Consider the following 55,347-nt stretch of genomic DNA (forward strand, 5'->3'; position numbering starts at 1 on the left):
ACATATCTGGCGTTGACTTTTGGCACGCTGTTGAGTTCTCAAGGAACGGACGCTTCCTTTGAAACCGTATCACCGGTTTCTCCGGGCTTTTCCCTTCGGTCTTTCGTGTTTCCAACCTTACCAGATCCGTTTTCCGTTCCGTTTCCGGTCCGAATTCCGTTTCCGGCCCCCCTGCTGGAGCGGGGTCTTTCGCGCCTTCCGGCGTGTCCACCACTTTAGCGAATTTCCCGCTCAGCTCCTAATCGGAGCCCCGGGGCATGATTTCGCGCAGCGAAATAGAACCCTGTTCGGGAAGTGTCAGTAGTGGTTGGCCGCCCCGGGGCTGCTGTAACCCGACCTGCTGGTCGTGCCGACAGCGCTGCCCGTCTCAAGCGGCTCGGGCTACGTTAGGCCCCCGGCCGGCCGGAGTCAAGTTCCCACCTGACGGCGCGTCCGATCGCGGCGCCTCGGGGTGTGCGCCCGGTACGGGCTCACCGAGGGCTCCCCGTCGATCCAGAAGCGCCACGGATGGGTCGCGCCCTCGCCGCCGACCCCGGTGCGGGGTCCGCTGAGCACCTGTTCGGGCCGGGCGGGGCAGCCCGCGAGTATTTCCAGCGGGGCCTCCGGGCCCGCGCACACATCGGCGCCGTCCAGTCGGCGGTCGACCCCGAGTGCCGTGGCCAGCCGGGCGGGACCCTTGGCCAGTTCATGGTCGTTGCGCGCCTTCGGCCGACGCTCATGGGCGTGCTCGTGCCCGTACAGCACCTCCCCCGCGCGCAGCAGCACCCCGCTCGGGGAGCCCTCCGGTCCGCAGACCAGGTTGAGGCAATGCCACATGCCGTAGGTGAAGTAGACATACGCATGGCCCGGGGGGCCGAACATCACGGCGTTGCGCTCGGTGCGGCCGCGGTAGGCGTGCGAGCCGGGGTCGGCCAGGCCCGCGTACGCCTCCACCTCGGTCAGGCGCACGGCGATCGGGCCCTCCGGTGTGCGGCGTACGAGGGTTCGGCCGAGCAGGTCCGACGCGACCTCCAGGACCGGGCGGTCGAAGAAGGTACGGGCCAGCGGCGTGCGGTCGGGTCCATCGGTCACTTCGGCTCCGTCAGTCACGCGTTCCGAGCGTAGTGGAACCGATAGGTGGCGGTGGTTGGAGCCGGGCCGGTCCCGCTGCAAGGGTATGACCTGCGGAACCGCCGAGGGCTGTTCCGCGTATCTACTGTTCAACAGCGATCGACGCGATCGAGTCGTGGCGCGAAAGCGTCGGCGCCGAAGCGTGCTTGAGAGGGAGAACATGGGCTTCAAGAAGCTGCTCGCGAGTCTGGGTGCCGGTGGCGCCTCGGTGGAGACGGTACTGACCGAGGAGAACGTCGTCCCGGGTGGCGTCGTTCAGGGTGAGGTCCGGATCCAGGGGGGCTCCGTCGCGCAGCAGATCGAGGGGCTCTCCGTCGGTCTGCAAGCCCGGGTCGAGGTGGAGCGGGACGACCAGGAGCACAAGCAGGACATCGAGTTCACCCGGCAGCAGCTGGGCGGCGCGTTCGAGGTGCAGCCGGGTGCGGTGCATGCGGTGCAGTTCGGTCTGGAGATCCCCTGGGAGACGCCGGTCACGATGTTCCTGGGGCACCATCTGACCGGGATGAACGTGGGGGTGACGACGGAGCTGGCGATCGCGCGTGCGGTGGACTCGGGCGACCTGGACCCCGTCAATGTGCATCCGCTGCCCGCCCAGCAGGCCATTCTGGACGCGTTCGGTGCGCTCGGTTTCCGGTTCAAGAGCGCCGACTTGGAGAAGGGGCACATCCGCGGCACGCGCCAGCGGCTGCCCTTCTACCAGGAGATCGAGTTCCACGCGCCGCAGCAGTACCGGGGGCTCAACCAGGTGGAGCTGTCCTTCGTCGCGGACGACCGCGAGATGGACGTCGTCCTGGAGATGGACAAGAAGCCGGGGCTGTTCAGCTCGGGCAGCGACTCCTACCGGTCCTTCACGGTCGGCCTGAACGCCTACCAGGAGACGGACTGGGCCGCGTATCTGAACCAGTGGCTCGCCGAGGTCGGCGGCAAGCGCAACTGGTTCTGACCTCTCGCCGATGCCGCGGGGCGTGCGCCGGATGGTTCGATGCGCGCCCCGCGCGCTATGTGTCCGGGCCGTCGTCGTACCAGATGGTCAGCGGTGTGCCGCGGGCCGACCAGTACGTCACGGCGTCGCTGAGGATGTCCGCCGCGATGGCCGCGGCCTCAGGTGCGGCGTCGCGGAACGCCGTCCAGCCCCGGACCCGCAGCAGATAGCCGCTGGGCTCGGCGCCCTCGCCCCACCAGGACAGGTCGGTGAGGCAGTCGGCGAGCGCGTCCCAGTTGTGCCCGTACCAGTCGGGGAAGCGCAGGTCCCGGGCGCAGCGCTCGAGGAAGCCGTCCTTGTCGTGCACACCGTCGAGGTGCAGGGGGAGGACGGGGGTCGGGCCGGTCATGGGCGCCATGGTGCCAGCCCGCGCCGGTCCGGTCTCGTTAGGCTGGCCGGACAGCTGATCAACCACGATCATCAGGAGGTTTTCGACGTGTCCGATCAGAACCGGCGTCCGCTCCCCCATGACTTCCATCCGCCGGTGCCGTCGTTCACGGTGGTGAGCGACGATGTGGAGGCGGGCGGCACGCTGCCGTCCGCCCAGGTGCAGGCGGAGGGGAACACCTCGCCGCAGCTGCGCTGGGAGGGTTTCCCGGAGGGGACGAAGAGCTTCGCCGTCACCTGCTTCGACCCGGACGCGCCGACCGGCAGCGGGTTCTGGCACTGGGTGCTGTTCGACATTCCGGCGACCGTGACGGAGCTGCCGGCCGGAGCGGGCGGCGGTGGCTTCGCGGGGCTGCCCGAGGGTGCCGTGCACGCCCGTAACGACTTCGGCACCCGGGACTTCGGCGGGGCCGCGCCGCCGCCCGGGGACGGGCCGCACCGCTATGTGTTCACGGTGTACGCGGTGGACACCGAGAAGCTGGGCCCGGACGCCGACGCGACGCCCGCGGTCGTCGGCTTCAACCTGCGGTTCCACACGCTGGGCCGGGCGCACCTGATCGGTGAGTACGAGGTGCCCGCGGCGGGCTGACGCCGCGAAATTGCGTTGTCCTCGGCCATCCTCCCGGCCAGAGTTGATCCCGGCCCGCCCGTCACGGAGCGGCGGGCGCGGCCGGGACGGGGAGGTGGTCGGGATGCGCGAGACGCTGGTTCTGAACGCGAGCTTCGAGCCGCTGTCGACGGTGACGCTGCGGCGTGCGGTGGTGCTGGTCCTGCAGGAGAAGGCCGTCGTCGAACGCGCCCATCCCGGGCTGCGGGTGCGCGCCGCGGAGGTCGATCTGCCGCTGCCGCGGGTGATCCGGCTGTGCCGTTACGTACGGGTGCCGTTCCGAAGACGGGCCGCGTGGTCGCGGCGCGGGGTGCTGGTGCGGGATCAGCACCGGTGCGCGTACTGCGGGCGGCGGGCGACGACCGTGGACCATGTGGTGCCGCGGTCGCGCGGGGGCGGTGACACCTGGCTGAACACCGTCGCGTCGTGTGCGGAGGACAACCACCGCAAGGCGGACCGGACTCCGGAGCAGGCGGGAATGCGGCTGCTCAACTCGCCGTTCGAGCCGACGCCTTCGGACGCGCTGCTGCTGGCGCTGGGGGCGGCGGAGCGGGACGGGCTGCCGGAGTGGCTGTCGCTGCCCGCCTGAGCCCGTCGTAAGGGTCGGTACGGCCGAAGGGCCGGTACCCCGCGGGGTACCGGCCCTTCGGCGTCGGTCGGTGCCGCTCGGTGCCGGTCAGTCGATCCTCGGCTGCTCGCGGCGCGGGGCGGCCTCCTTGCCGGTGGGCGCCGGGGCGGCGGGGGCGCCGCCGCCGTTCCCGCCGGTCAGTGGGCCGAAGTTCCCCATGGCCCCGCCGAGGCCCTTGAGGGCGTCGCCGATCTCGCTGGGCACGATCCAGAGCTTGTTGGCGTCGCCCTCGGCGATCTTCGGCAGCATCTGGAGGTACTGGTAGGACAGCAGCTTCTGGTCCGGGTCTCCGGCGTGGATGGACTCGAAGACCGTACGGATCGCCTGGGCCTCGCCCTCGGCGCGCAGCGCGGCGGCCTTGGACTCACCCTCGGCCCGTAGGATCGCGGACTGCTTCTCACCCTCGGCGCGCAGGATCTCGGACTGCCGGACACCTTCGGCCTGGAGGATCGCGGCGCGCTTGTCACGGTCGGCGCGCATCTGCTTCTCCATCGAGTCCTGGATGGAGGTCGGCGGCTCGATGGCCTTCAGCTCGACGCGGTTGACGCGGATGCCCCACTTGCCGGTGGCCTCGTCGAGGACGCCGCGCAGCGCCGCGTTGATCTCCTCACGGGAGGTCAGGGTGCGCTCCAGGTCCATGCCGCCGATGATGTTCCGCAGGGTGGTGACGGTCAGCTGCTCGATCGCCTGGATGTAGCTGGCGACCTCGTAGGTCGCGGCCCGGGCGTCGGTCACCTGGTAGTAGATGACCGTGTCGATGTTCACCACCAGGTTGTCCTGGGTGATCACCGGCTGCGGCGGGAACGGGACGACCTGTTCGCGGAGATCGACGCGGTTGCGGATCGAGTCGATGAACGGGACGACGATGTTGAGGCCCGCGTTGAGGGTGCGCGTGTAGCGGCCGAAGCGTTCCACGATGGCGGCACTGGCCTGCGGGATGACCTGGATCGTCTTGATCAGTGCGATGAAGACGAGCACCACCAGGATGATCAGGACGATGATGATCGGTTCCACAGCGGCTCCCCGTGCCCTTCATGCGTGCTTCTGGATGATCGGGATGATCAGGTCCGGTCTTGTGGGTGGAGTCTGTCAGATCGACGGCCGACTCCGCAGCTGAGCGGGGTGGGGCTCAGCTCTTGGTACTACGACGTCTACATGACGACGGCGGTGGCGCCGTCGATCTCGACGACGTCGACCTGCTGGCCCGGTTCATAGGTCTGGCCGGGGTCGAGTGAGCGGGCGGACCAGATCTCGCCGGCCAGCTTGATGCGTCCGTCGCCGCTGTCGTCGACGCGCTCGAGGACGACGGCCTGCCGGCCTTTCAGCGCCTCGACGCCGCTGCGCAGCCCGGGTTGCTGCCGCCGGCTGCGGACCGCCATCGGGCGGACGACGGCGACCAGCGCGACCGAGACGGCACAGAAGACGATGACCTGGAGCACGACGCCGCCGCCGAGCGCGTCGGTGATCGCACCGGCGACCGCGCCGACCGCGACCATCCCGAATTCGGGCATCGCGGTCAGCACGAGCGGAATGCCCAGTCCTACGGCGGCGATCAGCCACCACACCCACGGATCCACAAGGTCATGGTAGTTCTCGGGGTCCGTCAGGGAACAGGGCGCGATTCGGGTTGCCGGGGCACGCGCCGTGTTCGGGGCGGGGGTTCAGGCCGTCGGAGGGCGGTTTCAGGTCAGCGGCAGGCCCTGGGCGGTCCAGCGGTCGCCGTTGCGCTCGACGAGCAGCGGGAGCCCGAAGCAGCGCGAGAGGTTACGGGAGGTCAGCTCCATGTCGATGGGCCCGGCGGTGAGCACCTTGCCCTGACGGATCATCAGAACATGGGTGACGCCCGGGGGGATTTCCTCGACATGATGTGTCACCATGATCATCGACGGCGCGTACGGGTCGCGGGCGAGCCGTCCGAGGCGGCGTACGAGGTCCTCGCGGCCGCCGAGGTCGAGCCCTGCCGCCGGCTCGTCGAGGAGCAGCAGCTCGGGGTCGGTCATCATCGCGCGGGCGATGAGGGTGCGCTTGCGCTCACCCTCGGAGAGGGTGCCGAACTTGCGGTCGAGGTACTCGTTCATGCCGAGGCGGTCCAGGAAGGCCCGGGCCCGGGTCTCGTCGACCTGGTCGTAGTTCTCCTGCCAGTGCGCGGTCATGCCGTACGCGGCGGTGAGCACGGTCTGCAGGACGGTCTGGCTGCGCGGCAGCTTCTCGGCCATGGCGATGCCCGCCATGCCGATGCGCGGGCGCAGGTCGAAGACGTCGACGGCGCCGAGCTGCTCGCCGAGGATCCGGGCGGACCCGGCACTCGGGAAGAGATAGCTCGACGCGAGGTTGAGCAGGGTGGTCTTCCCGGCACCGTTGGGGCCGAGGATCACCCAGCGCTCCCCTTCCTTGATCGACCAGGAGACGTCGTCCACCAGAGCCCGACCGTCGCGGACCACGGATACGTCCACCAGCTCCAGAACCTCGCTCATGAGCGCGTTGTCTCCCATTGCAGTCTCGAGTGTCGCGTGCGCCTGTGGGCGCAGCCCCCAGAGGAAAACCTACGCCACGCGTTGTCGGTGGCAGTCCTTAGGCTGGTTCCATGCTCGATGAACCACGTTCAGGGCGCCTCGCAGCCTGGGGAAATGCCCTTCTCGCCGGACTTGTCCCGCCGGACGACGCCGCGCACCGGATCGCCGGGGAGGACGCGTCGCACCGGGTGGCGGAGCTGCCCGGCGAGTCCGGGCCGGTCGGACTGACGCTGGCGCTGGGGCGGCTGAGAGCGCTCGGGGCCAAGGGGCTGCGGGTGGCGCTGCCGGTAGCGGGGCATCCGCTGGGGCTGAGCGGGCCGCCGGAGTTCAACGCGAAGGCGCTCGACGCGGGCGAGGCGGTGCTGGCCACGGGGGTGGCGCTGGGCCTGGTGCCCGAGGTGTCGGCGGTGGGGCCCGAGGGCGATCAGCACGTCGAGGTGGTGTGGCGCTGTCTGCCGGTGCGGGAGGCGCCGCCGGCGGATGTGCCGTCGCTCGGCGAGGCCGAGCGGGAGCTGGCCGAGGCGCTGCGGGAGGCGACCGAGGTGCTCTCCCGGCTGAATGTGGCCGGGGCCGGTCCGGCCGCCCAGGCGGCGCTGGAGGCGTACCGAGCGCGGGCCGAGCGGGGGCGTGAGGTGCTGGCGCCGGGCTATCCGCCGCGGGCCCTGCGGGTGCTGGAGCTGGCGCAGCGGGTGGGCGCGCTGGTCGGCATCGCGTACGCGCCGGGCGGGGACGGCAAGGATCACGGCGCGGCGGTGAGCGCGTCGGAGATCACGGCCCGCGCGGAGGCGCTGCGGCCGGTGGAGCGCACGGCGCGACGGGCCCAGGTGGCGGCGTACAACGCGTATGTGGAGGAGCTGGAGCGGGGCGGGTTCTGACGCCGTGACCGCATGGGGCCGGCCCCGGAGGCGGGTGCCTCCGGGGCCGGCCGGGGTGGTGAGCGGTGCCTCTGCCCTAAAGGGGTGGGCTCAGTCGCAGGAGCCGGGGTTCATCGACCCGATGACGTTGATGGTGTTGCCGCAGACGCCGACCGGCACATGGACGGGCACCTGGGCGTTGTTGCCCGACACGACGCCCGGGGACATCGTCGCCCCGCCGTCGGCCATGGGGCCGTCCTGGGCGGAGGCGATACCCGCACCGGCGACGGCGAGACCGCCGGCCGCGATGGTGATGGCAGCGATCCTCTTGATGTTCTTCACTTCTCAAGACCCTTCGTCCATAGCGCGTCGCTGCGGCGAATCGCCGCAGTACGCCGTGAAGAACGGCCCGGGGCGGGCGGAGTTGCGCTGTTCGGGTGACATACACACGTTGGTGTGATTGCACGGAGAAACGCTGTTCATGCTCCGATTCCATGGCGTACCGCCCAGAGCGCGGCCTGAGTGCGGTCGGCGAGGTCCAACTTCATAAGGATGTTGGACACATGTGTCTTTACGGTCTTTTCGGACAGTACGAGCGCGCGGGCGATCTCCCGGTTCGACCGGCCGTCCGCGATCAGCCCCAGCACCTCCCGCTCCCGGTCGGTGAGGGAACCCCCGCGCCCCTGGCCGCCGCCCGCCTCGTCCTGGGTGAGCAGCGCGTCGGCCACCTCGGGCTGGAGCACCACGTGCCCGGCGTGGACGGACCGTATGGCGCTCGCGAGGGCGTCGGGGTCGACGTCCTTGTAGACGTAGCCGGCGGCGCCCGCGCGCAGGGCGGGGACCACGGTGCGCTTCTCGGTGAAACTCGTCACGACCAGTACCCGGGCCGGGTTGCCGAGGTCGCGCAGCTTGCGCAGCGCCTCGATGCCGTCGACGCCGGGCATCTTGACGTCCATCAGGACGATGTCGGGGCGCAGCTCCTCGGCCCGGGCGATGCCCTCCCCCCCGTCCGAGGCCTCGCCGACGACGTCGATGTCGTCCTGCACCTCCAGGAAGGTCCGCAGGCCCCGCCGCACCACCTGGTGGTCGTCGACGAGCAGCACCCGGATCGCCGCCCCGTCCCGTCGCTCAGCCACCGGGCACCTCCATCTCGATCACGGTTCCCTTGCCGGGTGCCGACTCCACGGTCAGTCCGCCGCCGACGCCGCTCGCCCGGTCGCGCATCGACACCAGTCCCAGGTGCCGCCCCGCCCGGCGCACCGCCGAGGGGTCGAAGCCACTGCCGTCGTCGGTCACCCGCAGCAGGGCGCCCTGGCCGTGCCGGGAGAGGGTGACGTCGACCTGCCGGGCGCCGGCGTGGCGCAGCGCGTTGTGCAGGGCCTCCTGGGCCACCCGCAGCAGGGCCTCCTCCTGGGAGGCGGGCAGCGCCCGTACGCCCAGGGCCTCGAAGGTGACCCGGGCGGTGTGGGCCCGGTCCAGGACCTGCACCTGGGTGCGCAGGGTCGCGACCAGGCCGTCCTCGTCGAGCGCGGCGGGGCGCAGCTCCACGACGGCGGAGCGCAGCTCGTCCGCGGCCTCGGCGGCGAGGGCCGCCACCTGCTGCAGCTCCTCCTTGGCGCGGACCCGGTCGCGGTCGACGAGCGCGGCGGCGGCCTGGGCGGTCAGCCGCAGCGAGAAGAGCTTCTGGGCGACGGCGTCGTGCAGCTCATGGGCGAGCCGGGCGCGCTCCCCGGCGATGGTCAGCTCCCGGCTGCGCTCGTAGAGCCGGGCGTTGGTGAGGGCGATGGCGGCGTGCTGGGCGAGGATGGCCAGCAGTTCCTCGTCCTCGGGGGTGAAGCCGCAGCCGCCCTCCGGTTTCGCGCATCGCTTGTTGGCCAGGAAGAGGGCGCCGAGGACTTCCTCGCCGTCCGCGATGGGCAGTCCGATGAAGTCCGACATGTCCGGATGCTCCGGCGGCCAGCCCTCGAAGCGCGGATCCCGCCGGACATCGGCCAGCCGCTGCGGGGTCGCGTCCTCGAGCATCGCGGCGAGGATCCCGTGCTGGCGGGGCAGCGGCCCGATGGCCTTCCACTGCTCGTCACTGACGCCATCTACTACGAACTGGGCGAAGCCCCCATGGTCGTCCGGAACCCCCAGCGCCGAGTACTCCGCGTCGAGCAGCTCACGGGCGGACACAACGATGGTCTTTAGGACATCCCGGACTTCCAGATGTCGGCTCATCGCGAGGAGCGCACTGCTCACCCAGGCCAGGCCCGCCCCGGCTCCACCGCCCGGTCCTTTGGTCATGGGCCTCACCGTACCGGCGCCGCGACAGCGGGCGTATCGGCCTTGCCGCCGCGCTTCATTGCGACCTGAGACCTAGGGCGAGGGAAGTATTGGGGGCGCCCGGAGAGCGCCGTTACAAGAGCGGGAAATTCGGCGACACTCCGCATTTGCGCGGGCACACCTCGCGATATTAAAGACTCTGCAATGTGACCCCTGACACAGGACGTATATCACTTACGAAGGCAGTTAGTGGATGTTTTAACCCGGCATGAGCGGGGACAACGCCCGCCCGCACGGCCAGGGAAGACCTACTTACCCACTAAGCAGGATCGTACGTCACACCTTTGCCACAGCTTTTTGCGACCGCTAAGAATTTCCCCCAGTCGCACGGCGCCGTAGATCCAGACACGGCGTACAAGGCGCCGATTTGGCCTGCGACACATAGCGATTGGAAGAGGTCTACTCCGCCATGCCCCTGCCCAGTATTCCCGGCTACACCCGACTGACGAAGACAACCAAGTACTCCGCCGCCGGCATAGCCGCGGCCGGCGCTGCCGCCCTGGCCTTCGCGCTCGTCCCCGGTGGCAACGCCGACGCCAAACCGACGGCCCAGGAACTGCCGGCGAAGCCGGCCTCCTGGAGCTCGCAGAAGGTCGACAGCAAGGCCCAGCAGGAGGTACTGCTCAAGCAGGCCACCCTGGCCAGCAAGCAGGCGCAGGCGGAGGCCGCGCAGAAGAAGGCCGCTGAGGCAGCGGCCGCGAAGAAGGCCGCGGAGGCAGCGGCGGCGAAGAAGGCCGCCGCCGAGGCGGCCGCCAAGAAGGCCGCCGCGGCGCAGGCCGCAAAGGAGCGCGCCGCCAAGGAGGCCGCGAGCCGTGCCGCCGCGCGCGCCAAGCTCGCAGCCGCCGCCAAGAAGACCTACCCGGACAACCTCGACGGCTGGATCCGGGAATCCCTCGACATCATGAAGAAGCACAACATCCCGGGCACCTACGAGGGCATCCACCGCAACATCATCCGGGAGTCCGGCGGTAACCCGCGGGCGATCAACAACTACGACATCAACGCCCGGAACGGCGTCCCGTCGAAGGGTCTGCTCCAGGTCATCCTCCCGACCTTCCAGACCTACCACGTCCCGGGCACGCCCTTCGACCAGTACGACCCGGTCGCCAACATCGTCGCCGCGTGCAACTACGCGGCCGACCGGTACGGCTCCATCGACAACGTCAACGGCCCGTACTAAGAGCCCGGCGTGCACACGCCGAAGGGCGGCGGCACCCCCTGTGTGCGAGGGGTGCCGCCGCCCTTCGGCCGTGCGGTGCCGGTTACCGCTACTTGCGCATGACCTCCGGCTCATGGCGGCGCAGGAGCCGCGCGACCGCGACCGCGCAGATGATGCCGAGCACCAGCAGGATGCCCATGTCGATGCTCCACTGGGCGGTGGTGTGCTCCCACAGCGGGTCCGTGTCCAGCGGCTTCTTGCGGTCCCACGGCGCCATCAGATGGCCCGGGCCGGGGCCGAGGTCCAGCGTCGCGCCGACCGCGCCGACCGCCCAGCGGGCGGGCATCAGATACGCGAACTGCTCGATGCCGGGCGATCCGTAGATCTTGAACAGGATGCCGGTGAAGACGACCTGGATGATCGCGAACATGACCAGCAGCGGCATGGTCTTCTCGGCGGTCTTCACCAGCGCGGAGATCACCAGGCCCACCATCATCGAGGTGAAGCCGATCGCGATGATGGCCACGCACATCTCGACGGCCGGCGGCATGATCAGCGCCTCGTCGGGCAGCTCACGGGTCGAGAAGCCGATGGCGCTGATGATCACGCCCTGGAAGGCGGTGATCACGCCGAGCACGATCACCTTGGACATCAGATAGGCGGAGCGGGACAGCCCGACGGCCCGTTCCCGTTCGTAGATCACCCGTTCCTTGATCAGTTCTCGTACGGAATTGGCCGCGCCCGAGAAGCACATGCCGACCACGAGAATCAGGGTGATCGTGCCGGAGTCCTGGTTGAACTGGCCCTTGGGCGCTCTGGTGAAGCCGAAGTCCGACGGGATCACGGTACTGACCGCGCCGAGCACGGCGGGCAGGATCACCATCAGCGCCATGAAGCCGCGGTCGGACGCGATGACGGAGACGTAGCGCCGTATCAGGGTCCACAGCTGGGAGCCCCAGCTCTGCGACTTCTGCATCCGCGCGGGCGGCGCCTGCACATCGACGGACTGCGGGGCGACGGCGTCGATGTCCGCGGCGTACATCTGGTAGTGCTGCGAACCGCGCCAGCGGCCCGACCAGTCGTAGTCGCGGTAGTTCTCGAACGCCGAGAAGACGTCCGCCCAGCTGTCGTAGCCGAAGAAGTTGAGCGCCTCGTTCGGCGGACCGAAGTAGGCCACCGAACCGCCCGGCGCCATCACCAGCAGCTTGTCGCACAGCGCCAGCTCGGCGACCGAGTGGGTGACCACCAGGACGGTGCGGCCGTCGTCGGCGAGGCCGCGCAGCAGCTGCATGACGTCGCGGTCCATGCCCGGGTCGAGACCGGAGGTCGGCTCGTCCAGGAAGATCAGCGACGGCTTGGTGAGCAGCTCCAGCGCGACCGAGACCCGCTTGCGCTGGCCGCCGGAGAGCGCGGTGACCTTCTTGTCCCGGTGGATGTCGAGCTTCAGCTCGCGCAGCACCTCGTCGATCCGGGCCTCGCGCTCGGCGGTCGCGGTGTCGCCGGGGAAGCGGAGCTTGGCGGCGTACCGGAGGGCCTTCTGGACGGTCAGCTCCTTGTGCAGGATGTCGTCCTGCGGGACCAGACCGATGCGCTGGCGCAGCTCGGCGAACTGCTTGTAGAGGTTCCGGTTGTCGTAGAGGACGTCGCCCTCGTTGGCCGGACGGTAGCCGGTGAGCGCCTTCAGCAGCGTCGACTTGCCGGAGCCGGACGGGCCGATGACCGCGATCAGCGACTTCTCGGGGACGCCGAAGGAGACGTCCTTGAGGATCTGCTTGCCGCCGTCGACGGTGACGGTGAGGTGGCGGGCCGAGAAGGAGACGTCACCGGTGTCGACGAACTCCTCGAGCCGGTCGCCGACCAGCCGGAAGGTGGAGTGACCGACGCCGACGGTGTCGTTCGGGCCGATCACCTGCTGACGGACCGGCTGGCCGTTGACGTACGTACCGTTGTGGCTGCCGAGGTCGCGGATCTCGAAGCGGCCGTCGGGCAGCGCCCGGAACTCGGCGTGGTTGCGGGAGACCTGGAGGTCGGAGACGACCAGTTCGTTCTCCAGCGCACGGCCGATGCGCATCACCCGGCCCGCGTCCAGCTGGTGGAACGTGGTCGGGCTGCGGTCGCCCTGGCCGGACCGCGCGTCAGCGGAACCGCCGGGGCCGCCCTGTCCGCCGGGGCCGCCGGGTCCGCCGCCGCTGCCGTTCTGCGCGAAGTTGTCGCGCGGGCTCTGTTGCTGCGGTACGAACGGCTGCTGCTGCGGGGGCTGCTGCCACCCCTGGGGCTGCTGGCCCTGCTGCGGCCAGCCCGCGCCGGGCTGCTGGTGGTAGGGCTGCTGTGGGGGCTGCTGATACTGCTGGGGCCGCTGCGCCTGCTGCGCCGCTCCCTGCGGGCTGTACGCGGCGGCGCCCGCGGCCGCCCCGGCCCCCGCCCCCGAAACGTTCAGCCGCGGGCCGTCCGTCGCGTTGCCGAGATGGACGGCCGCACCCGGGCCGATTTCCACCTGTTGGATTCGCTGCCCCTGCACATAAGTGCCGTTGGTGCTGCCGTGATCTTCAACGATCCAACTGCGCCCGCCCCAGCGCACCGTGGCGTGCCGCCAGGAGACTCTGGCGTCGTCCAGCACCATGTCGCCCTGTGGGTCACGCCCCACGCTGTATGACCTGGATGGATCAAGCGTCCAGGTCCGTCCGTTCAATTCCAGTACGAGTTCCGGCACTCCATGCCCCACTAGTTGTCCCCCGAGCTACCCCCTGTCAGGGAGTCTAGGGATGGCGAACATCGTGAGGAACTATTTCAGGCTCAGCCGCTTAACCGGAAGTCGGGTTTTGAGCAAGACGGCAACTCGGGCATGTTGGTTCATCCGGAAAACCCCAGGAAAGCGATAAGCACGCCCGGATGCTGCCGACCGTGGATGATCCGGGCCATTTGGCACGGCCATGACCACTCCGAGGGCGGTGACGGGGCGACGTCCGGCAGATGAACGTTCCGCAGCGCGCGGCCGTCCACGACGCGGGCTGCCGCGCGCCGGACGGGGGCGGCCGGATACGGTGGGAAGACCATGAGCGCATCGCAGATCCCCCCTGCCACCACCGTCCCAGCCGACGACGATCCCACCCTCCTTGTCAAGATCTTCGGCAAGGACCGCCCCGGCCTCACCGCCGGGCTCTGCGACACCCTCGCCGGGTACGGCGTGGACATAGTCGACATAGAGCAGGTCGTCACCCGGGGCCGCATCGTGCTGTGCGTGCTGGTCACGGCCCCCAAGGGCGACGGGGCCGAGGGCGAGCTGCGGTCCACCGTGCACACCTGGGCCGAGTCGCTGCGGATGCAGGCCGAGATCATCTCCGGCCGGGGCGACAACCGGCCGCGCGGCACCGGCCGCTCGCACGTCACCGTGCTGGGGCATCCGCTGACCGCCGAGGCGGTGGCCGCGATCGCGTCCCGCATCACCGGCACCGGCGGCAACATCGACCGTATTTTCCGGCTGGCGAAGTATCCGGTGACGGCCGTGGAATTCGAGGTCTCCGGGGCCGAGACGGAGCCGCTGCGCACCGCGCTGGCCACCGAGGCCGCCGATATCGGGGTCGATGTGGCGGTCGTGGCGTCGGGGCTGCAGCGCCGGGCGCAGCGGCTGGTGGTCATGGACGTCGACTCCACGCTGATCCAGGACGAGGTGATCGAGCTGTTCGCGGCCCACGCGGGCTGCGAGGCCGAGGTCGCCGAGGTCACCGCCCGGGCGATGCGCGGTGAGCTGGACTTCGAGCAGTCGCTGCACGCGCGGGTCGCGCTGCTGGCGGGGATCGACGAGTCGGTGGTGGAGAAGGTGCGCGCGGAGGTCCGGCTGACGCCCGGCGCCCGCACCCTGATCCGTACGCTCAAGCGCCTGGGCTACCAGGTGGGGGTGGTCTCGGGCGGCTTCACCCAGGTCACCGATGATCTCAAGGAGCGGCTGGGGCTGGACTTCGCCTCCGCCAACACCCTGGAGGTCGCGGACGGCAAGCTCACCGGGCGCGTGATCGGCGAGGTGGTGGACCGGGCGGGCAAGGCCCGGCTGCTGCGGCGCTTCGCGGCCGAGGCGGGGGTGCCGCTGGTGCAGACCGTCGCGATCGGCGACGGGGCGAATGACCTGGACATGCTCAACGCGGCCGGGCTCGGGGTGGCCTTCAACGCCAAGCCGGTCGTACGGGAGGCCGCGCACACCGCGGTGAACGTGCCGTTCCTGGACACCGTGCTGTATCTGCTCGGCGTGACCCGTGACGAGGTCGAGGCCGCGGACGCGCACGTGGAGGACTGACCGCTCCCCTGACCCACTCCCGTTCCGCCCGCCTCGCTTCCGAGGCGGGCGGAACGGTACGGCGGCGGAACGGTACGGCGGCGGGGTCTACTCGTGCGGCGCCCAGAAGTCGTCGAGGCGGCCGACGCCGTGCTCCACCGACTTCCACGAGCCGTTGAACGTCACCACGGCGATGGCGGAGGTGGGGAAGCCGGTGCGGGCCATCCGCTCCCGGGTGCCCTCCGCGGCCCGGCCCGCGAGGGCGTCGGCGAGGGCGTGCACCCCGGGGTTGTGGCCGACCACCAGCAGGTCGGTGATCTCGTCGGACGTCTCGTTGAGTACCGCGATCAGCTCGCCGAGTGAGGCGTCGTACAGCCGCTCCTCGTACACCGTCTTGGGGCGCTGGGGCAGCTCGTGGACCACGAGCTTCCAGGTCTCCCGGGTGCGCACGGCCGTGGAGCAGAGGGTCAGTTCGGGGACCAGACCGGCTTCGGTGAGCCGGCGCCCGGCGAGTGGGGCGTCCTTGCGGCCGCGCTCCGCGAGCGGCCGCTCATGGTCCGCCACCTCGGGCCAGTCGGCCTTGGCGTGTCGGAGAATGACAATCCTGCGGGGCACATCGACGCTCATGCGTCCCAGCTTCGCATGAAACGGCTGGCGAGGCGCAGGGTGTTGAAACGGTGCTCACCTAAGTGAGCGCACGAGGCGAACGCTCCCGCGCACCGTCGGTCACGCCCCCTGGTGGCCGAGGACCTGGCGCAGCAGCTCCAGGAACTGCGAGAGGGCGCCGGGCCCGCTCGCGGCCTGCGCGTCGGAGGGCCCGGCGACCAGGAGCAGCAGCGCCGCGAAGGCGAGGGCGGGCAGCGCGAGGGCCCACCACGGCAGCCGGGCGTCCATGCCCCCGTCCGCCGGGGTCGCGGGCCGGGTGGGGGTGCGGGCGGACATGAGGATCGCCTCCGGTCGGGGAACCACGCTGCTTCGGATGGTTCGACGGTACGGAGCGGGCGGGCCCGTTCCCATCCGGTGATCCACCCAGTTCCCCCTGACCCTCACCCCCTAGGGGATGGTGGGGCCGGCCCCACCCCGCGGGCGGGGCGTGCCCGTGCGGGCGGGCGTCAGGGAGAGGCGATGGTGGCGATCACGCCGATGACCACCGTGATCCCGAGCATCACGCCCAGGATGAGGAGGAGCTTCTTCTGGCCGTCCGGCGGGTTCTCATCGAGCACTGGCATGACGCCAGTGTCCCACCCGCCGGTCACATCTCGTCCTCGAGGGTGCGGTCACGCCCGGCGATCAGGCCCGTCACGATCTGCGGCACCATGAGCCCGGCCATCAGCGCCAGCGGCGGCCCCCAGCCGCCGCTGTGCTGGTACAGCGCGCCGACCAGCAGCGGGCCGGGGATGGACAGCAGATAGCCGGTGCTCTGGGCGAAGGCGGAGAGCCGGACCACGCCCGCGCTGGTCCTCGCCCGCATACTGATCATCGTGAGGGCGAGCGGGAAGGCGCAGTTGGCGACGCCGAGCAGGACGGCCCACACCCAGGCCCCGCCGACCGGGGCCAGCCACAGCCCCGCGTAGCCGATGAGCCCGCAGACGCCGAGCACCACGGCCAGCACGCCCTGGTTGCGCAGCCGGGCCGCCGTGCGGGGCAGGACGAAGGCCAGCGGGACGCCCATGGCCATGATGACCGCGAGCAGCACCCCGGAGGTGGAGGCGGAGACCCCCGCGTCACGGAAGATCTGCGGCATCCAGCCCATGGTGATGTACGCGGCCGTGGACTGGAGGCCGAAGAAGACGGCCATCGCCCAGGCGGTGGGGCTGCGGGTGATCCGGATGGCGGGAGCCGCCGGGCCGGACGCGGACGGGTCGGCGGCGGGGTCGGGCGCGGCCGGCTGCTCGGAGGGGCGGTGGTCACGGTCGCGGGCGAGGAACAGCCAGGGCAGCATCGCGACCCCGGCGAGCACCGCCCACACCCCGAGTCCGGCCCGCCAGCTGCCGCCCAGCGCGTCGGTCATGGGCACCGTGATGGCGGCGGCGCTGGCCGTGCCCAGCGACAGCCCCATGGAGTAGAGGCCGGTCATGGTGCCGACCCGGTCCGGGAACCAGCCCTTGACGATCACCGGCATCAGGATGTTGCTGACCGCGATCCCGGCCAGGCCGAGCGCGCTGGCGCACAGGAAGGCCACCGTGCCGCCCGCGAACGGGCGCAGCGCCAGGCCCGTGGCGATGGCCGCGAGACCGGTGCAGACGACGGCTCCGGGCCCGAAGCGGCGGGCCAGCCGGGGCGCGGTGACGCCGAAGACGGCGAAGCAGGCCGCGGGCATCGAGGTGAGCAGTCCGGCGATGGTTCCGCTCATGCCGAGGTCGTCCCGGACCTCCTTCAGGAGCGGGCCCAGGCTGGTGACGGCGGGGCGCAGGTTGAGCGCGGCCAGCAGCAGGCCGACGACCACGATGCGGCGGCGCCACGGCGAGGGCGCGGGGAGCGGTTCGTGGTCCCGTCGGGCGCGGGCCGCGGTGTCGAGCGTCGCGAGGTCGTCATGAGACATGCCGACCATCATAGAATCATGGGATGAATTGCTGTCCAGTCGATACGTAACCGCCAGGTGACAACGGGACGGCATCATGGAATCCCCCGTTTCCAGACCCAGTCCCAGACCCAGTCCCAGGCACAGGAGAGTCATGCCGCTGACGTCGCCCCAGCGCTCCGTCCTCGCCGACCAGGTGATCGCCCAGCTGCGCGCCCAGATCACCTCGGGCGAATGGCCGGTGGGCTCGCGGATCCCGACCGAGCCCGAACTGGTCGAGCAGCTCGGGGTGGCGCGCAACACCGTGCGCGAGGCGGTCCGCGCGCTGGCGCACAACGGCCTGCTGGACATCCGGCAGGGCTCGGGCACGTACGTCCTGGCGACCAGCGAGCTGGCCGGGGTGATGCACCGCCGCTTCGCGAGCGCCGAGCCGCGGCACGTGGCGGAGCTGCGCAGCGCCCTGGAGACGAAGGCAGCGCAGCTGGCCGCGGAGCGCCGTACCGAACAGGACGTCAAGCAGATCGACGCCCAGCTGGACCGGCGCGAGCGGGCCTGGGAGTCCGGTGACCGGGACGCGTTCGTGGAGGCGGACGCGACGCTGCACATGGCGATCGTCGCCGCCGCCCACAACGACGTGCTGGCGGCGCTCTACGCCGACCTGGGCTCGGTCGTACGGGACTTCCTGCGCGCCGACGTGGCCGACGGCCTGAGCCCCGAGGCGTACGTGGACCACGCGCGGCTGGTGGAGGCCATCCGGCAGCGGGACGGGGAGCGGGCGGGGGCAGAGGCGAGCACCCACCCCTTCGCCTGCCGGCTCACGCCCGAGGCCGGCTGAGCCCCCGTACCTCCGCCTCACCGGCGCCGGTGGGTCACCCACGCCTTGCGGATCTCCTTCCAGCAGCGCTCGTCCAGCTCCACGTGCTGCGCCGGGCCCACCTCCACCCGGCGGCTGTCCATGTCCGGGTCCCACCAGCGGGCGCATTCGACGTGCAGCTGCACCCGGTCGGCGTCGGGGTAGGGGTTGAAGCAGCTGGTCCTGGCGTGCGAGCCGCGCACCGACGTGGAGCAGGCGGCCTCGCGCGGCCGGGGGCGCTCCTGCGCGACGGAGCTGGAGGCGGCGAGGGCGCAACCGACCGCGGCGACGACCATCGAGGCGACCGCGAAGCGCCGGGGCGTACGCATGGCAGGACCTCCTCGGCCGGGCTGTCGCTCCGCGAGTCGTGTCGTACTCCACCCTGCGGGCCGCGCCATCCGTCCGCCCGCTCGCTGGTCCGAACGGGTGACCAGCACCATACGAACGGCCGCCGCCCCGTCCCGCGCGAGGCGGGTCCGGGGCGGCGGCCGGAAGGTCCGGTGACTCAGGCGCCCATCATGTGCACGCCACCATCGACATGCACGATCTCGCCCGTGGTGCGCGGGAACCAGTCGGACAGCAGGGCGACGACACCGCGGCCGGCCGGCTCCGGGTCGGTCAGGTCCCAGCCGATCGGGGCCCGGTGGTTCCACACGTCCGCCAGCTCCTCGAAGCCCGGGATGGACTTCGCGGCCATGGACTTGATGGGACCGGCGGAGACCAGGTTGCAGCGCACGTTCTTCTCGCCCAGGTCACGGGCGAGGTAACGGCTGGTGGACTCCAGGGCGGCCTTGGCCACGCCCATCCAGTCGTACTTCGGCCAGGCGAACTGGGCGTCGAAGGTCAGACCCACGATGGAGCCGCCGCGCGGCATGACCGGCAGGCAGGCCATGGTGAGCGCCTTGAGGGAGTACGCCGAGACGTGCACGGCCGTGCCGACGTCCTCCCAGCTGCCCTCCAGGAAGTTGAACGCGCCCTGCGGGCCGAAGGCGATGGAGTGCACGACGCCGTCGAGGCCGACGCCCTCCCCCAGGTGCTCGCGCACCTTGTCGGCGAGCCCGTCGAGGTGCTCCTGGTTCTGCACGTCCAGCTCGATGACCGGGGCGGGCTTGGGCAGCCGCTTGGCGATCCGCTCCACGAGGGAGACCCGGCCGAAGCCGGTCAGGATGACCTCGGCGCCCTCCTCCTGGGCGAGCTTCGCGGTGTGGAAGGCGATCGAGGACTCGGTGATGACGCCCGTGACGAGGATGCGCTTACCGGCGAGAATTCCACTCATGACGTTCAGTGACCCATGCCCAATCCGCCGTCGACAGGGATGACGGCTCCAGTGATGTACGCGGCCTCGTCGGAGGCCAGGAAGCGGACCGAGGCGGCGATCTCCTCGGGCTGCGCGTAGCGCGCGAGCGGCACCTGCTTCACGATGTTCTCGCGCTGCTCGTCGCTGAGCGCCCGCGTCATGTCCGTGTCGACGAAACCGGGCGCGACCACGTTGACGGTGATGTTCCGCGAGCCCAGCTCACGCGCGAGCGAACGGGCGAAGCCCACCAGGCCCGCCTTGGACGCGGCGTAGTTCGCCTGCCCGGCGGAGCCCATGAGCCCGACCACGGACGAGATCAGCACCACGCGCCCCTTACGGGCCCGCAGCATGCCCCGGTTGGCCCGCTTGACCATGCGGAACGTGCCGGTGAGGTTGGTGTCGAGGACGGCGGAGAAGTCCTCCTCCGACATGCGCATCAGCAGCTGGTCACGGGTGACCCCGGCGTTGGCCACCAGAACCTCGACCGTGCCGTGCTTCTCCTCGATCTCCTTGTACGCCTGCTCGACCTGCTCGGGCTCGGTGATGTCGCACTTCACCGCGAGGAAGCCGGCCGGCGGCTCACCGGACCGATAGGTGATGGCGACCTTGTCGCCTGCGTCGGCGAAGGCCCGGGCGATGGCGAGGCCGATGCCGCGGTTGCCTCCGGTGACGAGAACCGAGCGGCTCAAGGGACCACCCTCTCTTGTAGAAGTCATGCCGGTCGCCACTGCCGCACAGCTACGAGTGCCGACCCTTGCACTAACGAAAACTATCGGGCCGCAGGCGGCTCCGGAGAATCGAGCACGCACAGGGGCTTCAGCCGGACCCTGTCGACTTCCTACAGAAACCAGGCATTGGCCGCCGCGCCCCGTCCGCTTCGCCATCGCATCACCGAAATGGCCGACCGTACCGACACACCAGCCACGAGCCCGCCCACGCGGCGAGTGCCTTGCCGCCCAGCGTGCCTACATCCCAGCGTTCGGACCACCCCCGCCTGCGCGGGGAGCACGCAGCGATGTTCGCCGCGAACGCCGACGTCTGCGGACCACCCCTGCCTGCGCGGGGAGCACGGCGTGATCATGCGGTACCAGGACAGCTCGAACGGACCACCCCTACCCAGGCGGGGGTGGTCCGACGTGGTGTCAGACGTTGGGGACCTTCAGGAGGTGGTTCCCGCGCAGGCGGGGGTGGTCCACGGCCATGTAGTCGTAGCGGCCCTCCTGGCCGGTGGTCCCCGCGCAGGCGGGGGTGGTCCGGCGGCCGTCGCGAAATTCGCCTGGCACAATCGGTGGTCCCTGCGCAGGCGGGGTCCGCCGGCCGGACCGGACCGGGACCGCATCGAGGAGTGGTCCCCGCGCAAGCGGGGGTGGTCCGGGGTGCTCGGGCGGCACGACGTGCCGCTACCCGGAGCGCGGGGTGATGCGGTGCCAGGCGCGTTCGCGTTCCTCGCTCACATTGCGCCATGTCTCCCACCTCGCTTTCCGGCCACCCCACCGGTTCACGACCCGCCGAACCCGAGGCGTCACGGCTGTAGCGATGGGAATCCCTTTACCGCGATGGACATCACTTTACCGCCCGTGGGGAACTCACACGGGCAGCCGGATCGGAACCGGCCACCGCTCCCTTCGTAAATTAAAACACGGATAAACACTTGGTGAATATTGACCCAAAGAGCCGCCGAAGCACCCGGCTGCGCCGAGGGGGCATTGAATAAATGCGTTGTCCAAAACCCCATGGATGCAACGCCAAGCGAATCCACTTTGCCCTGATTCGCACATCAATGTATCGCTCAACGTTTCATCGCCCCAGTCTTGACCGGCCTCGATGGCGACTCATACGTTTTTTCCGCTGGATTCAGGTGTTTCACCTGATGCGGGGAAGCTCATCGGCGGCCTCACTTTTGCCCACCAGGCAAAAGTGGAGCGCGGCGACCGCCGAATCGCCATACACAATGGGCCGGATGACCCTGCGGTAATACCCCCATCCGACCCGCTCGATATGAAAAGCATTTGATTCCGCGATGGCTCAGCACGACCTACTCAGTGCGGCGGGAGTATCAGCAAGTAACCGTGGCCCTTGGGAATGTTCTGGGCCCACAGGGACGGAGACGGCGCGCATGGCCCCATCGCAGGGACGCATGAACAGCACATTCACCCGGTTGCCCCGGCACGGTTTCACCGACCCCCCGGCCGCCCGGCGACTGCTGGACGCGCTCGAACTGGCCGGGGTGCGCGGCGATTCGGTGCTGCTCGACGGGCTCGGGGCGACCGTCGACCCCGACCTGGCGCTGCGCGGGCTGGTGCGGCTGATCGAGGCGCTCCCGGAGATTCCGGAGGGCGGGGACGCCAAGGAGGGCGCCGAGTCGCGGCAGGCGTTACTGGACACGCTGGTCACCACGAAGCCGCTGCGGGACCGGCTGCTGGGGGTGCTCGGGGCGTCCGGGGCGCTGGGCGACCACCTGGCCCGGCATCCGCACGACTGGCACGCGCTGGCGACCTGCAGACCGGGCGGTCTGCGTCCGGCGCTCACGGAGTTCGAGCAGGCGCTGGCCGAGGGGATCTGGGGCGAGGCGGGGACCGGGATGCCGCGGCCGGACGCGCTGCGCGTCGCCCACCGCCGCGCACTGCTGGCGATCACCGCGCGCGATGTGTGCGGCACCACGGACGTCACGCAGACCGCCGCCGAACTGGCGGACCTGGCGACCGCGACCCTGCGCGCCGCACTGGAGATCGCGGCGGAGGAGCGGCCCGAGGACGCGGCGGCCTGCCGGCTCGCGGTGATCGGGATGGGTACGTGCGGCGGGCGCGAACTGAACTACGTCTCGGACGTGGACGTCATCTTCGTCACCGAGGCCATCGACGGGGTGGAGGAGAGCGAGGCCGTCCGGGCCGCCACCTCGCTGGCCTCGCGGCTGATGCGGATCTGTTCGGATGTGACCGTCGAGGGCACCATCTGGCCGGTCGATGCCGATCTGCGACCGGAGGGACGCGACGGCCCGCTGGTGCGGACGCTCTCCAGCCATGCCGCGTACTACCGGCGGTGGGCCAGGACGTGGGAGTTCCAGGCACTGCTGAAGGCCCGCCCGGTGGCGGGCGCCCCCGGTCTCGGCGAGCGTTTCCTCGAGCTGATCGACCCGCTGCGCTACCCGCCCCGGGGACTGGACGAGGACGCGGTCCGCGAGATCCGCCGGCTCAAGGCGCGGATGGAGTCCGAGCGGCTGCCCCGCGGCGCCGATCCCACCACCCACACCAAGCTCGGCCGCGGCGGGTTGAGCGATGTCGCGTGGACGGTCCAGCTCCTCCAGATGCGCTACGGCCGCGCCGAACCGGGCCTGCGCACCACCCGCACCCGCCGCGCCCTGGCCGCCGCGCACGCGGCCGGTCTGATCGGCAGGGACGACGCCCGGACCCTGGACGAGGCGTGGGTGCTGGCCGGCCGGGTCCGCAACGGCGTGATGCTGGTCCGCGGCCGCCCCGGCGACACCTTCCCCAGCGACGCCCGCGAACTGGCGGCCGTGGCCCGCTACCTGGGCTACGGCCCGGGTCGTGCCGGCGAGATGCTGGACGACTACCGCCGCACGACCCGCCGCGCCCGCGCCGTGATGGAACGCCTGTTCTACGACTCTGAGCGGTGACCGACCGGCTCCGGCCCGGTAAAGCGGTGGACCCACCGAATGTCGTAGCGGCATGGTTCACTGCCGACGGACATCCATCGACGAAGGGGTCGCCCGTGTCGCACGAGATCGATCCGTCCTTCCTCACGTTGCCGCTGCACGCGCTCGCCGACGCGGCGCTCGCGCGGGCGCGGGCGTTGGGGGCCGAGCATGCGGACTTCCGGTTCGAGCGGGTGCGCAGTGCCGCGTGGCGGTTGCGGGACGCGCGGGTCGCCGGGTCGTCCGACACCACGGACCTGGGGTATGCGGTGCGGGTGGTGCACGGGGGGAGTTGGGGGTTCGCGTCCGGGGTGGATCTGTCGATGGACGCGGCGGCGCGGGTGGCCTCGCGGGCGGTGGCGATGGCGAAGCTGTCGGCCAAGGTGATCGAGGCGGCCGGGTCGGACGAGAGGGTGGAGCTGGCGGACGAGCCGGTGCACGCGGACCGGACGTGGGTGTCGTCGTACGAGATCGACCCGTTCGGGGTGCCGGACACGGAGAAGACCGGGCTGCTGGCCGAGTGGAGCGGGCGGCTGCTGGCGGCGGACGGGGTGGCGCACGCGGACGCGTCGCTGCTGACCGTCCATGAGAACAAGTTCTACGCGGATACGGCGGGCACCACGACCACCCAGCAGCGGGTGCGGCTGCATCCGCAGCTGACCGCGGTGGCGGTGGATCCGGTGAGCGGCGAGTTCGACTCGATGCGGACCCTGGCGCCGCCGGTCGGGCGGGGCTGGGAGTACCTGACCGGGGCCGACGGCTGGGACTGGGACGCGGAGCTGGCGGAGCTGCCGGGGCTGCTGGCGGAGAAGATGGCGGCGCCGTCGGTCGAGCCGGGCTCGTACGACCTGGTGATCGATCCGTCCAATCTCTGGCTGACGATCCATGAGTCGATCGGCCACGCGACCGAGCTGGACCGGGCGCTGGGGTACGAGGCGGCGTACGCGGGGACGTCGTTCGCGACCTTCGACAAGCTGGGCAGCCTGCGGTACGGCTCGGAGGTCATGAACGTCACCGGTGACCGGACCGCCGAGCACGGGCTGGCCACGATCGGGTATGACGACGAGGGCGTGGCCGGGCAGTCCTGGGACCTGGTGAAGGACGGCAGGCTGGTGGGATACCAGCTGGACCGCCGGATCGCCCGGTTGACGGGTTTCCAGCGGTCCAACGGCTGTGCTTACGCCGATTCACCGGGGCATGTGCCGGTGCAGCGGATGGCGAATGTGTCGCTGCGCCCGGATCCCAGTGGACCGTCCACGGACGGGCTGATCGGCGATGTCGAGAACGGGCTCTATCTGGTCGGCGACCGCTCCTGGTCGATCGATATGCAGCGCTACAACTTCCAGTTCACGGCGCAGCGCGCGTACCGCATCCGGAACGGGGCGCTGGCGGGGCAGGTGCGGGACTTCGCGTACCAGGCGACGACGACTGACTTCTGGGGCTCGATGACGGCCGTTGGCGGCCCGCAGACGTATGTCCTGCACGGCGCCTTCAACTGCGGCAAGGCGCAGCCCGGCCAGATCGCGTCCGTCTCGCACGGCTGCCCGTCCGCGCTCTTCCGCGGCGTGAACATCCTCAACACCACCCAGGAGGCGGGAGCATGAGCGTGAAGCCGCACGAGATCGTGGAGCGCGCCCTGGAGCTGTCCCGCGCGGACGGCTGTGTGGTGATCGCGAACGAGACGTCGACCGCCCATCTGCGCTGGGCGGGCAACGCGCTGACCACCAACGGCGTCACCCGGGGCCGCACCCTGACGGTGGTGGCCACCGTGGACGGCGCGGAGGGCACCGCGTCCGGGGTGGTGTCCCGGTCGGCGGTGACCGCCGGGGAGCTGGAGCCGCTGGTACGGGCCGCCGAGGCGGCCGCGCGGGACGCGGGCCCGGCCGAGGACGCCCAGCCGCTGGTCGGGCCCGGGGCCGCCGCGCCCGCCTCCCCCGGCTTCACCGACTCCCCCGCCGAGACCTCCTCGGAGGTGTTCGCGGCGTTCGCCCCGGCGCTCGGCGAGGCGTTCGCCCGGGCCCGCGCGGGCGGCCGGGAGCTGTACGGGTTCGCCAACCATGAGGTGGTCTCCAGCTATCTGGGCACCTCCAGCGGGCTGCGGCTGCGCCATGACCAGCCGAGCGGCACGCTGGAGCTGAACGCCAAGTCGCCGGACATGACGCGTTCGGCCTGGGCCGGGCGGGCGACCCGCGACTTCGCGGATGTCGACCCGGCCGCGATCGACGCCGAGCTGGCCCGGCGGCTGCGCTGGGCCGAGCGGAAGGTCGACCTTCCGGCGGGCCGGTACGAGACGCTGCTGCCCCCGACCGCCGTCGCCGATCTGCTGATCTACCAGTTCTGGTCCTCGGCGGCCCGGGACGCGGCGGAGGGCCGTACGGTCTTCAGCAAGCCCGGCGGCGGCACCCGGGTCGGCGACACGCTGTCGGACCTGCCGCTGACGCTGCGCAGCGACCCGCGTGAGCCGGGTCTTGAGGCGGCGCCGTTCGTGATCGCGCACTCCTCCGGGGACGACGCGTCGGTGTTCGACAACGGGCTGCCGCTGCCCGCCACCGAGTGGATCCGGGACGGGGTGCTGGAGCACCTGATCACCACCCGGCACACCGCGGAGCTGACCGGGCTGCCCCTGGCCCCGGGGATCGACAATCTGATCCTGGACGGGGGCGGCACCCGCTCGCTGGAGGAGATGGTCGCCTCGACCGAGCGGGGCCTGCTGCTGACCTGCCTGTGGTACATCCGCGAGGTGGATCCGGCGACCCTGCTGCTGACCGGGCTGACCCGGGACGGGGTGTATCTGGTGGAGGGCGGCGAGGTCGTCGGCGAGGTGAACAACTTCCGCTTCAACGAGTCGCCGGTGAGCCTGCTGTCCCGCGCCACCGAGGCGGGGCGCACCGAGCCGACGCTGCCGCGGGAGTGGGGCGACTACTTCACCCGCGCCGCGATGCCCGCGCTGCGGATCCCGGACTTCAACATGAGCTCGGTCAGCAAGGGGGTGTGAGACCGGCCGGACGCGATATCGGCACTGGCCTCGGGGGACCGGCTAATAGACTGGTCCCCGCCCATCCATCCGCCCTTGACTCTCCCCAGGAACCCCATGACACGCCTCGGCGCATCCGTCGCCCGCGCCCGCGAGCTGCTCGACCAGGACCTCTCCTCCGACAAGACCGTCGAGCAACTGCTCGACGAGACGTCCGCGCGGCGCTCCCTCGACCTGAGCGACCTGTCGGCGCAGGAGCAGGCCGAGCTGATCGCCTCCCGTACGGTCGAGGTCCTGCCGGGGGTCAAGGAGCTGGCCGAGCGGATCGAGGAGCGCCGGGCCGTGGGCCGGGGCCTGGCCATCAAGCTGGGCATCGACCCGACGGCCGCCGATGTGCACCTCGGCCACACCGTGCCGATGATCGTCCTCAACCGCTTCCAGCGGATGGGGCACGACGTCACCCTGCTGATCGGTGACTTCACGGCCAAGATCGGCGACCCGTCGGGGCGTACGGCCGAGCGCCCGCCGCTCACCGACGACGACATCGCGCGGAACCTCGCGGGCTACCAGCAGCAGGTGCGGCCGTTCTTCGACTTCGAGAAGGTCAGCTTCCGGCAGAACAGCGAGTGGCTGGCGCCGTACACCTTCCCGGAGCTGCTGGGGCTGCTCTCCCAGGTGCCGGTGTCGCAGCTGCTGCAGCGCGAGGACTTCCGCAACCGGCTGGCGTCGGGGTCGGGGCTCACCATGTCCGAGCTGCTGTACCCGATCGCGCAGGGCCTGGACTCGGTGGCGCTGGAGAGCGATGTGGAGCTGGGCGGCGCCGATCAGCTGCTGAATCTGCAGATGGGCCGCAAGCTGATGGAGCTGCGCGGGCAGCAGCCGCAGCTGGTCGTGACGATGCCGCTGATCGAGGGCACGGACGGCACCGGCGCCAAGATGTCCAAGTCCAAGGGCAACTACGTGGCGCTCAGCGCGCCCGCCGACGATGTCTTCGGCAAGATCATGTCGATTCCGGACCGGCTGATGAAGCCGTACCTGGAGGCGTGGACGGAGTGGACGGACGAGGAGATCGCCGCCGTGACCGCCCGGCTGGAGGCCCGGTCGCTGCACCCGATGGACCTCAAGAAGGTGCTGGCGGGCGAGGTCGTGACGGCGCTGTACGGCGTCGAGGCGGCGATGGCGGCGCGCGCCGGCTTCGTGGCGCAGTTCTCCAAGAAGAGCTTCACCGACGTCGGGACGCTGCCGGTGGTCGACGCCGCCGAGCACGGCGGTGAGACCATCGCGACCGTGCTGAGCAAGGTCCTGGAGTTCCAGCCGAGCGCGTCGGCGGCCCGCCGGGTCGCCAAGCAGAACGGTCTGCGGCTGGTCGTGGAGGCCGAGGACGGTCAGCGGGCGATCGTGCTCGCCGAGGCCCAGGCGGTGCGGCCGCTGGCCGAGGTGGTCGCGGAGGTGCTGGCGGACGAGGGGCTCAGCGCGGCCTCCGGCGGGGTCTACCTCAAGGCCGGGCGGAAGATCGCCCAGCTCCAGGGCGTATAGGCCCTGACATCCTTGAGCGGCGGCCGGTGCGCTTCCACCATGCGCGCCGACCGCCGCGGCTCCTGGTTCCACGGGATCAGGCCCGCTCTCTCCTGCCGCCGTGGCGGATCGTCTGCCACAGCGGGGTGCCGAGGGCGACGATCACGATGGCCCCGGCCAGTTGCAGCAGATGCCGGATCCAGTCGAATCCGCTGGTGTGCCTGACCCCGATCCAACCGGCCACCGCATTGCCCACGATGGCCCCGAGGATGCCGTAGACGCAGGTCAGCCACAGGGGGATGTCTTGCTTCCCCGGCAGGATCGCCCTGGCGATCACGCCGAGAATGATTCCTACGACGATCGCCCACAGCCAGTTCATGTCGCCTCCTGACGCGGCGGGGGATGCGCGTTTCCTCCCAGTGTTCGACCGTTTCCGCTACCGCGCATGTCGAAGGGTCCCGTACGTGCCCTGCCGTACCGGCTTCGCCACCCGTCGGGGTGCCCCGGTATCGAACCGTATGGGGGCGAGGCGTAACGTTGAGTACGTATCGGAGCGGGGGATACCTGCTCGGGGACCAGGTGGTGGAACGTGATGCGGAAGCACAGCGAGACCGAGGTCTTCCGGATCACCGGGGCCCGTCAGGGACTGGCCGACGATGTGCGCGGCCGGCAGCGGCGCTACGTGATCTCGATGTCGGTGCGGACGGTGTCGGTCGTGCTGGCGGCCGTGTTGTGGAACGTCGAGCGCCATGTGGCCATCGTCGCCTTGGTGCTGGGGGTGTTGCTGCCCTATGTGGCGGTCGTGATTGCGAACGCGGGCCGGGAGAACGCCCCTTCGCTTCCCACCACGTACATTCCGACGCCGCTGCGCCCGATGCTGGACTCCGGCCGGGACGAGAAGCCATCGGACGCGGCGTCCCATCCGGCGGGGGGTTCGGGCCCGGATGCGGCGGGGGCGGAATCCGTCCCGGAAGATGCCGCACATACCAGCGAGGATGGACGCGGCGGACACGGCTGACCTGCCGCGTTCGCGGAACCTCAGGAAAACCTCAGATCAATCACGCTGTTCCGGTGCACCGTGCCCTATGCCTCGTGACATACTTCGTACGCGCTCCGCATCCCCCGTCGGAGCGACGGACCGACGCCGGGCGGCTCCCCCCGTGGCTGCCCGGCGTCGTCATGTCCGCGGCGGTTTCCGTACAGTTTGCGGTGTGAACATCCTCGACACCGCCACCGAGACCGACGCCCCGATCTGCTCCGCCAAGGGCTGCCGCGCCCCCGCCGTCTGGGTGCTGGCCTGGAACAACCCCAAGCTCCACACCCCGGAGCGGCGGAAGACCTGGCTGGCGTGCGAGGAGCACCGCGAGCATCTGTCGAAGTTCCTCGGCATGCGCGGCTTCCTCAAGGACGTGGTGACGCTGGAAGAGTGGTCGGCCACCGAAAACCAGTGATCAGCCGCCGATCGCTGACATCGGGCGGTCCGGCTGCAGGAACGACGGGTCGTCCAGCCCCGACCCCGCCTTCTTCCCCCACATCGCCAGCCGCCACAGCCGGGCGATCTCCTCGTCCGGCGCGCCGGAGCGCAGCGCGCCCCGCAGATCGGACTCCTCGCGTGCGAACAGGCAGGTGCGGACCTGCCCGTCGGCGGTGAGCCGGGTACGGTCGCAGGCGCGGCAGAAGGGGCGGGTGACGGAGGCGATGACGCCGACGCGGGCCGGGCCGCCGTCGACGAGCCAGCGCTCGGCGGGGGCGGAGCCGCGCTCGTCCCCGCCCTCGGGGGTGAGGGTGAAGCGGGTGCGCAGGCTCTCCAGGATGTCCCCGGCGGTGATCATGCCCTCACGCTTCCAGCCGTGCTGGGCGTCGAGCGGCATCTGCTCGATGAAGCGCAGCTCATAGCCGTTGTCCAGGGCCCAGGCGAGCAGATCGGGTGCCTCGTCGCCGTTGAGCCCGGGCATCAGCACGGCGTTGACCTTGACCGGGGTGAGTCCGGCGGAGTGCGCGGCGGCGAGGCCGCGCAGCACGTCACCGTGGCGCTTGCGCCGGGTCATGGCCTGGAAGACGTCGGGGCGCAGGGTGTCCAGCGAGACGTTGACCCGGTCCAGACCGGCGTCGCGCAGGGCCGCGGCGGTGCGCTCCAGGCCGATGCCGTTGGTGGTCAGGGACATCTCGGGGCGCGGGGTGAGGGCGGCGCAGCGCTCGACGATGGAGACGAGGCCGGGGCGCAGCAGCGGCTCACCGCCGGTGAAGCGGACCTCGGTGACGCCGAGGTCGGTGACGGCTATCCCGATCAGCCGGACGATCTCGTCGTCGGTGAGCAGGTCGAGTTTGGCGAGCCACTGGAGCCCCTCTTCCGGCATGCAGTAGGTACACCGCAGGTTGCACCTGTCGGTCAGGGAGACACGCAGGTCGGTGGCGATTCGACCATAGGTGTCGATCAGCATGTCGGCGGCCCCTCACGGTTCGCTTGCGTGCGGCTGTGGTCAATTGTCCCGCACCGTACGCCAAGGCGATGACATCGAGGGGCCGCCGGGGGCTGCCGGCGTCAGTGGGCGCCGTGTCCGGTGAGCGAGCGGACCTCCAGTTCGGCGTACTTGGCCTTGTCGGGCTCCTCCTTGGAGACGAGGGTGCCCACCCAGCCCAGCAGGAAGCCCAGCGGGATGGAGATCAGGCCGGGGTTCTCCAGCGGGAACCAGTGGAAGTCGACGTCCGGGAACATCGAGGTCGGCTTGCCGGAGACGACGGGCGAGAAGAGCACCAGGAAGACGGAGGAGATGAGCCCGCCATAGATCGACCAGAGGGCGCCCTGGGTGGTGAAACGTTTCCAGAAGAGGCTGTAGAGGATGGTCGGCAGGTTGGCGGACGCGGCGACCGCGAAGGCGAGGGCGACGAGTCCCGCGACGTTGAGATCGCGGGCGAAGACCCCGAGGACGACGGCGACGGTGCCGATGCCGACGGTGGCCCAGCGGGCGGCCCCGATCTCCTCCTTCTGGGTCGCCTGGCCCTTGCGGATCACGTTGGCGTACAGGTCGTGGGCGAAGGACGACGAGGAGGCGAGGGTGAGCCCGGCGACGACGGCGAGGATGGTGGCGAAGGCCACCGCGGAGATCACCGCGAGCAGGATCGCGCCGCCGGTGGAGTCCGCGCCGCCGCCGATCTCCTCGGCGAGCAGGGGTGCCGCGGTGTTGCCGGACTTGTTGGACGCGATGATGGCGTCCCGGTCCAGCAGGGCGGCCGCGCCGAAGCCGAGCGCGATCGTCATCAGGTAGAACCCGCCGATGATGCCGATCGCCCAGTTGACCGACTTACGGGCGGCCTGGGCGGTGGGGACGGTGTAGAAGCGGATGAGGATGTGCGGCAGTCCGGCGGTGCCGAGGACCAGCGCGATGCCGAGGGAGAGGAAGTCGAGCTTGGAGGTGGCGTTGACCCCGTACTTCAGGCCCGGCTCCAGGAAGGAGCTGCCCATGCCGCTGTTCTTGGCCGCCTCGCCCAGCAGGTGGGAGACGTTGAAGTCGAACTTGAGCAGCACCAGGAAGGTGATCAGGAGCGTTCCCGCGATGAGCAGGACGGCCTTGACCATCTGCACCCAGGTGGTGCCCTTCATGCCGCCGATGGTGACGTAGAGCATCATCACCACGCCGACCAGGACGACGATGAGGATCTTCCCGGCCTCGCTGGTGATGCCCAGCAGCAGCGAGACGAGGACGCCCGCGCCCGCCATCTGGGCCAGCAGGTAGAAGATCGACACGACGATGGTGGAGACGCCGGCGGCGGTGCGCACCGGGCGCTGGCGCATCCGGTAGGCGAGCACGTCGCCCATCGTGTAGCGGCCGGAGTTGCGCAGCGGTTCGGCGACCAGGAGCAGGGCGACCAGCCAGGCGACGAGGAAGCCGATGGAGTACAGGAAGCCGTCGTAGCCGGAGAGCGCGATGGCCCCGGCGATGCCGAGGAAGGACGCGGCGGACATGTAGTCGCCGGAGATCGCGAGCCCGTTCTGGAAGCCGGAGAACTGTCTGCCGCCGGCGTAGAAGTCGTTGGCGTCCTTGGTCTGGCGGCCCGCCCAGACGGTGATGCCCAGGGTCGCCAGGACGAAGACCGTGAAGAGCGTGATGATCAGTGGCCGGTTGTCCGACGCGCTCTGGGCCGCGAGCAAGTAGGAGTTCATGAGTCATCCCCCAGACGGGCCTTGATGGCCCGCGCGCGCGGGTCGAGCTTGGCGGCGGCGTGCCGGGAGTACCACCAGGCGATGAGGAAGGTGGTCAGGAACTGGGCGAGCCCGAACACCAGAGCGACGTTGATGTTGCCGACGACCCGGGTGCCCATGAAGCCGTCCGCGTAGTTGGACAGCAGGACGTACAGCAGGTACCAGCTGACGAACCCGATGGTCAGCGGGAAGGCGAACGAGCGGTGTGCGGTGCGCAGTTCGCCGAACTCGGGGCTCGCCTGCACCTCGTCGTACGGGGGTCGGTGGTGCTGCCGCTGATCGTCGGGACGATCGCTGGCCGGTGCGGTATCCACGGTCTCTCCTGGTGAGTGGGTCTGACGGGACGTACGGCGGCGATGGTGATCCAGATCACGCATCGTAAAGCGGGAGTCAATTCCAGAACAGGGTCTGGTGGTTGAAAGACGGAGGGAAGAATCGCTGATGCGTTTGGATCGGGGCGCTGTGGCGGGTTTTCTTCCGGAATGTATTGATACCCGGTGATGATCAGCGATAGCTTCGCTCGTCATGTACCCGCCCACGCGCATCCGCGCTGCGGCGGTCGCTACGGATGAGGTGGAGACCCCATGGCTCAGCTGAGATCGGATGCTCCCGGACCCGGGATGAGTTCCCTTAAGCGAATGGCGTCTTCCGGATCGCGGGGGCTGACGCCGCGTGCCGTCGCCATACCCGCCGCCCTGGCGCTCACCGGCGCGCTGGCCTTCCTGCCGACCTCGGCGGGCGCCACCGGGCAGGACAACCACCAGCCCGCCGCCCCGGCCGCGGCGGCCGCCGACGGCCCGTCGCTCAGCTACGTCGTCAACGTCCGCCCGGGCCACCGCGACAGCGCGCGGATCGAGAAGGCCATCAAGGGGGCCGGCGGCTCGGTGGTCATCTCGTACGACCGGATCGGCGTGATCGTCGCCCACTCGGCGAACCCGGACTTCGCCAAGACCCTCCGTACGGTCAAGGGCGTGTCCTCCGCCGGTGCCACCCGCACCGCGCCGCTGCCCGCCCAGTCCACCGGCGACGTCGGCACCCCGAAGCTGCTGAGCGAGAAGGAGCGCAAGGCGGTCGCGGCCCGCGCCAAGGCCGGTCAGGACCCGCTGGAGCCGCTGCAGTGGGACCTGCCCGCCATCAAGGCGGACAAGGCCCACGAGAAGACCCTCGGCAGCCGCGACGTGACGGTCGGGGTCATCGACACCGGAGTGGACGACACCCACCCCGACCTCGCCCCCAACTTCGACCGCAAGGCCTCGGTCAACTGCGTGTCCGGCAAGCCGAACACGGCCGACGGCGCCTGGCGGCCGAGCGCCGAGGAGAGCCCGCACGGCACGCATGTCGCGGGCGAGATCGCCGCCGCGAAGAACGGCATCGGCGTCACCGGGGTCGCCCCGGGCGTCAAGGTGTCCGGCATCAAGGTGTCCACGACCGCCGGGTTCTTCTACACCGAGGCCGTCGTCTGCGGCTTCGTATGGGCCGCCGAGCACGGCGTCGACGTCACCAACAACAGCTATTACACCGACCCGTGGTACTTCAACTGCACCGGCGACCCGGACCAGAAGGCCCTGGTCGACGCGGTGCGCCGGGCCTCGTCGTACGCCGAGCGCAAGGGTGTGGTCAACGTCGCCGCGGCGGGCAACGAGAACTACGACCTCACCTCCGACAAGATCACCGACAGCTCCAGCCCGAACGACACCACCCCCGGTGACCGGGTCGTGGACCCCAGCACCTGCCTGGACATCCCGACCCAGCTGCCGGGCGTCGTCACCACCGCCTCGACCGGCGCCAAGGGGCTCAAGTCGTCGTTCTCCAACCACGGGCTCGGGGTCATCGACGTCGCGGCCCCCGGCGGCGACAGCACCGCGTACCAGAAGCCGGCACCCCCGGCCGAGGACGGCCGGATCTACAACACCCTCCCGGGCGGCAAGTACGGCTACATGGCGGGCACCTCGATGGCCTCCCCGCACGCGGCGGGCGTCGCGGCGCTCATCAAGAGCACCCACCCGAAGGCCTCCGCCGCGATGGTGAAGGCCCTGCTCAAGGCCGGGGCCGACGACACCGCCTGCCCGACGTCGTACGACATCGACGGCGACGGCAAGATCGACGCGGTGTGCGAGGGCGGCAAGGGCTACAACGGCTTCTACGGGGCCGGGATCGTGGACGCCCTGGACGCGGTCCGCAAGTGACCCGCTGACAGGATGTACGGGCCGCCGGGCAGCGCTTCCGCCCGGCGGCCCGTACGCGTACCCCGGGAAGCCGGAGAGGATCCGCCGCCGTGCACCACGACGACTCCTGGGGCCCGCCGCCCCCTCGGCCGCCCTTCGCGCTGCGACTCCGGTTCGGCTTGAGCGTGCTGTTCCTGCCGCTGTGGTGGCTGCTGCTCGTGGCACTTGCCCTGGCCATGATCACGTTCGCCTTCGTGGCCGAGATCCTCACCATCATCCCCGGGTTCGAGAAGGGCTTCGAGCGGACGACGAGCCGCTTCGTGGAATGGGTGCCGGTGTGGCCCGCCTGGTGCGTGACCTGGCCGGAGCTGCGGCACGAGGGCGACGCGGACTACTACCGGGCGCGGGCCGAGGGGAAGGTCGCCGGTCTGACCCGCAAGCAGCTGGCAGCCCGGGAGGCCGGGAAGGCGCCGCCGCCCGGGCCCTACGACATCCCGGTGCGCGACTACCGCGCCGCGGGCGCGGGCCACGTCGTCGGCGTGGCGCGGGCACAGGGCTGGGAGCTGAGCCACGACCGGCCCTCCGACCCGGCCCGGATCGTCCGGCTCAGGCGGCTGCCGGAAGCGCCCTGAGCGGTGCTTCGCGGGCGGCCGCGCGCAGCAGCCCGGCGGTCAGCAGATACTGCGCGGCGACATAGGTGGCCATGATCCAGAACTGGGGTACGGGAGGCCGCGGCCAGTTGGCGAGACCGGCCGCGATCAGCCCGTCGGAGAGCAGGAACAGCGCCCCGCCGAGCCCGGTCGCCCGTCCCGCCCGCAGCGCGCCCAGGGCCATCGCCGTCAGCAGCAGGCTGTACGCGGCGACGGGGACGCGCAGGGCCGGGTCGAGCCCGGGCCACAGCGCGGCCGTGCCGCCGAGCCACCCGGCCCCGTAACCGGCCGCCACCCACGGCACCGTACGCGGCCGCCCGGGACGCGCGAACAGGGCGAGGTAGCACAGGTGCCCGGCCGCGAAGCAGCTCATCCCGGCGAGGAAGGCGGTGTCGCCGCCGAGTTGCAGGAAGACGTCCCCGCCCCAGCCGCACAGCAGGGCGGCGACCAGCGGGCGCGGCCCGCCGCGCAGCAGGGCGTACGCCGCGAGGACCGGCATCAGGGCGGGCTTCGTCAGCTGGACGAGCGTGGCGACGCCGGCGAGCAGCGCGCCCAGATGTGCGGCGACCAGCAGCGCGAAGAGCCCGCACAGGGCGCGCGCGGCGCTCATACGGCGCGCTCCGGCTCGCGCTCCCCCTCCGCCGCGCTGACGGGCGGCGCCGCGGGCGCCCAGCCCGGGCCGCGGAAGACCCGCCCTGCGCGCTCGCGCCAGTCGCGGGCCGCCGCGATGTCGCGGGCGATGGCCGCGTACTCGTGGGTGGCCACGCGCAGCGGGTTGTAGGTGTCGATGTTCTTGGTGAGCCCGAAGACCGGACGCCGGGTCTCGGGGACGAACGACCGGAAGAGCCGGTCCCAGACGATGAGGATCCCGCCGAAGTTGCGGTCCAGGTAGCCCCCTTGGGAGGCGTGGTGGACGCGGTGGTGCGACGGCGTGTTGAAGACGAACTCGACGGGGCGCGGCAGGGTGCCGATCCGCTCGGTGTGGATCCAGAACTGGTAGACGAGGTTCACCGACGAGCAGAACGCGACGGCGGCCGGATGCACGCCGAGCGCGATCATCGGTACGTAGAACGGCCATACGGTCCAGGTGGTCCACGGCTGCCGCAGCGCGGTGGTGAGGTTGAACTTGCGGCTGGAGTGGTGCACCACATGACAGGCCCACAGGATGCGGATCACATGGTGCCCGCGGTGCGACCAGTAATAGAAGAAGTCCTGCGCGAGCAGCATCAGCGGCAGCGTCCACCACTCCACCGGGACGCGCAGCGGGGTGAGTTCGTACACGGCGGAGTAGACCGCCACGATCGGGATCTTCCACACCAGGTCGAAGACGAGGCTGCCGAGCCCCATGGCGACGCTGGTCGCGGCGTCCTTGGCCGCGTAGCCCGCGGCGTCCTCATCGGGGTGCAGGCGGTAACTCACCATCTCCACGACGGCGAGCAGCACGAAGGCGGGTATCGACCACAGCACGGCGTTGGGCAAATGCGGCATAACGGCAACATAGAGCCGGTTCCACCCTGCCGCCAGAGGTAGTTACCAACAAGTATGCTAGACGTGATGTCAACAACGAGCCCGGGCCGGTCGGCTGACGGAACGTACCGGCACGGGCCCGGCCACCCGGACTGTCGGCCCCGGCCCGTATCCTCATGGACCATGCTCGAAGACCCCACGGCAGCCGCCCCGCGAACCGCGCCAACACCCTCGTGGCCGGAGGCCTATCCGCAGGGGTACGCGGTGGTCGACGTCGAGACCACCGGCCTCGCCCGCGACGACCGGATCGTCTCCGCGGCGGTCTACCAGCTCGATGCCCGCGGCGCGGTCCAGGACCGCTGGTACACGCTCGTCAACCCGCGGCGCGACCCGGGCCCGGTGTGGATCCACGGCCTCACCCGGGAGACCCTGGAGGACGCCCCGCTCTTCCCCGACATCGCCGCCGCGTTCGCCGAACGCCTCGCCGACCGCGTCCTGGTCGCGCACAACGCCGCCTTCGACTGGGCGATGATCGCCCGCGAGTTCGCCCGGTCCGGGACCGAGGCGCCGGTGCGTCAGCGGCTGTGCACCATCGCCCTCTCCAAGGAGCTGGGGCTGCCGCTGGCCAACCACAAGCTGGAGACGCTGGCCGCGCACTACGGGGTCGTCCAGGAGCGGGCCCACCACGCGCTGGACGACGCGCGCGTGCTCGCCGAGACGTTCCGGCCGAGCCTCCACCGGGCCGCCGAGACCGGGCTGCGGCTGCCCCTGCTGGCCTGTCAGCCGCTCACCGAATGGACGGACCCGCCGTCCCGCGGGATCGGCGCCCAGCGCTCGTACCGGCAGCAGAGCTGGCGCCCCAGCCGCAAGCGCCCCGCCTGCCCCTACCCCAACCCGGGGCGCTACCAGCCGGGCGGGCTGCTGACCCAGGGCATGCGGGTCGCGTTCTCCGGGGACACCTCGGTCGACCGGGAGCTGCTGGAGGACCGGGCGGTCGAGGCCGGGCTGCACGTGGCGACCAGTGTGTCCCGGCTCACCAGCCTGCTGGTCACCAACGATCCCGACGCGTCCACCTCCAAGACCGTCAAGGCCCGCTCCTTCGGCACGCCCATCGTCGACGAGGCCGCCTTCACCCAGCTCCTCCTCGACGTCATCCCCGCCGAGCCGACAATCAGGTGAAGTCCGCGCGACGCGCCCGCCCACCGCTCGCCCGCCGTCGCCCGGGCCCGCACGCTGTGGCCCATGGCACGCTGTGAGGTCTGCGGAAACGACTACAACATGACGTTCGAGGTGCACGCCCAGGGCAATGTGCACGTCTTCGACTGCTTCTCCTGCGCCATCCACCGCATGGCGCCCATCTGTGAGCACTGCCGGTGCCAGATCATCGGCCAGGGGGTCGAGGTGGACGGCCACTACTACTGCGGCGCCCACTGCTCCCGCGCGGAAGGGAAGGTGGGCATCGTCGACAAGGTGTGACCCCGGACCGGATGCGTGGATTGTGCTCCGGCCCCCCGTGGCCGGGGGACAATCCACGCCGAGTAGGGTCAAGGACGTGTACCGCTTCCTGTTGACCCGGCAGTGGGTGATTCTCACGCTGATCGGGCTCGCACTGATCCCGACCATGATCAGGCTGGGCTTCTGGCAGCTGCACCGCCACGAGGCCAAGGTCGCGCAGAACCAGCTGATCGGGAACAACCTCGGCGCCCCCGCCGTGCCCGTCGACAAGCTCACCGCCCCCGGCCGCACCGTCCCCCGCGACGACACCTTCCGCACGGTGACCGCCACCGGGACGTACGACACGGCCCATGAGGTCGTCGTCCGCCAGCGCACCGGCTCCGACGAGCAGAGCATCGGGTACTTCGTCCTCACCCCGCTGATCGAGGGCAAGCGGGCCGTCCTCGTCAACCGGGGCTGGATCCCCGCCGGGGCCGACCTCACCAAGTTCCCCGACGTCCCGGCCGCCCCCCGCGGGAAGGTCACCGTCACCGGCCGCCTCAAGGCCGACGAGACCAGCGCGGACAGCGGCATCAAGGACAAGTCGGGGCTGCCGCCGCGGCAGGTCATGCTGATCAACAGCGAGCAGCAGGCCAAGGCGCTCGGCCGCCCCGTCCTGGGCGGCTACATCGAGCTGACCTCCTCCTCCCCCAAGGGCGGCAAGCAGCCCGACCCGGTGCCGGAGCCGGAGCACAGCGACATCGGCCCCCATATGGCGTACGCCATCCAGTGGTGGCTGTTCTCCGCCGGAGTGCCCTTCGGCTGGTTCGTGCTGGCCCGCCGGGAGCGCCGCGACCAAGCCGCCCAGGCCGCCCAAGCCGCCCAGGCCGCCGAGGCCACCCAGGCTGCCGAGGCCACCGGGGCCGCCGACGGGAACACCGGGCAGAGCCCCGCGAAGACCCCCGCCGCCGCCAATACGGACTAGGCTTCCCGCTCTCCGGGAAGGTGCCCGACGTGGCACAGGACATTGGCGACTACGCGCTCATCGGCGACCACCAGACGGCGGCCCTGATCAGCCGCGACGGCTCGATCGACTGGCTCTGCCTGCCCCGCTTCGACTCGGCCGCCTGCTTCGCCGCCCTGCTCGGCGACGAGGACAACGGCCACTGGCGGCTCGCCCCCAAGGGCGCCGGCGCCTGCACCCGCCGCGCCTACCTGGACGACTCCCTGGTGCTGGAATCCGTCTGGGAGACCGGCACCGGCACCGTCAAGGTCATCGACTTCATGCCGCAGCGCGACCGCGCGCCCGACGTCATCCGCATCGTCGAGGGCGTCTCCGGCAGCGTCGAGATGGCGGGTGTCCTGCGGCTGCGCTTCGACTACGGGCACGTCATCCCCTGGGTCCGGCGCACCGACGGCCACCGCATCGCCGTCGCCGGGCCCGACTCCGTATGGCTGCGCTCCGAACCGGAGGTGCGCACCTACGGCGAGCACTTCAGCACCCGCTCCGACTTCACCGTCTCCGCCGGGGACCGGGTCGCCTTCGTCCTCACCTGGCACCCCTCCCACGAGCCCCGGCCCCGCCTCATCGACCCGTACGAGGCCCTGCGGTCCAGCCTGGAGGACTGGCGCGCCTGGGCCGCCCGCTGCACCTACCGGGGCCCCTACCGGGACGCCGTCATGCGCTCCCTCATCACCCTCAAGGCGCTCACCTACGCCCCCTCCGGCGGCATCGTCGCCGCCCCCACCACCTCGCTGCCCGAACGGCTCGGCGGGGTGCGCAACTGGGACTACCGCTACTGCTGGCTGCGCGACTCCACCCTCACCCTGAACGCCCTGCTCTCCGCCGGCTACCGCGAAGAGGCCGCCTCCTGGCGCGACTGGCTGCTCCGCGCGATCGCCGGCGACCCCGCCGAACTGCAGATCATGTACGGGCTCGGTGGCGAGCGGCGCCTCCCCGAGCACGAGCTGCCCTGGCTGGAGGGGTACGGCCACTCCTCCCCCGTCCGCGTCGGCAACGGCGCCGTCACCCAGCGCCAGCACGACGTCTACGGCGAAGTCCTCGACTCCTTCCACTTCGCCCGCGCCCACGGCATGGCCCCCGAACCGCACGCCTGGAAGATCCAGAGCGCCCTCATGGACTTCCTCGAATCCGCCTGGCAGGACCCCGACGAGGGCCTGTGGGAGGTCCGCGGACCCCGCCGTCACTTCGTCCACTCCAAGGTCATGGCCTGGGTCGCCGCCGACCGCGCCGTCCGCACCATCGAATCCCACCCCGACCTGGACGGCGACACCGACCGATGGCGGGCCATGCGGGACGCGGTCCACCGCGAGGTCTGCGAAAAGGGCTACGACGCCTCCCGCAACACCTTCACCCAGTCCTACGGCTCCACCGCGCTCGACGCCGCCACCCTCCTCATCCCGCGTGTCGGCTTCCTCCCCGCCGACGACCCCCGCGTCACCGGCACCGTCGACGCGGTCCGCCGCGAGCTCAGTCACGACGGGATCATCCGCCGCTACTCCACCGACGACACCTCCGACGGCCTCCCCGGCACCGAGGGCGCCTTCCTCGCCTGCTCCTTCTGGCTCGCCGACGCCCTCCACCTCATCGGCCGCCGCCGGGACGCTTCCGCCTTGTTCGACCGGCTCCTGTCGCTGCGCAACGACGTGGGTCTCCTCGCCGAGGAGTACGACCCCGAGACCGACCGGCTGCTCGGCAACTTCCCCCAGGCCTTCAGCCACATCGGACTGGTGGGGACCGCCCTTACCCTCGCGGACACGCCCCAGGCAGACTGAACCCATGGATCTTGGACTCAAAGACCGCGTGTACATCGTCACCGGAGCCACCCGCGGGCTGGGCCGCGCCGCCGCGGCCGAGCTGGTCGCCGACGGCGCCAAGGCCGTCATCACCGGCCGCGACGCCGACACCGCCGCCGCGGCCGCCGCCGATCTCGGCCCCGACGTGGTGGGCGTCGCCGCCGACAACGCCGACCCCGACGCCGCCGCACGCCTCATCGCCACCGCCCGCGAGCGGTTCGGCCGCTTCGACGGCATCCTCATCAGCGTCGGCGGGCCGCCCGCCGGGCCCACCGCCGACATCACCGACGCCCAGTGGCAGGCCGCCTTCGACTCGGTCTTCCTCGGCGCCGTCCGGCTCGCCCGCACCGCCGCCGCCGAACTCACCCCCGGCGGTGTGATCGGCTTCGTCCTCTCCGGCTCCGTCCGCGAGCCCGTCTCCGGCCTCACCGTCTCCAACGGCCTCCGCCCCGGGCTCGCGGGCTTCGCCAAGAACCTCTCGCTGGAGCTCGGCCCGCGTGGCATCCGCGTCGTGGGCCTCCTCCCGGCCCGCGTCGACACCGACCGGGTCCGCGAGCTGGACGGCCTCTCCGGTGACGCCGCCGCCGCGCGCGAGCGCAACAGCGCGGCGATTCCGCTGCGGCGGTACGGCACGCCCGACGAATTCGGCAAGGCCGCCGCGTTCCTCCTCTCCCCCGCGGCCTCCTACCTGACCGGGCTGATGCTCCCGGTGGACGGGGGCGCGCTCCACGGCTGGTGACGGCGGGGGGGGCTTCCCCCACCCCGCCCCTACCCGACCCGGGGCTCCGCCCCGGCCCCCGCTCCTCAAACGCCGGAGGGGCTGATTCGGCGCACCCGGCCCCACCGGCAGCGGCTGGGCCGGACGGCATCCGGCGGGGGCGGAATCGCCCGTCGGCGCAGGGCGGGGTCGGCGCCGGGCCGCGGCGGTGAGCCGCCGTACGGCGCCCAGGAGCCGGGCGGCGGCCACCCAGTACCCGGCGCCGCCAGCCGCATCGGAACCGGCCGGGGCGGCAGCCACCGACACAGGCCGCATGGCCGCGGGGCGCGGCCACCCCACCCAGCACCCGACCGCCGGGCGCGCCCGAACCGGCGGCCGCCGGCGGGGGCCGGGCCACCGGCGGGAGGGGGTGGGGTCGCAGGGGTGGGGTCCTGGACGCTGACGTGTATGTGTGGCGCCGATTGGTCGACGTTCAGCGCACGGTCTGCGGCGGCGGCGCCGTAAATATACGGTCCAGGGCCCTGCCCCGGAGGCCCCGCACCCGGCACCCACCCCCACACCCCGGCGCACCACCCACCGCGCACCTAGTGGGCTCGCTCCGGGGCGTGGGGGGCGGCGCGTAGGTGGACTTCCGCCGGGAGGTGGGGCAGGCCCGCGGAGGTGCGGGCGGGGGTCAGGGCTTCGGTCTCCAGGGACCGCAGGGTCGCCGCCGGTTCCGCCCCCGCGGTCAGGACCAGGCCCACCCTGGCCCTGGGGGCGGCGCGGCGGCCGTGGAGGTGGACGTGGGCGCGGGCGACGCCGGGCAGGGACTCCGCGTCGGCGCTCAGGGCGGCTTCCAGGGCGCGGCCGCGCAGTGACGCGCCGGAGCCGTCGTCCATCGGTACGAGGACGTCGTCCAGGCGGCGCCGCCGCAGCTGGGCCAGGGCCCAGCACAGCGCGAGCAGCACCAGCACGCTCAGCGCCGCGATGACGCCGGGCCACCACCAGTCCTCGTCGCGCCAGCGCACCCGGTCCGCGCGGGTGAGCAGGACGGCGTCGGGGGAACGACGGCCGGCGATCAGGACCGCCGCGCCCGCGCACGCGACAGCGAGGCCCAGCACCCCCAGCAGCACCCGGTTCACGATTCGCACGGCGCCCGTCACCTCGCCGGTCGCCGTACGCGGACGGACAGCCCCGGGCGCCGGGCGAGCCCGAGTTGCCGGATGCCGTCTCCGAGGGTGGTCAGCAGGTCGGCCCGTACGTCGTCGAGGTCGCGGAAGTGCACCTGGGCGCGGGCCCTGATCCGGCGGCGGCCGACGTCGACCCGTACGGCCCGTACGCCGGGCACGGCCATCGCCCGGTCGCGCAGCATCAGCCCGGCGGCGGTGCGGTCGATCCCGGCCCGGAGGGCGGCCTTGCCGTCGTCGCTCATCGGGAGGAGTTTGCGCAGGCCCGGGGTGACGGCCAGCGCGACCATCCACACGCCCAGCACGACCAGGGCCACCGCGATCCCGACGATCCAGCCGTCGTCGAGCGGACGCGTGGCGAGCTGGTCGGCGAGCCAGCGCCGCCACTCCATCACGGGGTGGCCGGTGCGTTCGGAGGCGATGTCGTACAGCAGCAGCCCGAGCGCGCCGAGCAGGACCAGCGCGGTCAGACCGGCCGGTACGCGCCGGGCCGACCAGAAGCGTCCGGTGGCGCTCATCGCACCGTCCCCCGGTCCAGCCGCGGTGAGTGCAGCCGTTCCACGGTCACCGCCACGTCCGGCACCTCCATGCCCGTCAGTTCGCCGACCCGCGTCGCCACATGACGCCGTACCGCCGCGCACTGCGCGCCGAGGTCGGAGGGATAGCCCAGCTCGACGGCGACGCGTACGCGCGCGGCGCCCGCCCGGACCGCGACGACCGCGTACGGCAGGAGCCCGCGCTCGCCGCCGAGCGCTTCCCGCGCCGCGCGCGAGGCGATCTTCGCGACGACGCGGTCCGCGATCCGGGTCGCGCCCCGCTCGCCCCGCTCCCCCGGCTCACGCGGCTCGTTCGGCTCACGCGGCTCGCCCGGCTCATCCGGCTCACTCACGGCGCACCGTCACCGCCGCCGTTCGCCACGGTCGCGGGTGCGGAAGAACTCGCCGGGTTCCAGGTCCCCGTCCAGGAACCGGCCCGCGACGAAGCCGACCGCGCCCAACGCCGCCACCAGCAGAAAGGCCCCGAAACCACCGAAGTATCCGGCGAAACCCAGCGCCATCCCCGCGATCATCCCGATCACGGCCATGCTCATCGTGTGCTCCCCTGCTGGAGCCAACCGGAGCCGCTACGGCGGCTACTGCAGCCTCGGCTCCGGCGATTCCTCTTCCTCATCCGGCAACTTCACATCGCTGACCGCGATGTTGACTTCGACGACCTCGAGTCCGGTCATCCGCTCGACCGCCGTGATCACGTTCTCCCGTACGGCACGGGCGACGTCGGCGATCGAGACGCCGTACTCCACCACGATCTCCAGGTCGAGGGCCGTCTGCACCTCGCCCACCTCGGCCTTCACGCCACGGGAGACCGATTTGCCGCCACCGGGCACCCGGTCGCGCACCACGCCGAAGGTGCGGGCGAGCCCGCCGCCCATGGCGTGGACGCCGACCACATCGCGGGCGGCCATTCCGGCGATCTTTTCCACCACACCGTCGGCGATGGTGGTGCGGCCGCGTGCTCCCGGGTCGACGCCGCGGCCTCCGCCGAGGGTCTTCGGCGTACCGGCGGACGGCTCCGTGGCGGGGGTCTGGGGCCGGTTGCGTGGCGCGGTCTCGGACATCACCGATCACCCTCCTCTCCATTCGCCCTACTTGCCACACTAAAGGTGATTGGCCCGTAATGCGCATGTTGTGCATCATTCAGGCATGGTCACCGACCGGCTCGCACAAGCCGTACGGCAGCAACTGCGGCTCGGCCGCCTCCTCCCCCTGGGCGGGCCGGGGGACGGCGCCTGGCTGACCGAGCGCGCGGCGGACGCCGTGCTGCGCCGGGCGGCCGACGCCCTGCCCGGGGTGCGTCTGGGCACGCTCCGGGTCGCCCTGGCCGATCCGCAGGCCGCCGCGCCGCCCGCGGTTCCGGCCCCGCCGAGCGCGCTGCCGCCGGGGCCGTTGCGGGTCGAGGCGGAGTTCGCGGCGACCGCGGACCGGCCGCTGCCGGTGACGGCGGACCGGCTGCGCGGGGCCCTGCTGGGCGCGGCCGCGGACCGGCTCGGGCTGGCGGTGGAGGCCGTGGACCTGCGGGTGACGGACGTGTTGGACGAGGTTCCGGAGCCTGAGCCGTCACCCGCCGACCACCCGGAGGACCGGGAGGGCCGGGAGGAGGGCCGGGACGAGGGCCGGGAGGACGACGGCTCGGCGATCGCCGCCGCGGTCACGGCCGTACCCGGCGTGGCCCGGCTCGCCCCGGCGCTGAGCCAGCGGGCGGTACGGATCGAGGGACGCCACGTCCGGGTGGAGCTGGCCGTGGCCCCCGGTCACCGCGCGCTGGACGTGGCCCGCGCGGTGCGCGGGGCGCTCGCGGCCACCGCGCCGCCCCCGGCGACGGTGGCCGTCCTGGTCACCGCCGTGGACGACGGCGGCCGGCCCTCACCCGTCCGGCCTCACCAGTGGTAGCGGTGCACCGCCTGGGCGACACAGCACGGCTTGTCGCCGCCGTCCTGTTCCACCACCAGATCGATGACGGCCTGGGCGCCGCCGTCCCCGAGTTCGTCGACGGAGACGAGGGTCGCCCCGGCCCGGATCCTGGCACCGGCCGGTACCGGCGCCGGGAAGCGCACCTTGTTGAGTCCGTAGTTGACGGCCATCCGGACGCCGCCCAGTTCGAGGATCTCGCCCCACAGCGGGATCAGCAGGGACAGGGTGAGGTAGCCGTGGGCGATGGTGCCGCCGAAGGGGCCGTCCTTGGCCCGCTCGGGGTCGACGTGGATCCACTGGTGGTCATCGGTGGCGTCGGCGAAGGTGTCGATGCGGTCCTGCTCGATCCGGTGCCACCGGCTGTGGCCGAGGTGCTGTCCGGTCAGCTGCTTCAGCTCGTCGAAGCTGTTCACGGTCGTGGGCACGCGAGGTCTCCATTCGTTCGGTGAGGCGGGTGCGTCTCGTCAGCGCAGGGCGGATTTGCGGATCTTTCCGCTGGCGGTGCGCGGCAGCGCGGTCCGGAACTCGACCGTCTTCGGCACCTTGTACTTCGCGAGGCGGCCCGCGAGGTGGTCGAGCAGGCCCCGCGGATCTGCGGTGGCTCCCGCCCGGAGGACCACGACGGCCTTGCCGACCTCGCCCCACCGGGCGTCCGGCATGCCGACGACGGCGCATTCGGCGACATCGGGGTGGTCGTACAGGGCGTTCTCCACCTCGGCGGGATAGACGTTCTCACCACCCGAGATGATCATGTCTTTGACGCGGTCGACGATGAACACATAGCCGTCCTCGTCCCGCACCCCCACGTCCCCGGAGCGGAACCATCCGCCCTCCAGCAGCGCGTTCGCGGTCGCGTCCGGCAGGCCGTAGTAGCCGCGCATCACATGGGGGCCGTGCACCAGGATCTCGCCGGGCTCGCCGGGTTCCGTCTCGCCGGTCAGGTCCGAGCGGACCAGCCGGACATCGGTGAAGAAGTGGGGTACGCCCGCGGAGCCCGCCTTGGCCTCGCTCATCTCGCGGTCGAGCAGCAGCGTCCCCGGCGACGCCTCGGTCATCCCGTACCCCTGGATGAAGGAGAGGCCGCGGCGCAGATAGACGTCGATCAGCGCCTTGGGGACGGGGGAACCGCCGCACATCAGGGTGCGAACGGACGACAGGTCGGCCGTCGCCCAGCGCGGCGACTCCGCGACCGCCGCGAACATGGTGGGGACGCCGAAGAGGCAGGTCACGCCCTGGCTCTCGATCAGGTCGAGCATGCGTTCCGCGTCGAAGCCGGGCTCGATCACCACGCGTCCGCCCTTGAGCAGGGTCGGCAGGCAGGTCATGTTCAGCGCGGCGGTGTGGAACAGGGGCGCGGTGACGAGGGTGATCTCGTCCGAGGCGAGATCGGTGTCGACCAGGACGTTGAGGCTGTTCCAGGTGATGTTGGCGTGGCTGAGGACGGCGCCCTTGGGCTGACCGGTGGTGCCGGACGTATACATGATCATGCACGGGTCGTCGGCGCCCATGACCTCGTCCGGCCCGTGGTCACCATCGCCGTCCGCCAGCTCGTCGACCGCCACCGCGATGCCCGCGCCCGCCTCCGCGGCGGTCTGCGCGCAGCGCGCGTCGTGGAGGAGCAGCCGCGCGCCGGAGTCGCTCAGCATGTAGGCCAGTTCGGGCGGGGCGAGCCGGGTGTTGAGCGGTACGAAGACGGCGCCCACCGCGCAGGTGGCGAAGAGTGCGTGGAGGAACGAGGGGTGGTTGGGGCCGAGGTAGGCGACGCGGTCGCCGCGCCGGATCCCGCGCGCCCGCAGGGCCCGGGCGTACCGGGTGACGGTCGCGTCCAGCTCCCGGTAGGTCTGGGTGTCGTCCCCGTGGACGATCGCGATCCGCCCGGGGGTCTTGCGGGCCCGCCGTCGCGGCCACGATCCGACGCCCTCTCCCGCACCCCGGCCGATGCCTTGCTCCAGCATCTTTCGCTCACTCCTTCGTGAGGCCGAGCAGCCGCGCCGCGTTGTCCTTGAGGATCAGCGGCCGAACCTCGGGTTTGATGTCGAGTTCGCCGAAGTCGGCCAGCCACCGGTCCGGGTCGATCACCGGATAGTCGGAGCCGAACAGGACCTTGTGCTTGAGCAGCGAATTGGCGTAGCGGACCAGCTGCGGCGGAAAGTACTTCGGCGACCAGCCGGACAGGTCGATGAAGACGTTGGGCTTGTGCGTGGCGACGGCCAGCGCCTCGTCCTGCCAGGGGAACGACGGATGGGCCAGGATGATCGGCAGGTCCGGGAAGTCCACGGCGACGTCGTCCACGTCCATGGGATTGGAGTACTTCAGCCGGATGCCGCCGCCCCCGGGCACGCCCGCGCCGATCCCGGTCTGCCCGGTGTGGAAGAGCGCGGGCACCCCAAGCTCCTGGATCGCCTCGTACAGCGGGTAGAACCGCTGGTCGTTCGGGTGGAACGCCTGGAGGGACGGATGGAACTTGAAGCCGCGCACCCCGTGGCTCTCGACCAGCCGCCGCGCCGCCCGCACCGCCGCCCGGCCCTTCCACGGGTCGACGCTGGCGAACGGGATGAGGACGTCGGCGTGCTCGGCGCAGGAGGCGGCCACCTCCTCGTTGCTGATCGGCGGATGGCCGGTGGCGGTCTCCGCGTCCACGGTGAAGACGACGGCGGCGATGCGGCGTTCGCGGTAGTGGGCGGCCAGCTCGGGGATGGTGGGCTGCCGGGCGCCGTGGGTCTTGAAGTACGCGGCGGAGGCTTCGGCCAGTTCGCCGCTCAGCGAGGAGTGGCCGTCGGCCGAGACCTCGGCGTGGGTGTGGACGTCGATGGCGACGAGGTCGTCGAGGTTCACCACCCGGCCTCCTCCGTGCTCTCGGGGCTCTTCGGCTCCACCGGCGCGGGGATGCCGACGCCCTCCGGGTGCCGCCCCAGCGACGTACCCCAGACGCCCGCGATGGCGTCCGCGTCCCAGCCGCCCTCGCGGTAGACCGCCGACCGCTCCTCGGGGTGGGTCCACAGGGTCAGCCGGTCGCCGCCGACGCCGATGGCCTGCCCGGTGATGCCGTCGGCGGCGTCCGAGGCGAGGAAGACCACGAGCCCGGCGACATCGTCGGCGGTGCCGAAGCCCTCGCCCTGCCGCAGCCAGCCGGGCAGCGGTTCGCCGCGCTCCTCGTACGCCTCGACGTACGGCGCGAACGCGGGGATGGTCGCGGTCATGGCGGTCGCGGCGACGGGGATCACCGCGTTGACGCCGATCCCGGCCTTGGCGCACTCCATCGACCAGGTGCGGGTCATGCCGACGATGCCCGCCTTGGCGGCGGAGTAGTTGGTCTGCCCGAAGTTGCCGCGCTGGCCCGCGGGTGAGCCGATGAGGATCAGCCGGCCTCCGCCGCCGCGCTCGCGCATGTGCCGGACGGCGGCGCGGGCGCAGGTGAAGGTGCCCCTGAGGTGGACGCCGAGGACCGCGTCGAAGTCCTCGTCGGTCATCTTCCACAGCACCCGGTCGCGCAGGATGCCCGCGTTGGTGACGAGGACGTCCAGCCGCCCGAACGCCTCGACCGCGCGCTCCACCAGCGCGTCGGCGACCTCGCCGGTGCCGACCGCGCCGGGCGCGGCGACCGCCGTGCCGCCCTCGTCGGCGATGACCTTGACGGCCTGTTCGGCGGTGGCGGCGTCGGCGTCGTTGACGACCACGCGGGCGCCCGCCCGGGCCAGGGCGCGGGCGTAGGCGAGGCCGAGGCCGCGCCCCGCGCCGGTGACCAGGGCGGTCTTCCCCGTCAGCTCCATGGGCTTGGGATCCTTCCACGAGTATCATCAGGGTTCCTGATTCTGATGGTGAGTGGAGCACTCCGGGAGGTCGGGTGTCAATGGGCGGAGCAACGGCCGGACGCCGTCCCCGGTCACCGGTCGGGCAAGATGGCCGAATGACCACTTCCGAGCCGTCCGACGCCGCGCAGCTGGACCAGGTCGGCACGCTCTACCTGGTGAAACGGCTGGAACAGGCGATACGGGCGCACCTGGACGCGCTGCTGCGCCCGCTCGGTCTGACCACGCTGCAGTACACGGCGCTGACCGTCCTGGAGCGCCGGGACGGGCTGTCGTCGGCCCAGCTCGCACGGCGTTCCTTCGTCAAGCCGCAGACGATGCACGAGATGGTCCAGACGCTGGAGGAGCGGGGGTTCATCGAGCGCCGCCGGGATCCGGCCAACCGCCGGGTGCTGCTCATCAGCCTCAGCGACCGGGGGCGCGAGGCGCTGCGCGCCTACGACGAGCAGGTGCGGCTGCTGGAGGAGCGGATGCTCGGCGGGCTGGCCGAGGACCGGCGCGGGGAGCTGCGGCAGGCGCTGATCGACTGCACCCGGGCGATGTCGGCCGCGCCGCCGGGGAGGGACGACGACGCGCCACCGCGGGCGGGGCGGGACGCGGCGGCGCCGTAGCGCGTCCGTCATCGGCCCTGGCAGGCCTGGCGGGCGGCCCGCAGTTCCTCCACGGTGCGGGCCAGCTCGGTGACGCAGTCGACCAGTTCGGGCACTTCCTCACCGCCCGTGTTCTCGCGCAGCGCCTTCGCGGTGCGGGCGAGCTGGTCGGCCACCCGCTCCAGCCGCTCGCCGGAGGGGTCCGGCTCACCGGCCAGCTGCCGGCGCAGCTGCTCGGCCTGGGCGGCGAGCTGGAGGCTCTTGCGGTGCAGATCCAGAAAGACGTTGACCTTGGTCCGCAGCAGCCAGGGGTCGATGGGTTTGGTGAGGAAGTCGGCGGCGCCGATGGCATAGCCCCGGTAGGGGTAGTCCGAATCGGCATCGGTGCCGGTCAGCAGGATGATCGGGACGTCCTTGGTCTGGTCGAGACGCTTCATGTTGGCGGCGGTCTCGAAACCGTCCATGCCCGGCATCAGGACATCGAGCAGCACGACGGCGAAGTCCTGCCGGAGCATCGCCTTCAGCGCCTCCTCACCGGAGCGGGCGCGGACCAGGCGCTGATCGAGCGGGCCCAGCACGGCCTCCAGCGCGATCAGGTTCTCCTCCATGTCGTCGACGATGAGGATTCCGGCGCGGTCGGGTGCGGCGGCGCTCATGACTCCCCCTGTCTCGGCCTCGGCGGGCGCGTCTCCGCGTCCGGGCCGGTCGTCTCGTCCCCGGGCTCCCCGTCGCTCCGGGCGGGCTCATCGGCTTCCGCGGCCTCCACCGGTTCTCCCGGAACCGGTGCGCCCTGCGGGTCGAGCAGATCGCAGACCGTGGACATCAGCCGGTCGACGTCCACCGGCTTGGGGACATAGCCGTTGGCGCCGCTTTCGAGGGCCTTCTCGCGGTCGCCGGGCATGGCCTTGGCGGTGAGGGCGATGATCGGCAGATCGGCGAGCCGGGGGGTGCCGCGGATGGCGCGGATCGTCTCGTAGCCGTCCATCTCCGGCATCATCACGTCCATCAGCACCAGGGACACATCCGGGTTGCGGTGCAGGACGTCCAGCCCCTCGCGGCCGTTCTCCGCGTACTTCACGGTCATGCCGACCCGCCCCAGCACATGGGTGAGCGCGAAGACGTTGCGGATGTCGTCGTCGACGATGAGGATGCGGCGGCCGGTCAGTACCCGGCTGGGGCGGCCGCACTGCCACTCCTGGAGCCGGGGGGCGTCCGCCGCCGGCACCTCGTCGCCCTCCCCGGCGCCGTCGCGGTCCCCGGGGGCCAGCAGACCGGCCAGGGAGCCGCGGTCGCCGGTCACGCCGCTCTGGTCGCCGAACACCCCGCTGGGCGCGTGGTCGGCGGTGTCCGGAAGCGGTTCGTCCCTGGCGGGCAGGGCCGCGGGGACGGTGGCGCCGGTGGCCCGGGGGTCGGAGACATCGGGCGGCGGGACGACTCCGGCGTAGTGGGCGGGGACGTAGAACGTGAAGCAGGAGCCGACGCCCTGCTCGCTCTCGGCGATGATCCGGCCGCCCAGCATTCCGGCGATCTCCCGGCTGATGGACAGGCCGAGGCCGGTGCCGCCGTATTTGCGGCTGGTGGTGCCGTCGGACTGCTGGAACGCCTCGAAGATCACGGGCAGCTTCTCCGGCGCGATGCCGATGCCGGTGTCCCGGACGGAGAACGCGACGACCGCGTCCGCGGTGCGCAGCGTCTCCTCCTGGAACTCCTTGTCGACCGCCCGCTCCACGCGCAGCTTCACCCCGCCCGAGGAGGTGAACTTCAGGGCGTTGGAGAGCAGGTTGCGCAGGATCTGCTGGATCCGCTGCTCGTCGGAGTACAGCTCGCGCGGTACGTCCTCGCCGACGGCGATCTCGAACGACAGGCCGCGGTCGATGGCGAGCGGCCGGAAGGTGGCGTGCACGTAGTCGAGCAGCTTCATCAGCGGCAGCTTCCTCGGGCGGACGTCCATCCGCCCGGCCTCGATCTTCGACAGGTCGAGGATGTCGTTGATCAGCTGGAGCAGGTCGGAGCCGGAGCGGTGGATGGTGGTCGCGAACTGCACCTCCTGGGGGGAGAGCCGCTGGTCGGCGTTGTCGGCGAGCAGCCGGGCCAGGATCAGCAGGGAGTTGAGCGGGGTGCGCAGCTCGTGCGACATGTTGGCCAGGAACTCGGACTTGTACTGGGAGGCGGTGGCCAGCAGCGCGGCCTTCTCCTCCAGCTCCGCGTTGGAGCGCTGCAGCTCGTTGGAGCGCTGCCGCAGCTCGGTGGTGAGCCGCTGGGATTCGGACAGCAGCGACTCGGTGCGGGCGTTGGCGATGATGGTGTTGATCGAGACGCCGATGGTGTTGACGAACTGGTCGATGAAGGCGAGGTGGACCTCGCTGAACCGGCCGAAGGAGGCCAGCTCGATGACGCCGAGCACCTGGTCCTCGTACAGGATCGGCAGGATGACGACGCTGGTGGGGAGGGCGGAGCCGAGTCCGGAGTTGATGGTGATGTAGTCGGACGGGACGTTGTTGATCAGGATCCGCTTCTTCTCCTGGGCGGCCTGGACGACCAGCCCGCGGCCGGGGGTGCCGGTGGCCGGCAGCGGTCCGTCATCCTGCTCGGTGCCGTATCCGGCGATCAGCTTCAGGCCCTCGCCCGGCTGGACGCCGGGCTGGCCCAGGAAGAACGCTCCGAACTGGGCGTTCACCAACGGGGTCAGCTCGCGCAGGATCAGGTCGGCGACCTCGACCAGATCGCGGTGACCCTGCATCAGGGAGGCGATACGGGCGAGGTTGGACTCCAGCCAGTCCTTGGCGCGGGTGGTCTCGCGCAGGTTGGCGACCATGAGGTTGACGTTGTTCTTCAGCTCGGCGACCTCGCCCTGGGCCTCGACCGAGATCGATCCGGACATGTCGCCCTGGGCGACGGCGGAGGCGACCTCGGCGATGGCGCGCACCTGGGTGGTGAGGTTGAGGGCGAGGTCGTTGACGCTGGTGGTGAGCCCTTTCCAGGTGCCGTAGACGCCCTCGACCCGGGCCTGGCCGCCGAGGCGGCCCTCGCTGCCGACCTCGCGGGCGACGCGGGTGACCTCGGAGGCGAACGAGGACAGCGTGTCGACCATCGTGTTGATGGTCGTCTTCAGCTCCAGGATCTCGCCGCGCGCGTCCACGTCGATCTTCTTGGACAGATCGCCCTGGGCGACCGCGGTGGCGACCTGGGCGATGTTGCGGACCTGGGAGGTCAGGTTGCCCGCCATGAAGTTGACGTTGTCGGTGAGGTCCTTCCACACCCCGGACACGCCCGGCACCTGGGCCCGGCCGCCGAGCTGGCCCTCGGTGCCCACCTCGCGGGCCACCCGGGTCACCTCGTCGGCGAAGGCGCGGAGCTGGTGGACCATGGTGTTGACGGTGTCCTTCACCTCCAGGATCTCGCCCCGGGCGTCCACGGTGATCTGCTTGGACAGATCGCCGTTGGCGACCGAGGTGGTCACCTGGGCGATGTTGCGGACCTGGCTGGTCAGGTTGAGCGCCATGAAGTTGACGTTCTCGGTCAGGTCCTTCCACACCCCGGACACGCCGCGGACCTGCGCCTGGCCGCCCAGGTTGCCCTCGGTGCCCACCTCGCGGGCCACCCGGGTCACCTCGTCCGCGAAGGACGACAGCCGGTCCACCATGGTGTTGATCGTCGACTTCAGCTCCAGGATCTCGCCCTTGGCCTCCACGCCGATCGTCTTGCTGAGGTCGCCCTCGGCGACCGCGGTGGCCACCTGGGCGATGTTGCGGACCTGGGAGGTCAGGTTGTCGGCCATGAAGTTGACGTTCTGGGTGAGGTCCTTCCACACCCCGGACACGCCGCGGACCTGGGCCCGGCCGCCGAGCCGGCCCTCGGTGCCCACCTCGCGGGCCACCCGGGTCACCTCGTCGGCGAACGCCGACAGCTGGTCGACCATCGTGTTGACGGTGTTCTTGAGCTGGAGGATCTCGCCCCGGGCGTCCACGGTGATCTTCTGGGAGAGGTCACCGGTGGCGACCGCCGTGGTCACCTGGGCGATGTTGCGGACCTGGCTGGTCAGGTTGGACGCCATGAAGTTGACGTTGTCGGTCAGGTCCTTCCACACCCCGGACGCGCCCCGGACCTGGGCCCGGCCGCCGAGTTCGCCCTCGGTGCCCACCTCGCGGGCCACCCGGGTCACCTCGTCGGCGAACGCGCGCAGCTGGTCGACCATCGTGTTCACGGTCAGCTTCAGCTCCAGCAGCTCGCCGGTGGCCTCGACGGTCACCTGCCGGGTGAGGTCGCCGCGGGCCACGGCCGTGGTCACCACGGCGATGTCGCGGACCTGGCTGGTCAGCCGGGAGGCCATGGTGTTGACGGCCTCGGTCACCTCGCGCCAGTCCCCGGACAGCCCCTGGACCTTCGCCCGGCCGCCGAGGCGTCCCTCGGTGCCGACCTCGCGGGCCACCCGGGTCAGCTCGCCGGTGAACAGCGACAGCTGATCGACCGTACGGTTGACGCCGCGGGCCAGCCGCCGCAGATCGCCGCGCAGCTGACGGTTGCCGTCGTGCAGGTCGACCCGCCGGGTCAGATCGCCCTCGGCGATGGCGTCCAGCACCCGGGTGGCGTTGGACACCGGGCCGGTCAGCGCGTCGACCAACTGGTTGGCGTCGTCCACGCTGGTCGCCCACGCGCCCTGGCCGGGGCTCGCGGTCAGCCGCTCGTCGAGCCGCCCCTGGCGCGCGACCTCGCGGCGGACCCGCTGGAGTTCGGAGGCCAGGTGGGCGTTGCGCGCCACCAGCTGGTTGAACGTGCCGGCCATTTCGCCGAGCACGCCCTCGGCCGAGCCGTCCATACGCACGGTGAAGTCACCGTCGCACAGTGCGTTCATCGCCGCCAGCATGGACCTCAGCTCGGCTGTGCACTCCGTGGGATTCGGGTCGCATGCCATGGCGCCGCCCTTTAAAAGATCATCAGATATCCCTACGTCTGTCATAATATGGCACCTAGATGGCCTAATCAGCCCTAATTGCCCTGGAGCCGCACGTGGGAGCTCTGCTTCCTCTGTCGCGCGAGTCCGTTGCCCGGACGACGCTGCCCGGAAGCGTGCGCGCGCCAGGGGCGGCGCGTGCCTTCGTCCGCACCACCCTCGCGGGGCAGACCGCGGCCCAGATCCTCGGACCGGACGCGATCGGCACGCGGGTGACCGAGGACGCGGTGCTGCTGGTGAGCGAGCTGGTCACCAACGCCGTCCTGCACGCGGGCACCCGGGTCGAGGTCACCTGCCGCGTCCGGGCCGGGAACGGGACGGAGGATTCCGGCGACGCCTCGGCCGAGCCGCCGGACCGCCCGGGCATCGTCATCGAGGTCGCCGATCTGCACCCCGCCAGCGTGGTGCTGGGCGGTCCCGACACCCAGCGCCACGGTCGGGGACGCGGCCTCCAGCTGATCGGCGCGATCGCCGAGTCCTGGGGCGTGACGTACCACCGCTCCCGCAAGTCGGTGTGGTTCCGCCTGGGCACGGAGACGGCGTCGGGCCAGGTCGACTCCGTACCCGCCGGGCCGCCCGCCCGCACGCCGCTCGCCGCCGCGCCGCGCGCCCCCGCGGCGCAGCGCGGACGCCGCGACCGGACCGCCGAATGGGTCGACCGCGGCGGGCCGTCGTTCCTCGCCGAGGCCAGCGAACTGCTCACCGGGCAGCTGGACGAGAACATGGTCGCCGCCCTGGCCGGGCAGCTGCTGGTGCCCCGGCTCGCCGACTGGTGCGCGGTGTGGCTGAACGGCGAGAACGGCAGGCCGGAGCTGCGCCGGGTCTGGCACAACGACGAGCGCCGCATCGAGGCGCTCCGCACCACGCTGGAGCGCGATCCGCCGCCGAGCGGGCTCAGCGCCCCCGGCACCCCCTGGCCCTGGCCCGAGGCCGCCGACCCCTCCGGCACGGGCGGCTCCGCGCTGATCTTCCCGCTCATCGCCCGTGGCCGCGGCCACGGGGTGCTGCTGCTGGGCCGGGCGGGGGTGACGCGGATGACCGAGGGCGTGGTACGGCTCTCGGACGACGTGGCGCGGCGGATCGCCCAGGCCGTGACCACCGCCCGGCAGTACACCCAGCAGGCCACCATCAGCCGGGCGCTGCAGCGCCGCCAGCTGCCGGTCTCGCTGGCCCACATCCCGGGCGTGGACACCGCGATCGTCTACGAGCCGCACGGCGAGGGCCAAACGGTCGGCGGCGACTTCTACGACCTGTTCCCGATGGGCGG

General features: G+C 71.3%; 58 protein-coding genes (1 of these 58 only partly in view). 23 read left to right on the forward strand and 35 right to left on the reverse strand.

Going from position 1 to position 55,347, the window contains the following annotated elements; translation table 11 throughout:
• Both ABZ562_RS35460 and ABZ562_RS35465 read right to left on the reverse strand, forming a co-directional pair.
• A partial coding sequence (locus tag ABZ562_RS35460) for a hypothetical protein (RefSeq protein WP_361487904.1) occupies window positions 1-211 on the reverse strand: 211 nt, incomplete at its 3' end.
• A 197-nt stretch (window positions 212-408) separates the two neighbouring features.
• Entirely contained in the window at window positions 409-1,071 is a 663-nt protein-coding gene (locus tag ABZ562_RS35465) for a DNA-3-methyladenine glycosylase (protein WP_361487906.1), read from the reverse strand.
• Window positions 1,072-1,270: 199 nt separating this feature from the next.
• On the opposite strand from ABZ562_RS35465, the gene ABZ562_RS35470 reads away from it, so the two are divergent.
• Window positions 1,271-2,053: a sporulation protein gene (locus ABZ562_RS35470; protein WP_361487908.1), complete on the forward strand. Its 783-nt coding sequence runs from the start codon at window positions 1,271-1,273 to the stop codon at window positions 2,051-2,053.
• Window positions 2,054-2,108: 55 nt separating this feature from the next.
• On the opposite strand, the gene ABZ562_RS35475 is transcribed toward ABZ562_RS35470, so the two are convergent.
• Window positions 2,109-2,450, reverse strand: coding sequence for a barstar family protein (locus ABZ562_RS35475; protein ID WP_361487911.1), 342 nt, complete (start codon window positions 2,448-2,450; stop codon window positions 2,109-2,111).
• 78 nt (window positions 2,451-2,528) lie between these two features.
• Here ABZ562_RS35475 and ABZ562_RS35480 point away from each other — a divergent pair, with 78 nt between their 5' ends.
• Window positions 2,529-3,068, forward strand: coding sequence for a YbhB/YbcL family Raf kinase inhibitor-like protein (locus ABZ562_RS35480; RefSeq protein WP_055554014.1), 540 nt, complete (start codon window positions 2,529-2,531; stop codon window positions 3,066-3,068).
• Window positions 3,069-3,171: 103 nt separating this feature from the next.
• A complete protein-coding gene (locus ABZ562_RS35485) occupies window positions 3,172-3,675 on the forward strand; it encodes an HNH endonuclease (protein WP_361487914.1) in 504 nt (167 codons plus the stop codon).
• Window positions 3,676-3,762: 87 nt separating this feature from the next.
• Here the strand turns inward: ABZ562_RS35485 and ABZ562_RS35490 are convergent, their stop codons facing one another.
• The 3 genes from ABZ562_RS35490 to ABZ562_RS35500 form a co-directional block, all read right to left on the reverse strand.
• Window positions 3,763-4,728 (reverse strand): SPFH domain-containing protein, encoded by a 966-nt coding sequence (locus ABZ562_RS35490; protein WP_361487917.1) that lies wholly within the window; start codon window positions 4,726-4,728, stop codon window positions 3,763-3,765.
• A 137-nt stretch (window positions 4,729-4,865) separates the two neighbouring features.
• Window positions 4,866-5,291, reverse strand: coding sequence for an NfeD family protein (locus tag ABZ562_RS35495; RefSeq protein WP_361487920.1), 426 nt, complete (start codon window positions 5,289-5,291; stop codon window positions 4,866-4,868).
• Between the two features lie 105 nt (window positions 5,292-5,396).
• Entirely contained in the window at window positions 5,397-6,188 is a 792-nt protein-coding gene (locus ABZ562_RS35500) for an ABC transporter ATP-binding protein (protein ID WP_361487922.1), read from the reverse strand.
• A 110-nt stretch (window positions 6,189-6,298) separates the two neighbouring features.
• Here ABZ562_RS35500 and ABZ562_RS35505 point away from each other — a divergent pair, with 110 nt between their 5' ends.
• Window positions 6,299-7,102, forward strand: a complete 804-nt coding sequence (locus ABZ562_RS35505) for a hypothetical protein (RefSeq protein ID WP_361487925.1) — start codon at window positions 6,299-6,301, stop codon at window positions 7,100-7,102.
• Between the two features lie 90 nt (window positions 7,103-7,192).
• Here ABZ562_RS35505 and ABZ562_RS35510 read toward each other — a convergent pair whose 3' ends face one another.
• From ABZ562_RS35510 to ABZ562_RS35520, 3 genes are all read right to left on the reverse strand, one after another.
• A complete protein-coding gene (locus ABZ562_RS35510) occupies window positions 7,193-7,423 on the reverse strand; it encodes a chaplin (RefSeq protein WP_361487928.1) in 231 nt (76 codons plus the stop codon).
• Between the two features lie 137 nt (window positions 7,424-7,560).
• On the reverse strand, window positions 7,561-8,217 hold the full coding sequence (locus ABZ562_RS35515) for a response regulator transcription factor (protein ID WP_361487930.1): 657 nt from the start codon (window positions 8,215-8,217) through the stop codon (window positions 7,561-7,563).
• Entirely contained in the window at window positions 8,210-9,367 is a 1,158-nt protein-coding gene (locus ABZ562_RS35520) for a GAF domain-containing sensor histidine kinase (RefSeq protein ID WP_361487932.1), read from the reverse strand. The genes ABZ562_RS35515 and ABZ562_RS35520 overlap by 8 nt, the downstream gene beginning before the upstream one ends.
• A gap of 448 nt (window positions 9,368-9,815) precedes the next feature.
• Here ABZ562_RS35520 and ABZ562_RS35525 point away from each other — a divergent pair, with 448 nt between their 5' ends.
• Complete coding sequence (locus ABZ562_RS35525; RefSeq protein WP_361487935.1) at window positions 9,816-10,586, forward strand: lytic transglycosylase; 771 nt, start codon at window positions 9,816-9,818, stop codon at window positions 10,584-10,586.
• A gap of 88 nt (window positions 10,587-10,674) precedes the next feature.
• On the opposite strand, the gene ABZ562_RS35530 is transcribed toward ABZ562_RS35525, so the two are convergent.
• Window positions 10,675-13,287 (reverse strand): FHA domain-containing protein, encoded by a 2,613-nt coding sequence (locus ABZ562_RS35530; RefSeq protein ID WP_361487937.1) that lies wholly within the window; start codon window positions 13,285-13,287, stop codon window positions 10,675-10,677.
• Between the two features lie 330 nt (window positions 13,288-13,617).
• Here ABZ562_RS35530 and serB point away from each other — a divergent pair, with 330 nt between their 5' ends.
• Entirely contained in the window at window positions 13,618-14,853 is a 1,236-nt protein-coding gene (serB, locus tag ABZ562_RS35535) for a phosphoserine phosphatase SerB (RefSeq protein WP_361487940.1), read from the forward strand.
• Window positions 14,854-14,940: 87 nt separating this feature from the next.
• Here serB and ABZ562_RS35540 read toward each other — a convergent pair whose 3' ends face one another.
• From ABZ562_RS35540 to ABZ562_RS35555, 4 genes are all read right to left on the reverse strand, one after another.
• A complete protein-coding gene (locus ABZ562_RS35540) occupies window positions 14,941-15,459 on the reverse strand; it encodes a histidine phosphatase family protein (RefSeq protein ID WP_361487942.1) in 519 nt (172 codons plus the stop codon).
• Window positions 15,460-15,558: 99 nt separating this feature from the next.
• Window positions 15,559-15,774 carry a hypothetical protein gene (locus ABZ562_RS35545; RefSeq protein ID WP_361487945.1) on the reverse strand — a complete coding sequence of 72 codons (216 nt, stop codon included), beginning with the start codon at window positions 15,772-15,774 and terminating at the stop codon, window positions 15,559-15,561.
• A gap of 170 nt (window positions 15,775-15,944) precedes the next feature.
• Window positions 15,945-16,061, reverse strand: coding sequence for an SGM_5486 family transporter-associated protein (locus tag ABZ562_RS35550; protein WP_267892818.1), 117 nt, complete (start codon window positions 16,059-16,061; stop codon window positions 15,945-15,947).
• 23 nt (window positions 16,062-16,084) lie between these two features.
• Entirely contained in the window at window positions 16,085-17,374 is a 1,290-nt protein-coding gene (locus ABZ562_RS35555; RefSeq protein WP_361487948.1) for an MFS transporter, read from the reverse strand.
• Between the two features lie 133 nt (window positions 17,375-17,507).
• Between ABZ562_RS35555 and ABZ562_RS35560 the strand changes: the two genes are divergently transcribed.
• Entirely contained in the window at window positions 17,508-18,188 is a 681-nt protein-coding gene (locus ABZ562_RS35560) for a FadR/GntR family transcriptional regulator (protein WP_361487951.1), read from the forward strand.
• A 17-nt stretch (window positions 18,189-18,205) separates the two neighbouring features.
• Here ABZ562_RS35560 and ABZ562_RS35565 read toward each other — a convergent pair whose 3' ends face one another.
• The 4 genes from ABZ562_RS35565 to ABZ562_RS35580 all read right to left on the reverse strand — a co-directional run bounded on the left by ABZ562_RS35565 (window position 18,206) and on the right by ABZ562_RS35580 (window position 20,786).
• On the reverse strand, window positions 18,206-18,535 hold the full coding sequence (locus tag ABZ562_RS35565) for a hypothetical protein (RefSeq protein ID WP_361487954.1): 330 nt from the start codon (window positions 18,533-18,535) through the stop codon (window positions 18,206-18,208).
• 176 nt (window positions 18,536-18,711) lie between these two features.
• On the reverse strand, window positions 18,712-19,482 hold the full coding sequence (fabI, locus tag ABZ562_RS35570; protein WP_361487957.1) for an enoyl-ACP reductase FabI: 771 nt from the start codon (window positions 19,480-19,482) through the stop codon (window positions 18,712-18,714).
• 5 nt (window positions 19,483-19,487) lie between these two features.
• Window positions 19,488-20,192: a 3-oxoacyl-[acyl-carrier-protein] reductase gene (gene fabG, locus ABZ562_RS35575; RefSeq protein ID WP_055554041.1), complete on the reverse strand. Its 705-nt coding sequence runs from the start codon at window positions 20,190-20,192 to the stop codon at window positions 19,488-19,490.
• Between the two features lie 453 nt (window positions 20,193-20,645).
• Window positions 20,646-20,786, reverse strand: coding sequence for a hypothetical protein (locus tag ABZ562_RS35580; protein WP_361487960.1), 141 nt, complete (start codon window positions 20,784-20,786; stop codon window positions 20,646-20,648).
• 833 nt (window positions 20,787-21,619) lie between these two features.
• Between ABZ562_RS35580 and ABZ562_RS35585 the strand changes: the two genes are divergently transcribed.
• From ABZ562_RS35585 to tyrS, 4 genes are all read left to right on the forward strand, one after another.
• Window positions 21,620-23,137 (forward strand): hypothetical protein, encoded by a 1,518-nt coding sequence (locus ABZ562_RS35585; protein ID WP_361487962.1) that lies wholly within the window; start codon window positions 21,620-21,622, stop codon window positions 23,135-23,137.
• Window positions 23,138-23,232: 95 nt separating this feature from the next.
• On the forward strand, window positions 23,233-24,759 hold the full coding sequence (locus ABZ562_RS35590; protein ID WP_361487965.1) for a TldD/PmbA family protein: 1,527 nt from the start codon (window positions 23,233-23,235) through the stop codon (window positions 24,757-24,759).
• Complete coding sequence (locus ABZ562_RS35595; RefSeq protein WP_361487968.1) at window positions 24,756-26,150, forward strand: metallopeptidase TldD-related protein; 1,395 nt, start codon at window positions 24,756-24,758, stop codon at window positions 26,148-26,150. The genes ABZ562_RS35590 and ABZ562_RS35595 overlap by 4 nt, the downstream gene beginning before the upstream one ends.
• Window positions 26,151-26,246: 96 nt before the next feature.
• Entirely contained in the window at window positions 26,247-27,665 is a 1,419-nt protein-coding gene (tyrS, locus tag ABZ562_RS35600) for a tyrosine--tRNA ligase (RefSeq protein WP_361487971.1), read from the forward strand.
• 76 nt (window positions 27,666-27,741) lie between these two features.
• Here tyrS and ABZ562_RS35605 read toward each other — a convergent pair whose 3' ends face one another.
• The gene (locus tag ABZ562_RS35605) at window positions 27,742-28,023 is read right to left on the reverse strand and encodes a GlsB/YeaQ/YmgE family stress response membrane protein (protein ID WP_361487973.1); all 282 of its coding nucleotides are present in this window, start codon (window positions 28,021-28,023) and stop codon (window positions 27,742-27,744) included.
• Window positions 28,024-28,236: 213 nt separating this feature from the next.
• On the opposite strand from ABZ562_RS35605, the gene ABZ562_RS35610 reads away from it, so the two are divergent.
• Together ABZ562_RS35610 and ABZ562_RS35615 are read left to right on the forward strand one after the other, a co-directional pair.
• Window positions 28,237-28,662 (forward strand): DUF3099 domain-containing protein, encoded by a 426-nt coding sequence (locus ABZ562_RS35610; protein WP_361487975.1) that lies wholly within the window; start codon window positions 28,237-28,239, stop codon window positions 28,660-28,662.
• Window positions 28,663-28,855: 193 nt separating this feature from the next.
• On the forward strand, window positions 28,856-29,095 hold the full coding sequence (locus ABZ562_RS35615) for a hypothetical protein (RefSeq protein ID WP_361487977.1): 240 nt from the start codon (window positions 28,856-28,858) through the stop codon (window positions 29,093-29,095).
• Here ABZ562_RS35615 and moaA read toward each other — a convergent pair whose 3' ends face one another.
• The 3 genes from moaA to ABZ562_RS35630 all read right to left on the reverse strand — a co-directional run bounded on the left by moaA (window position 29,096) and on the right by ABZ562_RS35630 (window position 32,159).
• The gene (gene moaA, locus ABZ562_RS35620) at window positions 29,096-30,085 is read right to left on the reverse strand and encodes a GTP 3',8-cyclase MoaA (RefSeq protein ID WP_361487980.1); all 990 of its coding nucleotides are present in this window, start codon (window positions 30,083-30,085) and stop codon (window positions 29,096-29,098) included.
• A gap of 101 nt (window positions 30,086-30,186) precedes the next feature.
• Window positions 30,187-31,806, reverse strand: coding sequence for a cation acetate symporter (locus ABZ562_RS35625; protein ID WP_361487982.1), 1,620 nt, complete (start codon window positions 31,804-31,806; stop codon window positions 30,187-30,189).
• Window positions 31,803-32,159: a DUF485 domain-containing protein gene (locus ABZ562_RS35630; protein ID WP_361487985.1), complete on the reverse strand. Its 357-nt coding sequence runs from the start codon at window positions 32,157-32,159 to the stop codon at window positions 31,803-31,805. Before ABZ562_RS35630 ends, ABZ562_RS35625 begins: the two co-directional genes overlap by 4 nt.
• 324 nt (window positions 32,160-32,483) lie before the next feature.
• On the opposite strand from ABZ562_RS35630, the gene ABZ562_RS35635 reads away from it, so the two are divergent.
• Window positions 32,484-34,031 carry a S8 family serine peptidase gene (locus ABZ562_RS35635; protein ID WP_361487988.1) on the forward strand — a complete coding sequence of 516 codons (1,548 nt, stop codon included), beginning with the start codon at window positions 32,484-32,486 and terminating at the stop codon, window positions 34,029-34,031.
• 89 nt (window positions 34,032-34,120) lie between these two features.
• Window positions 34,121-34,642, forward strand: a complete 522-nt coding sequence (locus ABZ562_RS35640; protein ID WP_361487991.1) for a hypothetical protein — start codon at window positions 34,121-34,123, stop codon at window positions 34,640-34,642.
• Here the strand turns inward: ABZ562_RS35640 and ABZ562_RS35645 are convergent.
• Together ABZ562_RS35645 and ABZ562_RS35650 are read right to left on the reverse strand one after the other, a co-directional pair.
• Window positions 34,617-35,270: a lysoplasmalogenase gene (locus tag ABZ562_RS35645; RefSeq protein ID WP_361487993.1), complete on the reverse strand. Its 654-nt coding sequence runs from the start codon at window positions 35,268-35,270 to the stop codon at window positions 34,617-34,619. The two genes, ABZ562_RS35640 and ABZ562_RS35645, sit on opposite strands and share 26 nt — an antisense overlap.
• A complete protein-coding gene (locus ABZ562_RS35650) occupies window positions 35,267-36,148 on the reverse strand; it encodes a sterol desaturase family protein (RefSeq protein ID WP_361487995.1) in 882 nt (293 codons plus the stop codon). Before ABZ562_RS35650 ends, ABZ562_RS35645 begins: the two co-directional genes overlap by 4 nt.
• Window positions 36,149-36,310: 162 nt before the next feature.
• Between ABZ562_RS35650 and ABZ562_RS35655 the strand changes: the two genes are divergently transcribed.
• From ABZ562_RS35655 to ABZ562_RS35675, 5 genes are all read left to right on the forward strand, one after another.
• Window positions 36,311-37,306, forward strand: a complete 996-nt coding sequence (locus ABZ562_RS35655; RefSeq protein ID WP_361487997.1) for a DEDDh family exonuclease — start codon at window positions 36,311-36,313, stop codon at window positions 37,304-37,306.
• A gap of 63 nt (window positions 37,307-37,369) precedes the next feature.
• Window positions 37,370-37,603: a hypothetical protein gene (locus ABZ562_RS35660; protein WP_055554069.1), complete on the forward strand. Its 234-nt coding sequence runs from the start codon at window positions 37,370-37,372 to the stop codon at window positions 37,601-37,603.
• Window positions 37,604-37,679: 76 nt separating this feature from the next.
• The gene (locus ABZ562_RS35665; RefSeq protein ID WP_361488000.1) at window positions 37,680-38,546 is read left to right on the forward strand and encodes an SURF1 family protein; all 867 of its coding nucleotides are present in this window, start codon (window positions 37,680-37,682) and stop codon (window positions 38,544-38,546) included.
• Window positions 38,547-38,575: 29 nt separating this feature from the next.
• The gene (locus tag ABZ562_RS35670; protein ID WP_361488003.1) at window positions 38,576-40,357 is read left to right on the forward strand and encodes a glycoside hydrolase family 15 protein; all 1,782 of its coding nucleotides are present in this window, start codon (window positions 38,576-38,578) and stop codon (window positions 40,355-40,357) included.
• 4 nt (window positions 40,358-40,361) lie between these two features.
• A complete protein-coding gene (locus tag ABZ562_RS35675) occupies window positions 40,362-41,117 on the forward strand; it encodes an SDR family oxidoreductase (protein WP_361488005.1) in 756 nt (251 codons plus the stop codon).
• A gap of 563 nt (window positions 41,118-41,680) precedes the next feature.
• Here ABZ562_RS35675 and amaP read toward each other — a convergent pair.
• The 5 genes from amaP to ABZ562_RS35700 form a co-directional block, all read right to left on the reverse strand.
• Window positions 41,681-42,226 (reverse strand): alkaline shock response membrane anchor protein AmaP, encoded by a 546-nt coding sequence (gene amaP, locus ABZ562_RS35680; RefSeq protein ID WP_361488008.1) that lies wholly within the window; start codon window positions 42,224-42,226, stop codon window positions 41,681-41,683.
• An 8-nt stretch (window positions 42,227-42,234) separates the two neighbouring features.
• Complete coding sequence (locus ABZ562_RS35685) at window positions 42,235-42,780, reverse strand: DUF6286 domain-containing protein (RefSeq protein WP_361488011.1); 546 nt, start codon at window positions 42,778-42,780, stop codon at window positions 42,235-42,237.
• Complete coding sequence (locus ABZ562_RS35690) at window positions 42,777-43,064, reverse strand: hypothetical protein (RefSeq protein WP_361488040.1); 288 nt, start codon at window positions 43,062-43,064, stop codon at window positions 42,777-42,779. Before ABZ562_RS35690 ends, ABZ562_RS35685 begins: the two co-directional genes overlap by 4 nt.
• A 96-nt stretch (window positions 43,065-43,160) precedes the next feature.
• A complete protein-coding gene (locus ABZ562_RS35695; protein ID WP_361488014.1) occupies window positions 43,161-43,352 on the reverse strand; it encodes a hypothetical protein in 192 nt (63 codons plus the stop codon).
• A 42-nt stretch (window positions 43,353-43,394) separates the two neighbouring features.
• Window positions 43,395-43,877, reverse strand: coding sequence for an Asp23/Gls24 family envelope stress response protein (locus tag ABZ562_RS35700; RefSeq protein ID WP_361488016.1), 483 nt, complete (start codon window positions 43,875-43,877; stop codon window positions 43,395-43,397).
• Between the two features lie 85 nt (window positions 43,878-43,962).
• Between ABZ562_RS35700 and ABZ562_RS35705 the strand changes: the two genes are divergently transcribed.
• Complete coding sequence (locus ABZ562_RS35705) at window positions 43,963-44,709, forward strand: hypothetical protein (protein WP_361488019.1); 747 nt, start codon at window positions 43,963-43,965, stop codon at window positions 44,707-44,709.
• On the opposite strand, the gene ABZ562_RS35710 is transcribed toward ABZ562_RS35705, so the two are convergent.
• From ABZ562_RS35710 to ABZ562_RS35725, 4 genes are read right to left on the reverse strand one after another with little or no spacing between them, the layout of a single operon-like run.
• Window positions 44,697-45,155, reverse strand: coding sequence for a MaoC family dehydratase (locus ABZ562_RS35710; RefSeq protein ID WP_361488021.1), 459 nt, complete (start codon window positions 45,153-45,155; stop codon window positions 44,697-44,699). The two genes, ABZ562_RS35705 and ABZ562_RS35710, sit on opposite strands and share 13 nt — an antisense overlap.
• A gap of 39 nt (window positions 45,156-45,194) precedes the next feature.
• Complete coding sequence (locus ABZ562_RS35715) at window positions 45,195-46,685, reverse strand: long-chain fatty acid--CoA ligase (protein WP_361488024.1); 1,491 nt, start codon at window positions 46,683-46,685, stop codon at window positions 45,195-45,197.
• A gap of 7 nt (window positions 46,686-46,692) precedes the next feature.
• A complete protein-coding gene (locus ABZ562_RS35720; RefSeq protein ID WP_361488026.1) occupies window positions 46,693-47,565 on the reverse strand; it encodes an amidohydrolase family protein in 873 nt (290 codons plus the stop codon).
• Window positions 47,562-48,500 carry an SDR family NAD(P)-dependent oxidoreductase gene (locus ABZ562_RS35725; RefSeq protein ID WP_361488029.1) on the reverse strand — a complete coding sequence of 313 codons (939 nt, stop codon included), beginning with the start codon at window positions 48,498-48,500 and terminating at the stop codon, window positions 47,562-47,564. Before ABZ562_RS35725 ends, ABZ562_RS35720 begins: the two co-directional genes overlap by 4 nt.
• A 137-nt stretch (window positions 48,501-48,637) precedes the next feature.
• Here ABZ562_RS35725 and ABZ562_RS35730 point away from each other — a divergent pair, with 137 nt between their 5' ends.
• A complete protein-coding gene (locus ABZ562_RS35730; protein WP_361488031.1) occupies window positions 48,638-49,150 on the forward strand; it encodes a MarR family transcriptional regulator in 513 nt (170 codons plus the stop codon).
• A gap of 8 nt (window positions 49,151-49,158) precedes the next feature.
• On the opposite strand, the gene ABZ562_RS35735 is transcribed toward ABZ562_RS35730, so the two are convergent.
• Both ABZ562_RS35735 and ABZ562_RS35740 read right to left on the reverse strand, forming a co-directional pair.
• Window positions 49,159-49,785, reverse strand: a complete 627-nt coding sequence (locus ABZ562_RS35735; protein ID WP_361488034.1) for a response regulator — start codon at window positions 49,783-49,785, stop codon at window positions 49,159-49,161.
• Window positions 49,782-54,041 carry a HAMP domain-containing protein gene (locus ABZ562_RS35740; protein WP_361488036.1) on the reverse strand — a complete coding sequence of 1,420 codons (4,260 nt, stop codon included), beginning with the start codon at window positions 54,039-54,041 and terminating at the stop codon, window positions 49,782-49,784. The genes ABZ562_RS35735 and ABZ562_RS35740 overlap by 4 nt, the downstream gene beginning before the upstream one ends.
• 95 nt (window positions 54,042-54,136) lie before the next feature.
• Here ABZ562_RS35740 and ABZ562_RS35745 point away from each other — a divergent pair, with 95 nt between their 5' ends.
• Window positions 54,137-55,347, forward strand: partial view of a SpoIIE family protein phosphatase gene (locus ABZ562_RS35745; protein ID WP_361488038.1) — the 5' portion only. The gene runs 646 nt beyond the window's last position; 1,211 of the gene's 1,857 nt are visible here — the first part of the coding sequence; the start codon lies at window positions 54,137-54,139; its stop codon lies beyond the right edge, outside the window.

Source organism: Streptomyces sp. NPDC019937 (genome assembly GCF_040631655.1).
GTDB lineage: Bacteria > Actinomycetota > Actinomycetes > Streptomycetales > Streptomycetaceae > Streptomyces.

Excerpts from the sequence above, each read along its gene's own strand:
- ABZ562_RS35470 (WP_361487908.1), top strand. The coding sequence starts at position 1,271 with ATGGGCTTCAAGAAGCTGCTCGCGAGTCTGGGTGCCGGTGGCGCCTCG.
- ABZ562_RS35475 (WP_361487911.1), bottom strand. The coding sequence starts at position 2,450 with ATGGCGCCCATGACCGGCCCGACCCCCGTCCTCCCCCTGCACCTCGAC.
- ABZ562_RS35485 (WP_361487914.1), top strand. The coding sequence starts at position 3,172 with ATGCGCGAGACGCTGGTTCTGAACGCGAGCTTCGAGCCGCTGTCGACG.
- ABZ562_RS35500 (WP_361487922.1), bottom strand. The coding sequence starts at position 6,188 with ATGAGCGAGGTTCTGGAGCTGGTGGACGTATCCGTGGTCCGCGACGGT.
- ABZ562_RS35505 (WP_361487925.1), top strand. The coding sequence starts at position 6,299 with ATGCTCGATGAACCACGTTCAGGGCGCCTCGCAGCCTGGGGAAATGCC.
- ABZ562_RS35520 (WP_361487932.1), bottom strand. The coding sequence starts at position 9,367 with ATGACCAAAGGACCGGGCGGTGGAGCCGGGGCGGGCCTGGCCTGGGTG.
- ABZ562_RS35525 (WP_361487935.1), top strand. The coding sequence starts at position 9,816 with ATGCCCCTGCCCAGTATTCCCGGCTACACCCGACTGACGAAGACAACC.
- serB (WP_361487940.1), top strand. The coding sequence starts at position 13,618 with ATGAGCGCATCGCAGATCCCCCCTGCCACCACCGTCCCAGCCGACGAC.
- ABZ562_RS35540 (WP_361487942.1), bottom strand. The coding sequence starts at position 15,459 with ATGAGCGTCGATGTGCCCCGCAGGATTGTCATTCTCCGACACGCCAAG.
- ABZ562_RS35545 (WP_361487945.1), bottom strand. The coding sequence starts at position 15,774 with ATGTCCGCCCGCACCCCCACCCGGCCCGCGACCCCGGCGGACGGGGGC.
- ABZ562_RS35550 (WP_267892818.1), bottom strand. The coding sequence starts at position 16,061 with ATGCCAGTGCTCGATGAGAACCCGCCGGACGGCCAGAAGAAGCTCCTC.
- ABZ562_RS35555 (WP_361487948.1), bottom strand. The coding sequence starts at position 17,374 with ATGTCTCATGACGACCTCGCGACGCTCGACACCGCGGCCCGCGCCCGA.
- ABZ562_RS35560 (WP_361487951.1), top strand. The coding sequence starts at position 17,508 with ATGCCGCTGACGTCGCCCCAGCGCTCCGTCCTCGCCGACCAGGTGATC.
- ABZ562_RS35565 (WP_361487954.1), bottom strand. The coding sequence starts at position 18,535 with ATGCGTACGCCCCGGCGCTTCGCGGTCGCCTCGATGGTCGTCGCCGCG.
- fabI (WP_361487957.1), bottom strand. The coding sequence starts at position 19,482 with ATGAGTGGAATTCTCGCCGGTAAGCGCATCCTCGTCACGGGCGTCATC.
- ABZ562_RS35585 (WP_361487962.1), top strand. The coding sequence starts at position 21,620 with ATGGCCCCATCGCAGGGACGCATGAACAGCACATTCACCCGGTTGCCC.
- ABZ562_RS35595 (WP_361487968.1), top strand. The coding sequence starts at position 24,756 with ATGAGCGTGAAGCCGCACGAGATCGTGGAGCGCGCCCTGGAGCTGTCC.
- tyrS (WP_361487971.1), top strand. The coding sequence starts at position 26,247 with ATGACACGCCTCGGCGCATCCGTCGCCCGCGCCCGCGAGCTGCTCGAC.
- ABZ562_RS35605 (WP_361487973.1), bottom strand. The coding sequence starts at position 28,023 with ATGAACTGGCTGTGGGCGATCGTCGTAGGAATCATTCTCGGCGTGATC.
- ABZ562_RS35610 (WP_361487975.1), top strand. The coding sequence starts at position 28,237 with ATGCGGAAGCACAGCGAGACCGAGGTCTTCCGGATCACCGGGGCCCGT.
- moaA (WP_361487980.1), bottom strand. The coding sequence starts at position 30,085 with ATGCTGATCGACACCTATGGTCGAATCGCCACCGACCTGCGTGTCTCC.
- ABZ562_RS35625 (WP_361487982.1), bottom strand. The coding sequence starts at position 31,806 with ATGAACTCCTACTTGCTCGCGGCCCAGAGCGCGTCGGACAACCGGCCA.
- ABZ562_RS35635 (WP_361487988.1), top strand. The coding sequence starts at position 32,484 with ATGGCGTCTTCCGGATCGCGGGGGCTGACGCCGCGTGCCGTCGCCATA.
- ABZ562_RS35645 (WP_361487993.1), bottom strand. The coding sequence starts at position 35,270 with ATGAGCGCCGCGCGCGCCCTGTGCGGGCTCTTCGCGCTGCTGGTCGCC.
- ABZ562_RS35650 (WP_361487995.1), bottom strand. The coding sequence starts at position 36,148 with ATGCCGCATTTGCCCAACGCCGTGCTGTGGTCGATACCCGCCTTCGTG.
- ABZ562_RS35655 (WP_361487997.1), top strand. The coding sequence starts at position 36,311 with ATGCTCGAAGACCCCACGGCAGCCGCCCCGCGAACCGCGCCAACACCC.
- ABZ562_RS35660 (WP_055554069.1), top strand. The coding sequence starts at position 37,370 with ATGGCACGCTGTGAGGTCTGCGGAAACGACTACAACATGACGTTCGAG.
- ABZ562_RS35675 (WP_361488005.1), top strand. The coding sequence starts at position 40,362 with ATGGATCTTGGACTCAAAGACCGCGTGTACATCGTCACCGGAGCCACC.
- ABZ562_RS35685 (WP_361488011.1), bottom strand. The coding sequence starts at position 42,780 with ATGAGCGCCACCGGACGCTTCTGGTCGGCCCGGCGCGTACCGGCCGGT.
- ABZ562_RS35695 (WP_361488014.1), bottom strand. The coding sequence starts at position 43,352 with ATGAGCATGGCCGTGATCGGGATGATCGCGGGGATGGCGCTGGGTTTC.
- ABZ562_RS35700 (WP_361488016.1), bottom strand. The coding sequence starts at position 43,877 with ATGTCCGAGACCGCGCCACGCAACCGGCCCCAGACCCCCGCCACGGAG.
- ABZ562_RS35705 (WP_361488019.1), top strand. The coding sequence starts at position 43,963 with ATGGTCACCGACCGGCTCGCACAAGCCGTACGGCAGCAACTGCGGCTC.
- ABZ562_RS35715 (WP_361488024.1), bottom strand. The coding sequence starts at position 46,685 with ATGCTGGAGCAAGGCATCGGCCGGGGTGCGGGAGAGGGCGTCGGATCG.
- ABZ562_RS35725 (WP_361488029.1), bottom strand. The coding sequence starts at position 48,500 with ATGGAGCTGACGGGGAAGACCGCCCTGGTCACCGGCGCGGGGCGCGGC.
- ABZ562_RS35730 (WP_361488031.1), top strand. The coding sequence starts at position 48,638 with ATGACCACTTCCGAGCCGTCCGACGCCGCGCAGCTGGACCAGGTCGGC.
- ABZ562_RS35735 (WP_361488034.1), bottom strand. The coding sequence starts at position 49,785 with ATGAGCGCCGCCGCACCCGACCGCGCCGGAATCCTCATCGTCGACGAC.
- ABZ562_RS35740 (WP_361488036.1), bottom strand. The coding sequence starts at position 54,041 with ATGGCATGCGACCCGAATCCCACGGAGTGCACAGCCGAGCTGAGGTCC.